At 53.0% G+C, this 57,165-nt stretch carries 61 protein-coding genes and 5 tRNA genes (1 of these 66 cut by a window edge); 6 read left to right on the plus strand and 60 right to left on the minus strand.

All coding sequences use genetic code 11. The features are described from left to right. Nucleotides 1-459: the final stretch of a magnesium transporter gene (gene mgtE / locus Q0824_RS16490; protein ID WP_298453325.1), read on the plus strand. 885 nt of this gene lie to the left of the window's left edge; the window shows 459 of its 1,344 coding nt (coding positions 886-1,344); its start codon lies off the left edge, out of view; its stop codon occupies nucleotides 457-459. Here the strand turns inward: mgtE and Q0824_RS16495 are convergent. The 5 genes from Q0824_RS16495 to typA all read right to left on the minus strand — a co-directional run bounded on the left by Q0824_RS16495 (nucleotide 448) and on the right by typA (nucleotide 6,263). Then, nucleotides 448-1,326, minus strand: coding sequence for a CYTH domain-containing protein (locus Q0824_RS16495; protein WP_298453327.1), 879 nt, complete (start codon nucleotides 1,324-1,326; stop codon nucleotides 448-450). The two genes, mgtE and Q0824_RS16495, sit on opposite strands and share 12 nt — an antisense overlap. A 103-nt stretch (nucleotides 1,327-1,429) precedes the next feature. After that, nucleotides 1,430-2,425 carry a porin gene (locus Q0824_RS16500; RefSeq protein WP_298453330.1) on the minus strand — a complete coding sequence of 332 codons (996 nt, stop codon included), beginning with the start codon at nucleotides 2,423-2,425 and terminating at the stop codon, nucleotides 1,430-1,432. Between the two features lie 383 nt (nucleotides 2,426-2,808). Then, the gene (gene dtd / locus Q0824_RS16505) at nucleotides 2,809-3,255 is read right to left on the minus strand and encodes a D-aminoacyl-tRNA deacylase (protein ID WP_298453332.1); all 447 of its coding nucleotides are present in this window, start codon (nucleotides 3,253-3,255) and stop codon (nucleotides 2,809-2,811) included. A gap of 95 nt (nucleotides 3,256-3,350) precedes the next feature. Continuing rightward, nucleotides 3,351-4,313 carry a prolyl aminopeptidase gene (gene pip, locus Q0824_RS16510; protein ID WP_298453334.1) on the minus strand — a complete coding sequence of 321 codons (963 nt, stop codon included), beginning with the start codon at nucleotides 4,311-4,313 and terminating at the stop codon, nucleotides 3,351-3,353. A gap of 138 nt (nucleotides 4,314-4,451) precedes the next feature. Further along, nucleotides 4,452-6,263, minus strand: a complete 1,812-nt coding sequence (gene typA, locus Q0824_RS16515; RefSeq protein ID WP_298453336.1) for a translational GTPase TypA — start codon at nucleotides 6,261-6,263, stop codon at nucleotides 4,452-4,454. 604 nt (nucleotides 6,264-6,867) lie between these two features. On the opposite strand from typA, the gene glnA reads away from it, so the two are divergent. The 4 genes from glnA to glnG all read left to right on the plus strand — a co-directional run bounded on the left by glnA (nucleotide 6,868) and on the right by glnG (nucleotide 11,831). After that, nucleotides 6,868-8,271 carry a glutamate--ammonia ligase gene (gene glnA, locus Q0824_RS16520; RefSeq protein WP_298453338.1) on the plus strand — a complete coding sequence of 468 codons (1,404 nt, stop codon included), beginning with the start codon at nucleotides 6,868-6,870 and terminating at the stop codon, nucleotides 8,269-8,271. A gap of 219 nt (nucleotides 8,272-8,490) precedes the next feature. Continuing rightward, the gene (locus Q0824_RS16525) at nucleotides 8,491-9,015 is read left to right on the plus strand and encodes a DUF4124 domain-containing protein (protein ID WP_298453340.1); all 525 of its coding nucleotides are present in this window, start codon (nucleotides 8,491-8,493) and stop codon (nucleotides 9,013-9,015) included. A 282-nt stretch (nucleotides 9,016-9,297) separates the two neighbouring features. After that, entirely contained in the window at nucleotides 9,298-10,395 is a 1,098-nt protein-coding gene (glnL, locus tag Q0824_RS16530) for a nitrogen regulation protein NR(II) (protein ID WP_298453342.1), read from the plus strand. Continuing rightward, nucleotides 10,392-11,831 (plus strand): nitrogen regulation protein NR(I), encoded by a 1,440-nt coding sequence (gene glnG / locus Q0824_RS16535; protein WP_298453344.1) that lies wholly within the window; start codon nucleotides 10,392-10,394, stop codon nucleotides 11,829-11,831. The genes glnL and glnG overlap by 4 nt, the downstream gene beginning before the upstream one ends. 50 nt (nucleotides 11,832-11,881) lie before the next feature. On the opposite strand, the gene ssb is transcribed toward glnG, so the two are convergent. Together ssb and Q0824_RS16545 are read right to left on the minus strand one after the other, a co-directional pair. Continuing rightward, a complete protein-coding gene (gene ssb / locus Q0824_RS16540) occupies nucleotides 11,882-12,433 on the minus strand; it encodes a single-stranded DNA-binding protein (RefSeq protein WP_298453346.1) in 552 nt (183 codons plus the stop codon). Between the two features lie 57 nt (nucleotides 12,434-12,490). Further along, the gene (locus Q0824_RS16545; protein WP_298453349.1) at nucleotides 12,491-13,861 is read right to left on the minus strand and encodes an MFS transporter; all 1,371 of its coding nucleotides are present in this window, start codon (nucleotides 13,859-13,861) and stop codon (nucleotides 12,491-12,493) included. 177 nt (nucleotides 13,862-14,038) lie between these two features. Here Q0824_RS16545 and uvrA point away from each other — a divergent pair, with 177 nt between their 5' ends. Further along, nucleotides 14,039-16,882, plus strand: coding sequence for an excinuclease ABC subunit UvrA (gene uvrA, locus Q0824_RS16550; RefSeq protein WP_298453351.1), 2,844 nt, complete (start codon nucleotides 14,039-14,041; stop codon nucleotides 16,880-16,882). Between the two features lie 206 nt (nucleotides 16,883-17,088). Here uvrA and rplQ read toward each other — a convergent pair whose 3' ends face one another. The 53 genes from rplQ to Q0824_RS16815 form a co-directional block, all read right to left on the minus strand. Next, nucleotides 17,089-17,487: a 50S ribosomal protein L17 gene (gene rplQ / locus Q0824_RS16555; protein WP_200204912.1), complete on the minus strand. Its 399-nt coding sequence runs from the start codon at nucleotides 17,485-17,487 to the stop codon at nucleotides 17,089-17,091. A 33-nt stretch (nucleotides 17,488-17,520) separates the two neighbouring features. Continuing rightward, nucleotides 17,521-18,525, minus strand: coding sequence for a DNA-directed RNA polymerase subunit alpha (gene rpoA / locus Q0824_RS16560; protein WP_298453358.1), 1,005 nt, complete (start codon nucleotides 18,523-18,525; stop codon nucleotides 17,521-17,523). A gap of 35 nt (nucleotides 18,526-18,560) precedes the next feature. After that, nucleotides 18,561-19,181: a 30S ribosomal protein S4 gene (gene rpsD, locus Q0824_RS16565; protein ID WP_298453361.1), complete on the minus strand. Its 621-nt coding sequence runs from the start codon at nucleotides 19,179-19,181 to the stop codon at nucleotides 18,561-18,563. Between the two features lie 18 nt (nucleotides 19,182-19,199). Next, nucleotides 19,200-19,589, minus strand: a complete 390-nt coding sequence (rpsK, locus tag Q0824_RS16570) for a 30S ribosomal protein S11 (RefSeq protein ID WP_044387623.1) — start codon at nucleotides 19,587-19,589, stop codon at nucleotides 19,200-19,202. Between the two features lie 13 nt (nucleotides 19,590-19,602). Continuing rightward, the gene (gene rpsM, locus Q0824_RS16575; protein WP_200204915.1) at nucleotides 19,603-19,959 is read right to left on the minus strand and encodes a 30S ribosomal protein S13; all 357 of its coding nucleotides are present in this window, start codon (nucleotides 19,957-19,959) and stop codon (nucleotides 19,603-19,605) included. Between the two features lie 142 nt (nucleotides 19,960-20,101). After that, the gene (gene rpmJ / locus Q0824_RS16580) at nucleotides 20,102-20,215 is read right to left on the minus strand and encodes a 50S ribosomal protein L36 (protein WP_008174902.1); all 114 of its coding nucleotides are present in this window, start codon (nucleotides 20,213-20,215) and stop codon (nucleotides 20,102-20,104) included. A 31-nt stretch (nucleotides 20,216-20,246) separates the two neighbouring features. Next, a complete protein-coding gene (gene secY / locus Q0824_RS16585; RefSeq protein ID WP_100641179.1) occupies nucleotides 20,247-21,569 on the minus strand; it encodes a preprotein translocase subunit SecY in 1,323 nt (440 codons plus the stop codon). A gap of 17 nt (nucleotides 21,570-21,586) precedes the next feature. Further along, nucleotides 21,587-22,021 (minus strand): 50S ribosomal protein L15, encoded by a 435-nt coding sequence (rplO, locus tag Q0824_RS16590; RefSeq protein WP_298453374.1) that lies wholly within the window; start codon nucleotides 22,019-22,021, stop codon nucleotides 21,587-21,589. Nucleotide 22,022: 1 nt separating this feature from the next. Next, nucleotides 22,023-22,211 (minus strand): 50S ribosomal protein L30, encoded by a 189-nt coding sequence (gene rpmD / locus Q0824_RS16595; RefSeq protein ID WP_298453377.1) that lies wholly within the window; start codon nucleotides 22,209-22,211, stop codon nucleotides 22,023-22,025. A 4-nt stretch (nucleotides 22,212-22,215) separates the two neighbouring features. Further along, complete coding sequence (gene rpsE, locus Q0824_RS16600) at nucleotides 22,216-22,716, minus strand: 30S ribosomal protein S5 (protein WP_144780214.1); 501 nt, start codon at nucleotides 22,714-22,716, stop codon at nucleotides 22,216-22,218. A gap of 12 nt (nucleotides 22,717-22,728) precedes the next feature. Then, nucleotides 22,729-23,076: a 50S ribosomal protein L18 gene (rplR, locus tag Q0824_RS16605; protein ID WP_100641175.1), complete on the minus strand. Its 348-nt coding sequence runs from the start codon at nucleotides 23,074-23,076 to the stop codon at nucleotides 22,729-22,731. 9 nt (nucleotides 23,077-23,085) lie between these two features. Next, entirely contained in the window at nucleotides 23,086-23,619 is a 534-nt protein-coding gene (gene rplF, locus Q0824_RS16610; protein ID WP_200204919.1) for a 50S ribosomal protein L6, read from the minus strand. A gap of 9 nt (nucleotides 23,620-23,628) precedes the next feature. Next, nucleotides 23,629-24,021, minus strand: coding sequence for a 30S ribosomal protein S8 (rpsH, locus tag Q0824_RS16615; protein ID WP_200204920.1), 393 nt, complete (start codon nucleotides 24,019-24,021; stop codon nucleotides 23,629-23,631). Between the two features lie 89 nt (nucleotides 24,022-24,110). After that, complete coding sequence (rpsN, locus tag Q0824_RS16620; protein ID WP_041341451.1) at nucleotides 24,111-24,416, minus strand: 30S ribosomal protein S14; 306 nt, start codon at nucleotides 24,414-24,416, stop codon at nucleotides 24,111-24,113. A 13-nt stretch (nucleotides 24,417-24,429) separates the two neighbouring features. After that, nucleotides 24,430-24,969: a 50S ribosomal protein L5 gene (rplE, locus tag Q0824_RS16625; RefSeq protein ID WP_100641171.1), complete on the minus strand. Its 540-nt coding sequence runs from the start codon at nucleotides 24,967-24,969 to the stop codon at nucleotides 24,430-24,432. A gap of 15 nt (nucleotides 24,970-24,984) precedes the next feature. Further along, the gene (gene rplX, locus Q0824_RS16630) at nucleotides 24,985-25,305 is read right to left on the minus strand and encodes a 50S ribosomal protein L24 (protein WP_298453387.1); all 321 of its coding nucleotides are present in this window, start codon (nucleotides 25,303-25,305) and stop codon (nucleotides 24,985-24,987) included. Between the two features lie 17 nt (nucleotides 25,306-25,322). Beyond that, on the minus strand, nucleotides 25,323-25,691 hold the full coding sequence (rplN, locus tag Q0824_RS16635; protein WP_200204921.1) for a 50S ribosomal protein L14: 369 nt from the start codon (nucleotides 25,689-25,691) through the stop codon (nucleotides 25,323-25,325). Between the two features lie 18 nt (nucleotides 25,692-25,709). Continuing rightward, a complete protein-coding gene (gene rpsQ / locus Q0824_RS16640; RefSeq protein ID WP_071267344.1) occupies nucleotides 25,710-25,976 on the minus strand; it encodes a 30S ribosomal protein S17 in 267 nt (88 codons plus the stop codon). 1 nt (nucleotide 25,977) lies between these two features. Continuing rightward, the gene (gene rpmC / locus Q0824_RS16645; RefSeq protein ID WP_298453395.1) at nucleotides 25,978-26,169 is read right to left on the minus strand and encodes a 50S ribosomal protein L29; all 192 of its coding nucleotides are present in this window, start codon (nucleotides 26,167-26,169) and stop codon (nucleotides 25,978-25,980) included. After that, nucleotides 26,169-26,582: a 50S ribosomal protein L16 gene (rplP, locus tag Q0824_RS16650; protein ID WP_100641166.1), complete on the minus strand. Its 414-nt coding sequence runs from the start codon at nucleotides 26,580-26,582 to the stop codon at nucleotides 26,169-26,171. Before rplP ends, rpmC begins: the two co-directional genes overlap by 1 nt. A 12-nt stretch (nucleotides 26,583-26,594) precedes the next feature. Continuing rightward, nucleotides 26,595-27,278, minus strand: a complete 684-nt coding sequence (gene rpsC, locus Q0824_RS16655) for a 30S ribosomal protein S3 (protein ID WP_200204922.1) — start codon at nucleotides 27,276-27,278, stop codon at nucleotides 26,595-26,597. An 11-nt stretch (nucleotides 27,279-27,289) separates the two neighbouring features. Next, entirely contained in the window at nucleotides 27,290-27,622 is a 333-nt protein-coding gene (gene rplV, locus Q0824_RS16660) for a 50S ribosomal protein L22 (protein WP_100641162.1), read from the minus strand. A 17-nt stretch (nucleotides 27,623-27,639) separates the two neighbouring features. After that, nucleotides 27,640-27,915, minus strand: coding sequence for a 30S ribosomal protein S19 (gene rpsS, locus Q0824_RS16665; protein ID WP_298453407.1), 276 nt, complete (start codon nucleotides 27,913-27,915; stop codon nucleotides 27,640-27,642). Between the two features lie 23 nt (nucleotides 27,916-27,938). Next, complete coding sequence (rplB, locus tag Q0824_RS16670) at nucleotides 27,939-28,766, minus strand: 50S ribosomal protein L2 (RefSeq protein WP_200366507.1); 828 nt, start codon at nucleotides 28,764-28,766, stop codon at nucleotides 27,939-27,941. 17 nt (nucleotides 28,767-28,783) lie between these two features. Then, nucleotides 28,784-29,077: a 50S ribosomal protein L23 gene (rplW, locus tag Q0824_RS16675; protein WP_200204925.1), complete on the minus strand. Its 294-nt coding sequence runs from the start codon at nucleotides 29,075-29,077 to the stop codon at nucleotides 28,784-28,786. Beyond that, a complete protein-coding gene (gene rplD, locus Q0824_RS16680) occupies nucleotides 29,074-29,679 on the minus strand; it encodes a 50S ribosomal protein L4 (RefSeq protein ID WP_298453418.1) in 606 nt (201 codons plus the stop codon). The genes rplW and rplD overlap by 4 nt, the downstream gene beginning before the upstream one ends. Nucleotides 29,680-29,690: 11 nt before the next feature. Beyond that, complete coding sequence (rplC, locus tag Q0824_RS16685) at nucleotides 29,691-30,329, minus strand: 50S ribosomal protein L3 (RefSeq protein WP_298453420.1); 639 nt, start codon at nucleotides 30,327-30,329, stop codon at nucleotides 29,691-29,693. A gap of 75 nt (nucleotides 30,330-30,404) precedes the next feature. Further along, on the minus strand, nucleotides 30,405-30,716 hold the full coding sequence (gene rpsJ, locus Q0824_RS16690; RefSeq protein WP_041341420.1) for a 30S ribosomal protein S10: 312 nt from the start codon (nucleotides 30,714-30,716) through the stop codon (nucleotides 30,405-30,407). Nucleotides 30,717-30,908: 192 nt separating this feature from the next. Beyond that, complete coding sequence (tuf, locus tag Q0824_RS16695; protein WP_298453426.1) at nucleotides 30,909-32,105, minus strand: elongation factor Tu; 1,197 nt, start codon at nucleotides 32,103-32,105, stop codon at nucleotides 30,909-30,911. Nucleotides 32,106-32,140: 35 nt separating this feature from the next. Then, entirely contained in the window at nucleotides 32,141-34,243 is a 2,103-nt protein-coding gene (gene fusA, locus Q0824_RS16700) for an elongation factor G (protein WP_298453429.1), read from the minus strand. A gap of 18 nt (nucleotides 34,244-34,261) precedes the next feature. Further along, complete coding sequence (rpsG, locus tag Q0824_RS16705) at nucleotides 34,262-34,732, minus strand: 30S ribosomal protein S7 (protein ID WP_298453432.1); 471 nt, start codon at nucleotides 34,730-34,732, stop codon at nucleotides 34,262-34,264. A 115-nt stretch (nucleotides 34,733-34,847) separates the two neighbouring features. Further along, nucleotides 34,848-35,222: a 30S ribosomal protein S12 gene (gene rpsL / locus Q0824_RS16710; RefSeq protein ID WP_012139854.1), complete on the minus strand. Its 375-nt coding sequence runs from the start codon at nucleotides 35,220-35,222 to the stop codon at nucleotides 34,848-34,850. Between the two features lie 161 nt (nucleotides 35,223-35,383). Next, entirely contained in the window at nucleotides 35,384-39,598 is a 4,215-nt protein-coding gene (gene rpoC / locus Q0824_RS16715) for a DNA-directed RNA polymerase subunit beta' (protein WP_298453435.1), read from the minus strand. A gap of 76 nt (nucleotides 39,599-39,674) precedes the next feature. Then, nucleotides 39,675-43,751: a DNA-directed RNA polymerase subunit beta gene (gene rpoB / locus Q0824_RS16720; RefSeq protein WP_298453437.1), complete on the minus strand. Its 4,077-nt coding sequence runs from the start codon at nucleotides 43,749-43,751 to the stop codon at nucleotides 39,675-39,677. Nucleotides 43,752-43,992: 241 nt separating this feature from the next. After that, nucleotides 43,993-44,370 carry a 50S ribosomal protein L7/L12 gene (gene rplL, locus Q0824_RS16725; protein WP_298453441.1) on the minus strand — a complete coding sequence of 126 codons (378 nt, stop codon included), beginning with the start codon at nucleotides 44,368-44,370 and terminating at the stop codon, nucleotides 43,993-43,995. 39 nt (nucleotides 44,371-44,409) lie between these two features. Continuing rightward, nucleotides 44,410-44,940 (minus strand): 50S ribosomal protein L10, encoded by a 531-nt coding sequence (gene rplJ / locus Q0824_RS16730; protein ID WP_200205301.1) that lies wholly within the window; start codon nucleotides 44,938-44,940, stop codon nucleotides 44,410-44,412. Between the two features lie 235 nt (nucleotides 44,941-45,175). After that, entirely contained in the window at nucleotides 45,176-45,874 is a 699-nt protein-coding gene (rplA, locus tag Q0824_RS16735; RefSeq protein WP_298453446.1) for a 50S ribosomal protein L1, read from the minus strand. 1 nt (nucleotide 45,875) lies between these two features. Further along, nucleotides 45,876-46,307, minus strand: coding sequence for a 50S ribosomal protein L11 (gene rplK / locus Q0824_RS16740; RefSeq protein WP_298453449.1), 432 nt, complete (start codon nucleotides 46,305-46,307; stop codon nucleotides 45,876-45,878). Between the two features lie 102 nt (nucleotides 46,308-46,409). Next, nucleotides 46,410-46,943 (minus strand): transcription termination/antitermination protein NusG, encoded by a 534-nt coding sequence (gene nusG, locus Q0824_RS16745; protein WP_298453452.1) that lies wholly within the window; start codon nucleotides 46,941-46,943, stop codon nucleotides 46,410-46,412. Between the two features lie 12 nt (nucleotides 46,944-46,955). Then, on the minus strand, nucleotides 46,956-47,324 hold the full coding sequence (gene secE, locus Q0824_RS16750) for a preprotein translocase subunit SecE (RefSeq protein ID WP_298453455.1): 369 nt from the start codon (nucleotides 47,322-47,324) through the stop codon (nucleotides 46,956-46,958). Between the two features lie 34 nt (nucleotides 47,325-47,358). After that, nucleotides 47,359-47,434: transfer RNA gene (locus Q0824_RS16755), tRNA-Trp, on the minus strand. A gap of 70 nt (nucleotides 47,435-47,504) precedes the next feature. After that, entirely contained in the window at nucleotides 47,505-48,701 is a 1,197-nt protein-coding gene (tuf, locus tag Q0824_RS16760) for an elongation factor Tu (RefSeq protein WP_298453426.1), read from the minus strand. Nucleotides 48,702-48,752: 51 nt separating this feature from the next. Continuing rightward, a tRNA-Thr gene (locus Q0824_RS16765) sits at nucleotides 48,753-48,828 on the minus strand. Nucleotides 48,829-48,842: 14 nt separating this feature from the next. After that, nucleotides 48,843-48,917: transfer RNA gene (locus Q0824_RS16770), tRNA-Gly, on the minus strand. An 11-nt stretch (nucleotides 48,918-48,928) separates the two neighbouring features. After that, a tRNA-Tyr gene (locus Q0824_RS16775) sits at nucleotides 48,929-49,012 on the minus strand. Nucleotides 49,013-49,051: 39 nt separating this feature from the next. After that, nucleotides 49,052-49,127, minus strand: a tRNA-Thr gene (locus Q0824_RS16780). Nucleotides 49,128-49,158: 31 nt separating this feature from the next. Then, nucleotides 49,159-49,614 carry a hypothetical protein gene (locus Q0824_RS16785; RefSeq protein WP_298453458.1) on the minus strand — a complete coding sequence of 152 codons (456 nt, stop codon included), beginning with the start codon at nucleotides 49,612-49,614 and terminating at the stop codon, nucleotides 49,159-49,161. Nucleotides 49,615-49,817: 203 nt separating this feature from the next. Beyond that, the gene (locus tag Q0824_RS16790) at nucleotides 49,818-50,552 is read right to left on the minus strand and encodes a type III pantothenate kinase (protein WP_298453461.1); all 735 of its coding nucleotides are present in this window, start codon (nucleotides 50,550-50,552) and stop codon (nucleotides 49,818-49,820) included. Then, a complete protein-coding gene (locus tag Q0824_RS16795) occupies nucleotides 50,549-51,520 on the minus strand; it encodes a biotin--[acetyl-CoA-carboxylase] ligase (RefSeq protein ID WP_298453464.1) in 972 nt (323 codons plus the stop codon). Before Q0824_RS16795 ends, Q0824_RS16790 begins: the two co-directional genes overlap by 4 nt. 107 nt (nucleotides 51,521-51,627) lie before the next feature. After that, nucleotides 51,628-54,027, minus strand: a complete 2,400-nt coding sequence (locus Q0824_RS16800; RefSeq protein ID WP_298453468.1) for a DUF6160 family protein — start codon at nucleotides 54,025-54,027, stop codon at nucleotides 51,628-51,630. Between the two features lie 16 nt (nucleotides 54,028-54,043). After that, nucleotides 54,044-54,520 (minus strand): hypothetical protein, encoded by a 477-nt coding sequence (locus Q0824_RS16805; protein ID WP_298453470.1) that lies wholly within the window; start codon nucleotides 54,518-54,520, stop codon nucleotides 54,044-54,046. 83 nt (nucleotides 54,521-54,603) lie between these two features. Next, nucleotides 54,604-55,674, minus strand: coding sequence for a hypothetical protein (locus tag Q0824_RS16810; RefSeq protein WP_298453473.1), 1,071 nt, complete (start codon nucleotides 55,672-55,674; stop codon nucleotides 54,604-54,606). Between the two features lie 9 nt (nucleotides 55,675-55,683). After that, nucleotides 55,684-56,874, minus strand: coding sequence for a DUF6160 family protein (locus Q0824_RS16815; RefSeq protein ID WP_298453476.1), 1,191 nt, complete (start codon nucleotides 56,872-56,874; stop codon nucleotides 55,684-55,686). Between the last annotated feature and the right edge of the window lie 291 nt (nucleotides 56,875-57,165).

Below are 57,165 nucleotides of genomic sequence, written 5' to 3' on the forward strand. Positions count from 1 at the left end.
TTCACTGGTGCCGGCATCGCGCATTTTGAAGAGATCATAGGCGCTCATCTGGCCTTGCTGTTCTTCATGCCACTCCTGGTTGCCAGTGCCGGTAACGCAGGGGCACAATCCGCCACACTGGTTGTCAGGGGCATCGCAACGGGAGATGTGGTAAACCGCGACTGGGTTCGCCTGTTTAATAAAGAGCTACTCGTGGCAACCGCCCTCGGCTTGAGCATGGCGCTGACAGTATGGATTGTAGGCATGTTTCGCACAGAGATGGTTATAGCCACAATTGTAGCCATCACCATGATTGCGGTTGTGCTTGCCGGCGGGCTGATTGGCATCTTGCTGCCACTGCTGCTCAATCGAATGGGCATTGACCCAGCTGCAGCCAGCATTCCGCTTATCACAACTATTGCCGACGTAAGCGGGGTGCTGATCTATTTCAGTATCGCCACAATAATTTTAGGTGCCTAGCGTGCGCCGTGCTCGATTCGCCAGCAAGCCAAGCTGACATTGACCAAGTTCTGGCCTACCTAGCAGATCTTCTAGAGGCTGGCCCTTAGCCAGCGCGCCGGCAACTGTGGCAAAGGACTGCCCCAACCCGCATGCTTCGGCCTTAACCACAAGCGCCTGAAGATCAATCCCCTCGAGCGATACACCTCCCCGCACTAGCCAAGCATGACTTAGCTGATATAAAAGGCGGTCAAGATCATCGTGTTTGCCGCCGGCGTCTGCAGCCATGACAGCCATTCCTGCAAGGTAGTAACCCTGCTCTGCCTTGCTGATCAGATTCAGAAACACCGGGCATTGCCGGGCGAGCTTTTCTGCCCAGACAAGCAGCCTGGATGGGTCGCCTGAGACAAGCTCAAATTCCACTTCGTGCAGCAGTTTTTCCTGTCTCCCAGCGGCGATGACGCCCTCATCTACAGCACATTCAATCACCGCCTTACCATCATCCAGCATAATCACCTGGCGGGTAAAATTGGTTTCAAACACCGGCGCTAGCCGTCCCAAATTCACACAATCAGCCAGAGAGGTCTCCGCCAGCAGCCCCAGAGAAAGAGAAGGCCCCGAAACTGGCCACTCCCATTCATCGCGGCGGTGCGCGCCGTTCACGAACTCACCGCGGGTTTTTAGAGTCTGTATGTACTGACTACCCGCTTGGCGCACACGAAGGGCGGCTTGCCGACGATTAAGCTCGGCATCAGGGGTGTCGTAATAGCAGTTTACAAGGGATTTTTTACTGCCTGCTTGAGCTTCCGGCTTCGCCAGTAGCCATCTGAGAGCTTTTACGCGATCACCAGGCTGAAGGCTCAATTTGATTTCTAGCTCTTCCGCCATACTTGCCTTACCTCCATTTTCTGCAAGCCAAAAACGTAAAAAACCGGCGACCCTAAGGTCACCGGTTTTCAATACTACACTAACTGATTAGCTGGTTAGCTGATCAGAAGTAGTAAACTGCGCCAACTACAGCGACAGATTTTTCGCTTTCGTTAGTCACGCCGTAGACGCCGTCATCACCGCCGCCCAGGTAACCTTCGAAGTACACGTACATGTGGTCAGACAGGTTGTGCAGAGCCTGCAAAGTAACCGTGTTACGCTCAGTGTCATTCGCGTCGTCAGCCACTGCCATTTCATAAGAAAGTGCAAACTGGTTAGCGCCCATGCTGTAAACACCCATCAAGCCAAACACGTCTGCAACTTCTTTACGTGTCTGGTACTGACCTGTGATCGACAGATCGTCAAGCTTATAGGTAGCACGCAGGCCGTAGGTGTTTTCGTTGTTAGGATCAGTGTTTGTGGTGCCAGAGTATGGGGTAGAGCCATCGTTGGAGTCCATCGCGAACGCCAACTCCAAGTTATCTACTGCAAAAGCAGCAGCCAGCTGGTACGGATAAGATTTACCGCCCGCAGTGCCATCGCCGTTCACCTGAACTGCCGCACCCAGAGTGAAGCCACCGAAAGATGGAGACTCATACTGAATCAGGTCGCCTTCACCAGTGCTGTAAACTCCAGTATCGCCGTTACCAATGCTCAGGTTACCTGCTTCGTAGAAGTTTGCGATCTTGTCGATCGAACGCTCGTACATAGAGTCATCAGAACCTACCCAAATCTGACCGAAGCTGTCACCTTTCACACCGATGTAGGCTTCGTCCAGACGGGCCTGGCCGCGGCCGTAGGACTTATCGTCGGCATTGAACCCGTCGAGCTCAAGCTTGAAGAAACCGGTAACGCCAGGAGCGATTTCGTGATCATGGGTCACACCCAAGGTGCTTCCGTTGTCATAGTGGTCAAGTGAAGAACCACCGCCTTCAGTGTTCGTATGAGACAAAGCATACTGGATATTACCGTAAACCGTCGGCAGGTTGCTTTCCTGAGCCATAGCGGTGCCGGAAAAAGCGACGGCAGCAATAGCTGATGCAATGAGAGTCTTCTTCATGTTGTATGTCCTTTTGCGAGTTATTTCAGGTTTTAACAACGGGTTAATCCCGATTTCTATAAGCTGCCCCAGAAAACCGGATGGCTCTTATTTTAGGTTTGCAACATGTCAAATCTATGACAAAGAAGCAACTTTTCTTATCATAAAGATCTACGACCAGTCAGCTCTTTATGCTTCAGTCACTTACGGCACACTCTTAATGCGCCGCATGATGACTCACTTTTAATACATGAACGCTCACTTTGCAAACATTTCATGTCATTTTTTTAACTCATTTAATGCCCAAAATGCAAATTCTTATTCCATTACAACTTTGTCCTGGGCTCTTCCGCTATTCGCGGGAGGGTAAATCAACGCTTGCCTGAATAAGTTTTCAACAACACTCAGCGGGTTGAAAGCATAAAAGTTACCGGCCCGTCATTAACCAGGCTTACCTTCATATCCGCGCCGAACAAACCTTCTCTAACCCTTGCTGCGCCAAGCTCCGCCCGTGCCAGATCAAGGAAACTGGCATACTGAATTTCTGCCAAATCAGGGGCAGCAGCACATGAAAATCCAGGACGTGTACCTGAGGAAGTATCAGCAGCGAGTGTAAACTGGGGTACGACAAGCAAGGCGCCACCTGCATCTAACAAACTAAGGTTCATGCGCCCCGCTTCATCAGGAAAAATGCGGTAGGTAAGTATTTTCCGAAGCAACTGTTTTGTTTCATTCTGCCCATCTCCCCGCTCCACACCCAGCAACACTAAAATACCGGTATCTACGCGCGAAATTTCACGACCGTCGACCTCGACGCTGGCGTTTAACACCCGCTGGACAAGTCCTTTCATCCTGTTTTTTTGTTAACTCCGGTCAATGAGAATTACAAACAGGCAAGAGTGTAGCCATGCTCGCAGATTCTCGCAACCCCGACTAACGGCTAGCATCAGCCAGCATTTTTATCCGCTCTCGCAATCACCTCATCAACACTTCGCAGCAGCGCATCCACAATGGCAGGCTCAGATGCTGAATGCCCGGCTTCGCGGATGATTCGCAGCTCCGCTTCGGGCCACGCATTGCTGAGGGCAAGCGCATTATCCAACGGACACACCATGTCATAGCGACCATGAACAATAATGGCGGGTATATCCCGAAGCTTGTGTGCATTCCTTACAATCTGATTATCTTTGAGAAACGCAGCATTCATGAAATAGTGGCATTCGATTCGCGCCAGTGCGATGGCAACATGCGGATGGCCAAAATGCGCAACAACTCGCGGATTCGGGTGTAACGTAGCGCAGCGGCCTTCCCACAAAGACCAGGCCTTCGCAGCCTGCATCTGTTCCAATTCGTTACTGCTGGTCAGCCTACGGTAGTAAGCGCTGACCATATCGCTGCGCTCACCCTCAGGTATCGGGGCCTCAAATTCCTGCCAGTAGTCTGGAAATACACGGCTCGCACCATCCTGATAGAACCAGGAAATATCCCGCGGGCGGCACAGAAAAACACCCCGCAGCACAAGCCCTATAACCCGATCAGCATGGGCCTGGGCGTACACAAGGCTGAGAGTCGACCCCCAACTCCCTCCAAACAACAACCAGCGCTCAATTCCCAGGAATTCGCGAATGGTTTCCATATCCTGAACCAGCTTGTCGGTGCTGTTCCCCTCAAGTTCCGCCAGGGGTGTGGAGCGACCAGCTCCGCGCTGATCCACAAGAATGACCCGAAAACGCTCTGCATCAAAGAATCTGCGGTGGTAATCCTCGCACCCTCCTCCAGGGCCGCCATGAACAAAGAGAACGGGAATTCCCTCCGGATTACCACTTTCCTCTACATACAGCTCATGGGGCTCTTCCACCGCCAGCCGATGCTTCGCGTATGGTTTGATGTCCGGGTACAGGGTAAGCATGGGGAGCTCCGCTGATCAGTTTAGGGTCGAAGATAGTGTAGCCGAGATAAGCGGGCACCGGTTGACTTTGCATATACCGGAGGCCAAAAAAAGGCCGGGGCTGTGTTACCAGCGCCGGCCTGATTCAGAACGTAAACCTTACTTCTTATTCGCGCGCTTGCGCTCGTTTTCGGTAAGGTGCTTCTTACGCAGACGAATAGATTTTGGCGTTACTTCAACCAATTCATCGTCATCAATAAATTCCAGCGCCTGCTCAAGGGTAAACTTGATCGGCGGCACCAAGCCAATGACTTCGTCCTTGCCGGAGGCACGCATGTTGTCCAGCTTCTTACCCTTGGTGGGGTTAATCACCAAGTCGTTTTCGCGGCTATGTATCCCGCAAAGCTGTCCTTCATAGATATCCTGACCCGGGTCGAGGAAAAGCTTGCCACGGCTCTGGAGAGTCTCCAACGAGTAAGTCAGCGCTGTACCTGTAGCCATAGACACCAACACACCGTTCTGGCGACTTGTAACGTCACCGCTCTTGATCGGCCCGTAATGGCTGAAGGTTGAGGTAAGAATACCCGTACCGGAGGTCATGGTCAGGAAGCTGTTACGGAAGCCGATAAGCCCACGGGCAGGAATGGTGTACTCAAGGCGCATGCGGCCCTTGCCATCCGGCACCATATTGGTGAGATCGCCCTTACGCAAACCCATTTGCTCCATCAAAGAACCCTGGTGCTGCTCTTCAATATCAACAATAACGTTCTCGTACGGCTCTTGCTTCTCGCCATCCACTTCCTTGATGACCACTTCAGGGCGACCTACCGCCAGCTCAAAGTTTTCGCGGCGCATGTTTTCAATCAGTACCGACAGGTGCAGTTCACCGCGCCCGGATACCTTGAATTTATCTGCCGAGTCGCCTTCTTCTACACGCAGGGCAACGTTGTGCAGCAATTCCTTCTCAAGGCGATCTTTGATGTTCCGACTGGTAACAAACTTGCCTTCCTTACCGCAGAAGGGCGAGTCGTTAACCTGGAATGTCATGGATACAGTAGGCTCATCTACGGTCAACGGAGGCAGCGCCTCAACGTTGTTCATGTCACACAAGGTGTCTGAGATGTAAAGCTGATCCAGGCCACTTACGCACACAATGTCGCCAGCCTGGGCTTCTTGTACTTCCACTCGCTGCAAACCGGAATGCCCCATAATCTTGAGGATGCGGCCCTGGCGCTTTTTGCCGTCAGCACCAATCGCAACGACTGGCGAGTTGGTTGTAACCTTTCCACGTGCAATACGACCAATACCGATCACACCAAGAAAGCTGCTGTAATCGAGCTGGGATATCTGCATCTGGAAGGGACCTTCCGGATCAACAGACGGCGCGGGCACGTGATCAACAATTGCCTGGAATACGGCATCCATGTTGTCTGCCAGATCCTCATGGTCCAGGCCGGCTACACCGTTCAGGGCGCTGGCATAAACAATCGGGAAATCCAGCTGCTCATCGGTTGCACCGAGGCTGTCAAACAGATCGAAAACCTGGTCTACAACCCAATCCGGGCGCGCGCCCGGGCGGTCAACCTTGTTCACAACCACAATCGGGCGAAGCCCGGCTGCAAAAGCCTTTTGGGTTACAAAGCGGGTCTGGGGCATGGGGCCGTCGATGGAATCTACCACCAGCAGCACGCAATCAACCATGCTCATCACTCGTTCCACTTCGCCGCCAAAATCCGCGTGCCCAGGGGTGTCTACAATATTGATGTCGTAGCCATTCCACTTAAGGGCGGTGTTTTTGGCAAGAATAGTAATGCCCCGCTCTTTTTCCTGGTCGTTGGAATCCATGACGCGCTCGTTCTCGAGCTCTTTGCGATCCAGGGTGCCGGACAGACGCAGCAGCTTATCTACAAGCGTGGTCTTACCATGGTCAACGTGGGCGATAATGGCGATATTACGAAGTTTTTCAATCACAAATTTATTCCTGAGAAATGCACTCAATGATCCAAGAAAGCCATTCAGGGACAACCCCGCACACGCCATCTCAAATCTGTAAAATGGATTCATCCACTGGAACCTGGCGGCCCAGCGCCCTGCATGTCGCGCCCAGGCTAATAGCCTGAGCCCATGCAGAGAAAATGAAGCGGCGCGCAGTATATCGAAAACACTGCACCGTTTATATGCAGAAGAACGCCTATTTCTTAATCAATTTCACGAAGCGATCTCATCGCACCAACTTGGTGCAGAATGTCGAGCCAGCCTCGCCTCTCGCACCATTATGGCGCACATCGTGCCCGTTAAGCCAATCACTCCCGTCGCCCCCATCTCCGAGCAACCCCCAAAGACGCCATAAATGTTCAGATCCTGGGTAACCGCTCAAAACTGGCAAGCGCCTTGCTTTAATCCACCTATCAAGTTTTTTAAACCTTCTGCTCAGCGCAAATGTGAAGGTAAGAACCAACAGCTTTTGTTAAGCTGCGCAGACCTGTATACCAGACCGGAGTTAAGCCCCACAGAGCGATCCGGAACAAAGATCACGAATACGCCCGCGGTGCGGGAATACATACGGAGCATGCAGATGTCCAAGACAGTTGATTTGATCAAAGAGCACGAAGTGAAGTGGGTTGATATGCGCTTCACCGACAGCCGCGGTAAAGAGCAGCACGTCACCATACCTGCAACTGAAGTCAACGAAGACTTCTTCGCCGAAGGCAAGATGTTTGACGGCTCCTCCATTGCCGGCTGGAAAGGCATCAACGAATCCGACATGATTCTGATGCCGGATGACAGCAGCTCCGTACTCGACCCCTTCACCGAAGAAAGCACCGTCAACATCACCTGCGACATTGTTGAACCTTCTACCATGCAAGGCTATGAGCGGGACCCCCGCTCTGTTGCCCGCCGGGCAGAGGAATACCTGAAATCCACAGGCATCGCAGACGGCGCGCTGTTCGGCCCGGAGCCAGAGTTTTTCGTTTTCGATTCGGCCAAGTGGAAAACAGACATGCAGGGCTCCATGTACTCGCTTCACTCTGAAGAAGCGGCCTGGGTTTCCGGTGACGACTTTAATGGCAACAACATCGGCCACCGCCCTGGTGTGAAAGGCGGTTATTTCCCCGTGCCACCAGTCGACAGTCTGCACGATCTGCGGGGCGCAATGTGCGCGGCCATGGAATCCATGGGCTTGGTTATTGAAGTGCATCACCACGAAGTGGGCACCGCCGGCCAGTGTGAAATTGGCGTTGGCCCCAACACGCTGACCAAAAAAGCGGACGAAGTTCAGATTCTTAAATACTGTGTACACAACGTGGCCCACGCCTACGGCAAAACTGCTACCTTTATGCCCAAACCGGTCGTCGGTGACAACGGTTCAGGCATGCACGTGCACATGAGTTTGAACAAAGACGGCAAAAACCTGTTTGCAGGCGACAGCTATGCAGGCCTGAGTGAAATGGCGCTGTTCTACGTTGGCGGGATCATCAAACACGCCAAAGCCTTGAACGCATTCACCAACCCGGCCACAAACAGCTATAAGCGTCTGGTTCCCCATTACGAGGCGCCAGTTATGCTTGCTTACTCTGCGCGCAACCGTTCCGCATCCATCCGTATCCCGTATGTCACCAGCCCGAAAGCACGCCGTGTGGAAGTTCGCTTCCCCGACCCGGCAGCCAACCCATACCTGGCGTTTTCTGCTCTGATGATGGCTGGCCTTGATGGCATCCAGAACAAGATCCACCCTGGCGACGCAATGGACAAGGATCTGTACGATCTGCCAAAAGAAGAAGCGCTAAGCATCCCCAAGGTGGCAGAGACTCTGCAGGAAGCCTTGGACGCCTTGAAAGCAGACCATGAGTTCCTGACCCGTGGCGGCGTATTTACAGAAGATATGATTCAGGGCTACATTGACCTGAAGCGCGGCGAAGTTGAGCGTATCAACATGACTACTCACCCGGTTGAGTTCGAACTCTACTATTCGTGCTAAAAGTCTTGCCGCAGCCCACTAAAAGCTGCACTGGCACTGAATAGTCCTAGCAAAAGCCCCGCTCTCACAAGCGGGGCTTTTTTTTGTAGCGAGATTTTGTGATCCTCGACACAACACCGCAGCTCTTAACGATATGTAATCATCATCTCCCCACCGCCGCATTGAAAAGGCCCGCCCGGCCATTGATAATCAGACTACATATTACTGTAGGCTGCACTTATGAAATCAACGCTTGGAATCACCGCGGGGCTGATGCTCCTGATCTCAGGGCAGGTCACCGCAGAGGTGTACCGCAACGTGGATGCGCAAGGCAATGTCACTTTCTCCGATGAGCCCTCGAAAGGTGCTGAAAAGGTCAAGGTGAAGCCAGTGACAACCATCACTCTCCCGAAACCGCAGAATGTTCAGGAAACCGACAAGCTGCGAGAAGAAGTGAAGCGGGAAGGCTCAATATACGAGAGCGTTTCTTTCACATACCCTGAAAACGAGCAGGCATTCCACTCAGGCAACGGCGATGTGCAGTTCAAAATGAGCAGTTCACCCGGGCTTGCATCTGGCCACAAATATGAAGTAACTCTGGATGGCCAGCCCGTTGGCCAGAGCGCGTCTGGCTCTGTCACCGTTCGCAACGTGTTTCGCGGCACACATGAGGCCGGGATTCATATTGTGGACAGAAACGGCGTTCAGATTAAAACCGGCAGCCCTATACGCTTTACCATTCACCGCCCCTCCCTTCAGAACTGACGCGAACGCACCATCTTGGTGCGACCGCGCAGCAATAGTGCAACAATAACGCGGATAGCAGAGACGTAATACGTCGACCTGTCCGCTCCTCTGTTGCTTTGGCCGCCCCCCACCCACTGGCCGCCACAGCGTCCAGGGCGGCAGGTTTAAACACCCAGTCATCAACTTATCGAAATTGGTTCGATTTTTGCTGCACTCTGTTATTGCGGCCAGAAAGGGCCCAGGGAGTTACTGGCCAAGCGCCACCCCAACCTATCTTGCCTTAGCCAACAGGACGCACCCATGGAACACCTCCCAGCATCTGCAAACCAATTCAAAAACATGCTGGACAACCTCTCCACAGCAGTCATTGTGCTGGAGCGCAATCTGACAATACGCTACCTGAACCCTGCCGCCGAAAATCTGTTTGAAACCAGCTTGACTCGTAGCGCGGGCCTTGCACTCAGTGACATCCTGCTGGGTTCGGATGAGGCCTTCAGAACCCTGCGCAAAGCGGCGACGACCAACCAATCTTACACTCGCCGGGAAACCGAATTCCTTATGGCCAGCGGCTCACTGCGAATGGTGGACTACTCTGTGTCGCCCCTGGAGCAAACACCCGCAGTGTTACTTGTAGAAATCCAGCCCAGGGATCGCCTGCTGCGTATAAGTCGAGAAGAAGATCTAATCGCCCAACAGGAAACCACTCGCATCCTGGTACGGGGCATGGCCCATGAGATAAAGAACCCTCTTGGAGGGATTCGCGGCGCTGCACAACTTCTTGACCGGGAACTGGGCAGCGAAGACCTCCGGGAATATACCCGGGTAATCATTGATGAGGCCGACCGCTTACGCAGCTTGGTTGATCGCATGCTGGGCCCCAACAAAGCCCTGAAACTGGCACCAATCAACATCCACGAAATCCTTGAGCGCGTGCGCACTCTGCTGGAAGCTGAAAGCAAAGGAAAAGTGGTATTCCAGCGAGATTACGACCCCAGCCTGCCCGAGCTTTCCGGGGACAAAGAGCTGTTGATTCAGGCGCTTCTCAACATTGCCCGCAATGCGATGGAAGCGGTATTTGAAAGTCCTGCCAATCACTTTGGCGATGACAAAACTCCCACCATTACGTTTCGCACGCGCGCCCTTAGACAGGTATCCATCGGCCCCAACCGCCACCGCCTTGCGTGCCGGGTAGACATCATCGACAACGGGCCGGGGATTGCGCCCGAGCTGCGCCAGAATATTTTCTATCCGATGATCAGCGGTCGCGCCAACGGCACCGGGCTCGGGCTATCCATCACACAAAGCATTATCGGCCAACACCATGGGCTGGTTGAGTGCGAGAGTGAGCCAGGCCAGACTGACTTCATTATCTTCCTGCCACTGGAGGGCACCACATGAACCAGAAATCCGCCAAGGTCTGGATCGTCGACGACGATCGCAGCATCCGCTGGGTGCTGGAACGCGCCCTCGTCCAGGCTGGATTGCAGCCCACCGTATTCGAGAGCGGCGAAACTATCATGAAGCGGCTGGAGCAGCAGCAGCCCGACGCCATTATCAGCGACATCCGCATGCCCGGCATAGACGGCATCACGCTGCTGTCGCGAATTACGGAAGCTTATCCAGATATACCCGTTATCATCATGACGGCTCACTCTGACCTGGAAAGCGCGGTCACCAGCTATCAGTCCGGTGCATTTGAGTACCTTCCAAAGCCCTTTGACGTGGACGATGCCGTTGCGCTGGCAATGCGAGCCGTGGCTCACAGCCATGAAAGGCGAGCGGGCTCAGAACCAAAAGCAGAAGCCCTTCAACACAGCACAGAAATCATCGGTGAAGCCCCTGCCATGCAGGAAGTTTTTCGTGCTATAGGCCGGCTCTCACACTCCAACATCACTGTTCTTATCAACGGTGAAAGCGGAACAGGCAAAGAACTGGTCGCTCAAGCCCTGCACAACCACAGCCCAAGGGCCCAACTCCCCTTCATTGCCCTGAATATGGCGGCGATTCCCAGAGACCTTATAGAATCTGAACTCTTCGGCCATGAGAAAGGCGCCTTCACCGGCGCTTCGGCTATACGACAAGGGCGATTCGAGCAGGCTAACGGCGGCACACTGTTTCTTGATGAAATTGGCGACATGCCGGGCGACACTCAAACCCGCCTGCTACGAGTTCTGGCTGACGGCGAATTTTATCGAGTTGGGGGCACCACGCCCGTCAAGGTAGATGTGCGCATCATCGCCGCCACCCACCAGAATCTGGAGAAGCTCGTTGAGTCCGGGGAATTCCGGGAAGACCTCTTCCATCGCCTGAACGTTATTCGCGTGCACCTACCGAAACTGGCCGAGCGCCGCGAAGATATCCACCGGCTTATGCAGCATTTTTTGCAGCGGGCCGCTAATGAACTGAAGGTTGAACCAAAAATTCTGCGGCCAGAAACACAAAGTTACCTCTCCACCTTGCCTTGGCCCGGTAACGTACGACAGCTTGAGAATGTTTGCCGGTGGCTAACGGTAATGGCAAGTGGGCGCGAGGTGCATATCAATGACCTGCCTCCCGAACTGCGCCACCAGGGCGAGCAGCCCATGACTGGCGCTACTTGGCAGGAAGGACTTAAGAACTGGGCTCATCAGGAACTGAGACGAGGAGAAACAGCCATTCTCGAATCCGCCATGCCGGAATTTGAAAAAATCATGATCGAGACAGCGCTGGAATACACAGGCGGCAAGCGTCGGGACGCTTCGGTTCTCCTTGGCTGGGGACGAAATACCCTGACTCGTAAAATCAATGAGCTGGGCATGGATCGCACCGAGGAAGACCAGGCTTACAAAAACTAAAAACGGCTACCTGAGTAGCCGTTTTTCTTTACCAATTCAATTTACCCAAGTCAGAACGGGATATCGTCATCAAAATCATCCACCGGCTCAGGCATGCTGCTTCCCTGTGCTGGCTGGCCTTGATTTTGGCCCTGATTATAACCCTGGCTATAACCGCCCGACTGCGGCGGATTGTTCTGCGGCTGCGCAGCAGGTGCTGGTTGCTGCTGAGGACGCCCGGCAGGTGCCCCCTGGCTCATACCACCTTCGCCACCACTACGGCTGTCCAGCATCTGCATCTGACCATTAATGTCGACGACCACCTCAGTGGTGTAAACATCCTGGCCTTCCTTGTTCTGCCATTTGCGCGTCTGCAGCTTGCCTTCAATATAGACTTTGGAGCCTTTTCGCAGGTACTGCCCGGCAATCTCCGCAATCTTTCCAAACATAACAATGCGGTGCCATTCGGTTTTTGGGACCATCTGACCTGTCTGGCGATCCTTGTAGCTCTCATCCGTCGCAAGAGTCAGGTTCACCACGGCGTTGCCGTTCGGGGTGTAACGAGTATCCGGATCCTGCCCGAGATTCCCGATAAGAATAACTTTGTTTACGCCTCTTGCCATGTTCTGCTCCTGATTCTGTTTTCAGCGACACTCGCACTCCTTGCGAGCCTCCGGATTTCAAGAATTATTACCCTGCCGGACGAATGGAAAATCCGCAAGTAATGTCTCATCAAAGTGCTGTCGGTCCACCTTAAGATAGGCCGTGGCAGCATTCTCAATAATGACCACATCCTGCACACCGGGTAGGCGGCGCAGACTGCCATCAACAACGTCGTACTGGTCGCCGACCATATCCCGCAACTGTACCACGAAACCTGAGGTGTGACCCGGCGCTGGCATGGTCAAAGCGACCAGTAACCATAGCCCCAAAACGGCCACCATAAACCAGACAACCCCTTCAACTCCAACCTGCTGCAGCAGGTAGCCACCAAAGGCTCCGCCCATGAAGGCGCCCATAAACTGAGAGGTAGAATACACGCCCATAGCCGTTCCCTTGCTGGCCGCCGGCGCTTCTTTGCTGATCAGCGACGGCAGGCTGGCCTCCAGCAAATTAAAGGCCATAAAAAAGAAAAACATCACAACCCAAGCGAAAACAAGACCTGCGGACACCTTGGAAAGCCCCGCAGTCGCTATGGCAAGAAGCCCAATCGCACCACAAAGCACTGGCTTCATCAGGCGTTTTTTCTCGCCAACAATGATAAAGGGCACCATGGCAAAAAATGAGGTGATCATCACACTCAAGTAAAACCACCAATGTGAGCCGCTGGCAAGCCCAAGCTGATTCTGCAATACCGAAGGAAACACCAAAAACAACGAAGTAAGCACCAGATGTAGAGCGAAAATACCGAAATCGAGTCGTAGCAGGCGCTTATCAGACAAAACCCGTCCCAGCATGGCTTTCGCGGGATGAGTATCAGCACTGATCTTGTGTTGATGGGGTGTCGGCACCACGCGATTCACAATGAGCAGAGCTACCATGGCCAACACAGCGGTGGCATAGAAGATTCCCGACAGCCCCCAAACGGAACCCAGCAAGGGGCCGACTACTAGAGAAACAGAAAATGACAGGCCAATTGAGATGCCAACCGTGGCCATGGCTTTGGTTCGTTGCTCTTCTCGGGTAAGGTCACTGAGCAGTGCCATGAGAACACTGGCAATAGCCCCGGCGCCCTGAAGGATCCGCCCAGCAATAACAACGTATATTGAATCTGCGGAACCTGCCAGTATGCTGCCAGCCGCGAACAGAAGCAGTCCGATATAGATCATGCGCTTGCGGCCCACACGATCTGAAAGCAGGCCAAATGGAATCTGCAGCAGGGCCTGGCTCAGCCCATAAGCGCCGATGGCAAAGCCCAACAGTGCAGGAGTGGCGCCCTCCAGGCCGTCACCCAGCAACATAAACACGGGCATGATCATGAACAACCCGAGCATGCGCACGGCATACACTGACGCCAGCGCAAATACGGAGCGTTTTTCCAGCGAATTCATGGCAGTAGGCTCCTCTTTCGGGGTTTCTGGCGTGATCATGCAAAAGAACATATTTTTCGCAGGCGGCGCATTGTAGCAGAAGGTTCCCCAGCGAGGCACAGCTACCACTTTACCGACACTTTCGCCGCAGCCGGCGGAACACGGTATAATTCCCGTTTTTTCTCCACGCGAGGTGTTATGGATCATATCCAGATCAAAGGGGCACGTACCCACAACCTGAAGAACATCGACCTGGATATCCCGAGGGACAAACTGATCGTCATCACCGGGCTATCAGGCTCAGGCAAGTCGTCCCTGGCATTCGACACGCTGTATGCCGAAGGGCAGCGACGCTATGTGGAATCCTTGTCCACCTACGCTCGCCAATTTTTGTCGATGATGGAGAAGCCCGATGTAGACCACATCGAAGGACTTTCTCCAGCCATCTCTATCGAGCAAAAGTCTACATCCCACAACCCTCGCTCGACAGTCGGCACAATTACTGAAATCTACGACTACCTGCGGCTGATGTTTGCCCGCGCGGGCGAACCCCGATGCCCGGAACACGGGCAAGCCCTCGAAGCCCAGACAGTAAGCCAGATGGTGGACCAAGTACTGGCGATGCCCGAGGACAGCAAGCTCATGATCCTTGCGCCGGTGATCCGCGATCGTAAAGGTGAACACCTGCAGGTTGTTGAGACCATGCGCAGCCAGGGGTTTATCCGATTGCGCGTGGATGGAATCGTTTACGACATTGATGATGTACCGGCACTCGACAAAAAACGTAAACACCAGATTGACGTGGTGGTCGACCGCTTCAAGGTTAAGCCCGGCCAGGAACAACGACTGGCTGAGAGTTTTGAAACGGCGTTGGGGCTTGCCGATGGCATCGCCTTGGTTGCACCAATGGATGCCGACACAGACAGCGAAGGAGAAGAACAGACCTTCTCAGCGAAATACGCCTGCACACAGTGCGGTTACGCGCTAAGCGAACTCGAACCCAAGTTGTTTTCCTTCAACAACCCGGCGGGGGCTTGCCCTACCTGCGACGGACTGGGCGTCAAACAGTTTTTTGACGCCGAAAAAATTGTACAGCACCCGGAATCCACACTTGCAGCCGGTGCCATCAAAGGCTGGGATCGACGAGCGGTCTATTACTTCCAGATGCTGGGCAACATAGCTGAGCATTACAACATAGACCTCGAAACACCCTGGGAGGAACTCCCGGAAGACTTCAGGACAATGCTCCTTTTTGGCTCAGGCACCGACGAAATTCCGTTTCGCTACGTGAACTCCCGTGGCCAGATCATGGAGCGTGCCCATTCCTTCGAGGGCATTATTCCAAATCTCGAACGCCGTTACCGGGAAACGGATTCCCAGAGTGTGCGCGAAGAACTCGCAAGGCACCTCAGCACCCAGCCTTGCAAGGAGTGTGGCGGCTCCCGGCTTCGGCGCAGCGCTCGCCACGTTTTTATTGAAGATAACAACATTTCCGATCTCACACGCCTTCCGATCGGCGAAGCATTTTCCTATTTTGACGAACTCGACCTGCCCGGTCGCAAAGGGGAAATCGCCGAAAAAATCACCAAGGAAGTCCGGCAGCGGCTACAATTTTTGGTGAACGTAGGGCTTGAGTATCTGACACTGGAACGCAGCGCAGACACTCTTTCTGGCGGCGAGGCTCAACGAATCAGGCTCGCCAGCCAAATCGGCGCCGGCCTCGTGGGGGTCATGTACATACTGGATGAGCCCTCCATCGGGCTTCATCAGCGAGACAATGATCGCCTGTTGAGCACCCTCACCCATCTTCGCGACCTGGGCAACACCGTTATCGTTGTCGAGCACGATGAAGACGCCATACGGGCCGCCGACCATGTTATCGATATCGGGCCTGGCGCTGGCGTGCATGGCGGCCAGATAATCGCCCAAGGCACCCCTGCCGACATTCTTGCGAACCCTGACTCCCTGACCGGCCAATACCTGAGTGGAGTCAAAGAAATAGCCATACCGGCAACTCGTAATAAAGGAAACGGCCAAACCCTGACTCTCACTGGCGCCACTGGCAACAACCTGCAAGACGTCACACTAACATTGCCACTAGGTATCATGACCTGCGTAACGGGTGTATCAGGCTCTGGTAAATCCACACTGATAAACAGCACCCTTTACCCGGTCGCCGCCGCCAAGCTGAACAAAGCAACCAGCCTGACCGCTGCACCGTACAAAGGGCTAACCGGCCTCGACCAACTGGACAAAGTGATCGACATCGATCAAAGCCCCATCGGCCGAACGCCTCGCTCCAACCCGGCCACCTACACCGGCCTGTTCACCCCCATCCGCGAACTGTTCGCCGGAACCCAGGAAGCTCGCTCACGGGGCTACAAACCAGGGCGCTTTTCGTTCAACGTCAAAGGCGGCCGCTGCGAGGCCTGCCAGGGCGACGGTATGATCAAGGTAGAAATGCACTTCCTGCCAGACGTGTACGTGCCTTGCGACGTGTGCAAAGCCAAACGCTATAACCGGGAAACTCTCGAAGTTCGCTACAAAGGTAAAAACATCAACGAAGTGCTGAGCATGACCGTTGAAGAAGGCCGGGAGTTTTTCGATGCTGTCCCCTTCCTCGCCAGAAAGCTGCAAACACTCATCGACGTAGGCCTCTCCTACATCCGCCTTGGGCAAAGCGCAGTCACACTCTCTGGCGGTGAGGCGCAACGCGTAAAGCTCGCCAAAGAGCTCTCAAAGCGTGACACAGGCAAAACCCTGTACATACTCGACGAACCAACCACAGGCTTGCACTTCTACGACATTCAGCAACTGCTGAATGTGTTGCAGAGACTGCGAGACCACGGCAACACGATTGTGGTTATCGAGCACAACCTGGATGTGATCAAAACAGCAGACTGGGTGATCGACCTGGGCCCGGAAGGCGGCTCAGGGGGCGGTCAAATTATTGCAGAAGGTACGCCTGAGGAGGTTGCAGAAAACCCTGCGTCCCATACCGGTCGCTACCTGAAACCAATGCTGGGACAAAAAGGAAGCTAGCACCAAGTATGTTCGGCTTGGGGTGGTGGGTTCATTTTCTGCCGGAAAAAGATGTCTGAGCGCAGCGAGTTATTTTTCCAAAGAAAATGAACCCACCACCCCGGGCCAGCCCCCTAAGCAGGCACCGCCGAATCAACCACCAAATTTTAGACACAAAAAAACCGGGAACCTTACGGACCCGGTTTTTTGTGGACTAACGAACGATATTACTCGTCGCCTTCGTCCACTTCTTCTGCTTCGATGTCCAACGGACGACCTACCAGCTCAACGAATGCCATAGGGGCATTGTCGCCAGCACGGAAGCCACACTTCAAAATACGAAGGTAACCACCCGGACGCTCGTTGTAACGGGGACCAAGCTCGTTAAACAGCTTGGCTACCGCCGCGTCGTCGCGCAGGCGAGAAAACGCCAGACGACGATTCGCTACCGAATCTACTTTGGCGAGCGTGATCAAAGGCTCGGCTACACGACGAAGCTCTTTGGCTTTCGGCAGCGTTGTTTTAATCAGCTCATGACCAACCAGTGACGCAGTCATGTTACGAAACATGGCCTTGCGATGCGCACTGGTCCTGCTGAACTTACGACCACTCTTACGATGACGCATTGCTCTGATTCCTTACCTTAAACTAATCGGCAATCAACCGCCCAGAACCCGGTCGTCGCCACGAAGGCTAGCCGGTGGCCAGTTATCAAGACGCATTCCCAGAGACAAACCACGGGACGCCAAAACGTCCTTGATCTCGGTGAGCGACTTCTTACCAAGGTTAGGCGTCTTCAACAGCTCAACTTCTGTGCGCTGGATCAGATCACCGATGTAGTAAATATTTTCAGCCTTCAAGCAGTTAGCCGAACGTACCGTCAACTCAAGATCATCAACCGGACGCAGCAGAATCGGATCAATTTCTTCCTCTTCCTCTACACGCTCAGGCTCTTTTTCATGATCAAAATCGACAAATACTGCCAGTTGCTGCTGGAGAATGGTCGCTGCCCGGCGAATTGCTTCTTCCGGATCGATGGTTCCATTGGTCTCCAAATCAATAACCAGCTTGTCCAGATCGGTACGCTGCTCTACCCGTGCACTTTCCACTGAGTAGGCTACACGGCGAACCGGACTGAAGGTTGCATCCAGCTGCAGACGGCCGATGGCGCGGGTTTCATCTTCATCGAGACCACGCTGGTCAGCCGGCTCATAGCCGCGACCGCGAGCAACACGCAGACGCATGTTCACTTCACCTTTTTCACTCAGGTGACAGATCACATGATCCGGGTTGGAAATCTCAACGTCGTGATCCAGCTTGATATCACCAGCTGTAACGACGCCCGGGCCTTTCTTGCTGAGGGTTAGCTCAGTGTCGTCCCGACCGTTCATTTTGACCGCAACGCCCTTGAGATTCAGAAGAATCTCAATGACGTCTTCCTGGACACCTTCAATCGCGCTGTACTCGTGCAAGACACCGTCGATCTGCGCTTCAGTAACAGCGCAGCCCGGCATCGAAGACAAGAGAATGCGGCGCAGTGCACTTCCCAAAGTGTGTCCAAAACCTCTTTCCAGAGGCTCCAGAGTAACTTTGGCGCGCATCGCACTGGTTTCCTTCACGTCAATGGTACGAGGTGTCAATAACTCTTGTACTGAACGCTGCATAGACGCCCCTATCTACTATCGTTGCTTATCAGGCTTTACTTGGAGTAAAGCTCGACGATGAGGTTCTCGTTGATGTCGGCCGGCAATTCAGTACGCTCAGGCACTGACTTGTAAACGCCGGACATCTTAGTGGCGTCGACCTCTACCCAGCTCACCGGTGCACGGCTTGCAGACAGTTCCAGAGCGCCTTTAACACGCAGCTGGTTTCTGGCTTTTTCACGCACGCTCACAACATCGCCTGGCTTGACTTTGTAGGAAGGAATATTCACCACCTTGTCGTTAACCAGAATCGCCTTGTGAGAGACGAGCTGTCGGGATTCAGCACGGGTAGAACCAAAACCCATGCGGTATGCAACGTTGTCAAGACGCGTCTCAAGAAGTTGCAGCAGGTTCTCACCCGTTGCGCCCTTCAAACGAGCCGCCTCTTTATAATAGTTGCGGAATTGCTTTTCCAGTACACCGTAAATACGACGAACCTTCTGCTTTTCACGAAGCTGAACGCCATATTCAGACAGACGGCTGCGACGTGCGCCGTGCATACCTGGTGGAGTCTCGATGTTGCACTTGGAATCCAGCGCGCGAACACCGCTCTTCAGAAAAAGATCTGTCCCTTCACGACGAGACAGTTTGCACTTCGGGCCTATATAACGAGCCATAATTCACTGTCTCCTGTGTTAGACGCGGCGCTTTTTAGGCGGACGACAGCCGTTATGGGGAATCGGCGTCACATCTGTGATGTTAGTGATCTTGTAGCCGCACGAATTCAATGCACGAACTGCAGACTCACGTCCGGGCCCGGGACCCTTAACCTCTACGTCCAGGTTTTTAAGGCCGTATTCAGCAGCCGCGTTACCGGCTCTTTCAGCTGCTACCTGCGCAGCAAAAGGTGTGCTCTTACGTGACCCACGAAAACCAGAACCACCAGAGGTGGCCCAGGACAGGACGTTGCCCTGACGGTCAGAAATGGTCACGATCGTGTTGTTGAAGGACGCGTGTATGTGCGCGACGCCATCAACAACGGTCTTTTTCACCTTTTTACGGGTACGTGTACCTGGCTTTGCCATGTTTGCCTACCTGTTACTTACGAATAGGTTTGCGAGGACCTTTACGGGTGCGTGCGTTGGTCTTGGTGCGCTGACCACGGACTGGAAGTCCATGACGATGGCGCAGACCACGGTGACATCCGAGATCCTTCAAACGCTTAATGTTCATCTGTACTTCACGACGCAGATCGCCTTCAACGATTACCTTACCCACTTCAGTACGAAGTGTCTCAAGTTGCTCGTCGGACAGGTCCTTGACCTTGACGTCCGGCTTAACACCGGTTGCATCGCAAAGCTTCTGGGCTGTTGTCTTGCCAACACCAAAGATGTAGGTCAGCGAGATAACAGCATGTTTGTGATCGGGTATATTGACACCGGCTATACGTGCCATCCAAATTACTCCGCGTTCAAAGCTTTGCTGTGTGAATTTTCCGCCACAAAAATGGGGCGCGAAATAATAGCGCCTGACTCGGCATCGAGTCAAGCGCCATCATTACGAACCTCTTTTGCAACCAGGTTAGTTCCCGAAGGAATTAGCCCTGACGCTGCTTGTGGCGAGGCTCCGAGCAAATGACTCTTACTGAGCCATTGCGACGAATTACTTTGCAGTTACGGCAAATTTTCTTTACCGAAGCGCGTACTTTCATTGTCGACTCCAGTTTTCAAGGGGAACGGGTGTTACCCGTTCCGTCCATAGCCCTTGAGATTGGACTTCTTCATCAGCGATTCATACTGATGCGACATCAGGTGCGACTGAACCTGCGCCATGAAATCCATCACCACGACTACAACAATCAGCAGTGAGGTGCCGCCCAAATAGAACGGAACATTCCCGGCCACCATCAGAAACTGAGGGAACAGAGAAACTGCTGCAATGTACATTGCACCGAACAGGGTCAGACGAGTCAGAACGCCATCAATGTATTTGGCTGTCTGATCGCCCGGACGAATGCCCGGTATAAATGCGCCAGAGCGCTTGAGATTATCCGCAACTTCTTTCGGGTTATACATCAAGGCTGTGTAGAAGAAGCAGAAGAATACCACCGCTGCTGCAAACAGAATAATGTATAACGGTTGGCTTGGCGCCAATGCCTGGGAAATATCACTGAGCCACTCCATGCCTTCACCCTGACCAAACCACTGCCCGAGGGATGCCGGGAACAGCAGAATGGACGAAGCAAAGATGGGCGGGATAACCCCGGCCATATTCACTTTCAAAGGCAAATGACTGGATTGCTGGGCAAATACCCGGCGGCCTTGCTGCCGTTTTGCATAGTTGATGGTCAAACGCCGCTGACCACGCTCCATGAAGACCACGAAGCCCACTACCGCAATAGCAAGAATGCCGATACCCAGAACCACCAACAGGCTCATTTCACCATTACGAGCCTGCTCCAGAGTCTGGCCTATTGCGCCGGGAAGCCCAGCGACAATACCTGCAAAAATCAGCAGGGAGATGCCGTTACCGACACCACGCTCAGTAATCTGCTCACCTAGCCACATCATGAAGACCGCACCACTGACAAAAGACACAACTGCCACAAAGTGGAAGCTGAAACTATCGTTAAAGGTGACGCCTTGAGAGGCAAGACCTACAGAAATACCAAAACCCTGAACCAGAGCCAGGAGAACCGTACCGTACCGCGTATACTGGCTTATCTTGCGACGTCCAGCCTCACCCTCTTTTTTCAGCTGCTCAAGCTGCGGACTTACCGCAGTCATGAGCTGCATGATAATCGAGGCGGAGATATACGGCATGATACCGAGAGCGAAGATACTCATGCGCTCGAGCGCACCACCTGAGAACATGTTGAACATACTCAGGATCGTGCCCTGATTCTGTTCGAACAGTGCCGCCAAACGGTCGGGGTTTATTCCTGGCACCGGGATGTGGGCACCGATCCGGTACACCAGCAATGCCAGGAAGACAAACCAGAGCCTGGATTTCAGCTCAGCAAGTCCTTTTCCCGCGCCCGCAGGCAATGATGCGTTCTTCGCCATTTAGTCCTCGACTCGCCTTAGTCTTCGACTTTGCCACCCGCGGCAGAAATTGCCTCGCGCGCGCCTTTGGTTACACGAAGTCCCTTTACAGTTACTGCGCGGTCAAGTTCGCCGGACAGAATAACCTTAGCTTCGCGAATTTCTTCGCGGATGATGTCAGCCTTCTTGAGCGCTGCAAGATCCACAACATCGCCTTCAACCTTGGCCAACTCGTTCAATCGAATCTCGGCAACATAGCGCTGTTGGCGCGATGTAAAGCCAAACTTCGGCAGACGACGAGCCAAAGGCTGCTGACCACCCTCGAAACCAGGGGCAACGCTGCCACCGGAACGGGATTTAAGACCCTTGTGACCGCGGCCGCCGGTCTTACCGAGGCCGCTACCGATACCACGACCAACACGCTTGGCGGCGGGACGTGAACCGGGTTCTGGACTAAGCTCGTTCAGACGCATCTTAGTTCTCCTCAACCCGAACCAGGTAATCTACCCGGTTGATCATGCCGCGAATAGAAGGAGTGTCCTCTACTTCAACGGTGTGACCGATTTTACGAAGACCCAGGCCCTTCACACAAAGTTTGTGCTTGGGCTGGCAGCCGATTGGGCTGCGGGTCAGAGTTACTTTGATCGTATTTGCGTTCGCCATGACTTCAACCCAGAATTTCTTCGACGGATTTACCGCGCTTGGCTGCAATATCCTCAGGCGCCTGTGTAGCCTGAAGACCCTTGATGGTGGAACGTACCACGTTCACCGGGTTGGTAGACCCGTAACACTTGGACAGTACGTTCTGAACCCCTGCAACTTCCAACACAGCACGCATTGCACCACCGGCAATGATTCCTGTACCTTCAGACGCTGGCTGCATGTACACCTTAGAGCCACCGTGCTGGGCCCGAACTGCGTACTGCAGGGTAGTACCGTCAAGCGGAATATCTACCATGTTCTTACGTGCAGCTTCCATCGCCTTCTGAATCGCAACAGGCACTTCACGTGCCTTACCGCGACCAAAGCCAACGCGTCCTTTTCCGTCACCAACAACGCTCAGCGCGGTGAACGCAAAAACGCGACCGCCCTTGACCACTTTAGCAACGCGATTCACCTGAACCAGCTTTTCCTGGAGCTCAGGCGCCTTCTGATCGTTAACGCTCATCTTCTCCACCTCTTAGAATTGCAAGCCAGCTTCACGGGCTGCATCGGCCAAAGCCTGTACACGTCCGTGATAACGGTAACCGGAGCGGTCGAATGCTACCTGCTCCACACCTGCCGCCTTGGCACGCTCAGCAATCAGCTGACCAACCTTCTTGGCGGCATCCACGTTACCGGTTGCACCCTGGCGCAATTCCTTATCCAACGTGGAGGCAGTGGCTAAAACCTGACTGCCATCTGCTGTCGTAACCTGGGCGTACATGTGACGCGGAGTGCGGTGAACGCACAAACGTGTCGTACCCAGTTCACGGATCTTCATGCGCACTTTGCGTGCGCGACGCAATCTTTCGTTATTCGCGCTCATAGTCCCGCCTTATTTCTTCTTGGCTTCTTTGCGTCTTACCTGCTCATCCGCATACCGAACACCTTTGCCCTTATAAGGCTCGGGCGGACGGAACGCGCGGATTTCCGCAGCGACGTGGCCAACCTGTTGCTTGTCGATACCGCGAATAACTACTTCCGTATTGGACGGAGTTTCAACGGTAATCCCCTCGGGCAGCTCATAGGAAACCGGGTGAGAAAAACCCAGAGTCAAATTGAGCTTCGTACCTTGCGCCTGGGCCCGATAACCAACACCGACCAGCTGGAGCTTACGCTCAAAGCCTGCGGATACACCGGTTACCATATTGTTGACCAGCGCGCGGGTTGTACCAGCAAGAGCGCGGGACTTTTGGGCACCATCGCGAGCAGCAAAACGCAGAAGATTCTCTTCCTGTTTTACTTCAACCGCTTGGTGAATCGAAAATTCAAGAGCTCCTTTGGAGCCCTTAACACTAATTTCCTGGCCGTTCAGCTTAACCTCAACACCGGAAGGCAGCACGACAGGATTATTGGCAACCCTGGACATGTGATTCTCCTAGAATACGGTGCAGATGACTTCGCCACCCACGCCAGCAGCTCGTGCGGCGCGGTCAGTCATAACGCCCTTGGACGTAGAGACTATCGCGACTCCTAAACCACCGGATACCTTCGGCAGTTCCCCAGCGCCTTTGTACTGACGCAGACTTGGGCGGCTTACCCGCTTAATCTGTTCAATAACCGGCTTACCACCGAAATACTTGAGCGTGATGGTCAACTCAGGCTTTACATCGGCAGTAACGGAAAAATCTGCAACATAGCCTTCGTCTTTGAGAACCTGGGCTACTGAGATCTTCATTTTTGAAGACGGCATCGTAACGTCTGCTTTCGATGCCATCTGTGCGTTACGAATACGGGTTACCATATCCGCAAGCGTGTCTTGCATGCTCATTGGTATGAGGCTCCTGATCTTTTTAGTTGTGCAGCGGCGCGCCGCACCGCTTACCAACAGGCATCCTGACCTAAGCCAGGATACCTATCTTACCAGCTTGCCTTGGTCAGGCCCGGAACGTCGCCACGCATGCCGTACTCACGGAGTTTAATCCGTGAAAGTTCGAACTTGCGCAGAACGCCATGGGGACGACCAGTCACCTGGCAACGATTACGAAGACGCGATGGAGAAGCATCACGAGGAAGCTGCTGGAGCTTCATCTGCGCATCCCAACGGTCATCATCGCTGGTATTTGGGTTCTTGATAATCGCCTTGAGTTCAGCGCGCTTCGCTGCAAACTTCGCAACGGTTTGTTCGCGCTTCAGCTCACGGTTTTTCATTGAAACCTTAGCCATTACTCTCGTTCCTTTATTTCTTGAACGGAAAGCCGAAAGCTTTGAGCAGCTCGCGACCTTCGTCGTCGGTACGGGCACTGGTGGTAATGGTGATATCCAGCCCGCGGATCTTGTCGACTTTGTCGTACTCGATCTCTGGGAAGATGATCTGCTCACGCACACCCATGCTGTAGTTACCGCGCCCGTCAAAGGACTTGGGATTAAGACCACGGAAGTCACGAATACGGGGAACCGCAATGTGAACCAGGCGATCAAAGAAATCCCACATACGCTCACCGCGCAGGGTAACTTTACAACCGATCGGCCATCCTTCACGGATTTTGAAACCCGCAACGGACTTACGCGCTGTAGTAACAACAACTTTTTGACCTGCCAGGCGCTCTAGATCTGCCACAGCATTCTCAATCAGCTTTTTGTCGCCAACCGCTTCGCCGACACCCATGTTCAGGGTAATTTTCTCGATACGCGGCACCTGCATGACGTTCTTGAAACCGAACTCTTTCTGCAGGGCAGGTACCACTTCCTTGCTGTACTGCTCTTTCATGTTAAGCATCGTAACCACCACCGCTTACTGGTTATCGACAGCTTCTTTCGTAGCTTTGAAGATCCGCGTCTTCGTCCCGTCTTCCTTAATCTGGAAGCCAACACGATCGGCTTTGCCGGTCTGCGGATTAAAAACAGCTACGTTGGAAGCCTGGATAGGCGCTTCTTTTTCGACGATGCCACCGGGGGTGCCCAACATCGGGTTTGGTTTAGTGTGTTTCTTCATCATATTGATGCCGGAAACAATCACCTTGCCATCGTCCTGAACTTTCAGAACTTTACCACGTTTGCCTTTGTCTTTCCCCGTAGTGACGATTACTTCGTCATCTCGTTTAATCTTTTTCATAACCGGCCTCTGGTCCTTTAAAGTACTTCGGGTGCCAGTGAGATAATTTTCATGAACTTTTCGTTTCGCAGCTCACGGGTAACCGGTCCGAAGATACGGGTACCAATGGGTGCGTCCTGATTGTTCAGAAGTACAGCCGCGTTGCCGTCGAAACGGATAAGCGACCCATCGGGACGGCGAACACCCTTACGGGTGCGCACTACTACAGCCTTCAAGACCTGGCCTTTCTTCACTTTTCCGCGGGGGATGGCTTCCTTAACGGTCACCTTAATGATATCCCCAATGGCGGCATAACGCCGGTGTGAACCGCCCAGGACCTTGATGCACATCACCTGACGCGCACCACTGTTATCCGCGACTTCAAGCATTGTCTGAGTCTGAATCATGGTTGTTCTCCGGGCGAATTACACCTTGGATGCATGTTCAGTGACTTCCACCAGGGCCCAGCTTTTGGTCTTGGAGACCGGGCGGGTTTCCTGAATGGTCACAGTGTCACCGATATTGCACTGGTTGCTCTCATCGTGAGCATGGATCTTGGTTGAACGCTTCATGTACTTACCGTACAGAGGGTGTTTCACCTGACGCTCGACCAACACCACGATGGACTTCTCCATCTTGTTGCTTACGACCTTGCCGCTAAGAGTTCTGGCAGTTTGGGTAGCTTCGGTCATGTCACTGTCCTGCCTTTTCGTTCAATACTGTTTTCACACGAGCAATGTCGCGCTTCACCCCGGCGAGAAGGTGAGACTGATTGAGCTGACCAGTAGCCTTGCGCATGCGCAGGTTGAACTGCTCCTTCAGGAGATCGATCAGCTCCTTATTCAGCTCCGCGGCTGATTTTTCACGCAGCTCTGTTGCTTTCATCACATCACCGTCCTCGTTACGAAGGTGGTCTGTACCGGCAACTTTGCCGCTGCGAGTGTGAAGGCTTCGCGTGCGATATCTTCAGAAACACCTTCCATCTCGTAGAGCATACGGCCTGGCTGAATTTCAGCCACCCAGTACTCGACAGAACCCTTACCTTTACCCATACGTACTTCAAGCGGCTTACCGGTGATCGGCTTATCCGGGAACACCCGAATCCAGATCTTTCCGCCACGCTTGATCTTACGCGTCATGGTACGACGTGCCGCTTCAATCTGGCGCGCAGTTATACGCCCGCGAGTCGTCGCTTTCAATCCGTATTCACCGAAGCTCACCTTGTTGGCGCGGTGAGCAAGACCGGTATTACGGCCCTTCATTACCTTGCGAAATTTGGTGCGTTTTGGTTGCAGCATAAGATTGCCCCTTTACTTAGAACCTTTCTTCCCAGAGGCTTTCTTGTCAGCACGGACCTGTTCCATACCACCAAGAATCTCACCTTTGAAGATCCATACCTTGACGCCGATTATGCCGTAAGTGGTATGCGCTTCGTAGGTTGCGTAATCAATATCTGCACGCAATGTGTGCAGCGGAACACGACCTTCACGATACCACTCGGAACGCGCAATTTCGGCACCCCCGAGACGACCACCAACCTGAATCTTGATGCCTTTGGCTCCCTGACGCATTGCGTTTTGTACCGCACGCTTCATAGCGCGACGGAACATCACACGACGCTCCAGCTGTCCGGCAACATTTTGCGCTACCAGGCGAGCATCCAGATCCGGCTTGCGGACTTCTTCGATGTTGATGTGCACAGGCACACCCATCATCTCGCCAACTTCACGACGCAGACGATCAACATCTTCACCCTTCTTACCGATAACAATACCGGGGCGGGCAGTATGGATCGTGATACGGGCGTTCTGAGCAGGGCGCTCGATCACAATCTTGCTAACAGACGCCTTAACCAGACGCTTGTCGAGGAATTCGCGAACCTGAATATCGTTCAACAGGTTCTTTGCGTATTCCTTTTTATCGGCATACCAAACTGAGTTGTGCTCTTTAATCACACCCAGGCGGAAGCCGATTGGATTTACTTTATGACCCATCTGAGCATCTCCTACTTGTCGGCGACCTTGACGGTGATATGACAGGTGCGCTTCATGATTCTGTCAGCGCGCCCCTTGGCTCTAGCCTTGATCCGCTTGAGCGTCGGGCCTTCATCCACCATAACGGTGGAAACCCGCAATTCGTCAACGTCCAGACCTTCGTTGTGCTCAGCGTTAGCGATGGCGGATTCAAGAGCTTTCTTGATAATCACCGCCGCCTTCTTAGGGCTGAAAGTCAGAATGTTCAGGGCGTCCTCAACCGGCTTGCCGCGGACCTGGTCGGCGACAAGACGTGCTTTCTGAGCTGAGAGGCGAGCGCCCTTGTACTTGGCTGCTACTTCCATTTCTATTCCCCTCACAATCAGCGTTTAGCTTTCTTGTCGGCCGAGTGGCCACGATAAGTACGCGTTGCCGCGAACTCTCCCAGTTTATGCCCGACCATATCTTCGGTGACAAAAACCGGCACGTGTTGCCTGCCGTTGTGGACTGCAATGGTCAAGCCAACGAACTCTGGGAAAATCGTGGAACGACGCGACCAGGTCTTAATTGGTCGTTTGTCGTTCGCTTCCAGAGCTGCCTCGACCTTCTTCAACAGATGCAGGTCTATGAATGGACCTTTCTTTAAAGAACGTGGCACAGCATTTACCTCTATGTGGTCGTTTACTTGGCTGAACGACGACGTACTATCATCTTGTCAGTACGCTTGTTCTTACGAGTCTTATGCCCTTTGGTCGGAACACCCCAAGGAGTAACTGGGTGACGTCCGCCAGAGGTACGCCCTTCACCACCACCATGTGGGTGGTCAACTGGGTTCATAGCCACACCACGAACCGTTGGACGCTTTCCGCGCCAACGTGATGCACCCGCTTTACCAAGTCGCTTGAGACTGTGCTCACTGTTGGATACTTCACCCAACGTGGCACGGCAATCTACAAGCACCTTTCGCATTTCACCTGAGCGCAGACGGATGGTCGCGTAAGCGCCTTCCCGAGCTACAAGTTGCACGGATGCGCCCGCAGAGCGAGCCAGCTGTGCACCTTTACCAGGCTTGAGCTCAACGCAATGGATCACAGAACCAACCGGCATATTCCGCAGCGGCAATGTGCTTCCAACCTTGATAGGCGCGTCGATTCCTGAGCGCACGGGCTCTCCGATCTGCATACCTTTGGGAGCGATAATGTAACGACGCTCACCGTCGGCATACTTGATCAGCGCGATGTGCGCAGAGCGGTTAGGATCGTATTCAATGCGTTCAATTGTCGCAGGAATACCATCTTTGGTCCGCTTGAAATCTATTATACGGTAGTGCTGTTTATGGCCACCACCAATATGACGGGTAGTGATACGGCCGTTGTTATTACGACCACCCGACTTGCTTTGAGATTCGACCAACGGTTCGTAAGGACGCCCTTTGTGTAAATCCGGGTTGTACAGTTTTACAACGTGACGGCGTCCGGCTGATGTTGGCTTGGTTTTGACGATCGGCATATTACGACCCCTTTACCTTATTCCACATCCAGAAAATCGATGTCCTGACCTTCAGCCAGCTTTACATAAGCCTTACGAATGTCATTACGCTTGCCGAACCCGCGGGCTGTGCGCTTGAGCTTGCCCTTACGATTCAGAACTTGAACACCTTCTACGGTGACGTTGAACAGTTGCTCAACAGCCTTCCTGATCTCCGGCTTGGTGGCGTCCGGGGCAACCCGGAAAACAACCTGACCATGCTCGGCAACCATTGAGGCTTTCTCCGATACGTGAGGCCCTAAAAGGACCTTATAAATACGTTCCTGATTCATCCCAGCATCTCCTCGATCTTCTTCAGAGCGGGAACAGTTACCACGACTTTCTCGTAAGCAACCAGGCTAACCGGATCCAGACCCGCAACATCACGCACATCGACGTGAGGCACGTTGCGAGAAGCCAGGTGCAGATTATGCTCAAGGCTTTCTGTCAGGATCAGGGCATTGGAAAGGCCCAGATCTGCCAGCTTGGACGTGAAGTCTTTGGTCTTTGGCGCATCGACTGCAAAGTCGTCAACCAGAACCAGACGCTCCTGACGAACCAACTCGGAGAAAATAGAGCACATCGCGGCACGATACATCTTACGGTTAACTTTTTGCTCAAAGCCGCGAGGCTTGGCAGCAAAAGTCACACCACCGGAGCGCCAGATAGGGCTACGGATTGTACCGGCACGAGCGCGACCAGTACCCTTCTGACGCCAGGGCTTCTTACCACCACCACTGACTTCTGAGCGGGTTTTTTGAGCCTTGGTTCCCTGACGGCCAGCTGCCATATAAGCAGTAACCACCTGGTGAACCAGAGCCTCATTAAAATCTTTGGCAAATGCAGCATCGGAAACAGAAATTCCCTTGCCACTACCTGTAATAGTCAATTCCATCGAACCGCTCCTCAGGCTTTAAGTGCAGGCTTGATGACAACATCACTGCCAGTTGCGCCGGGGACGGCACCACTAATCAGCAGGAGGTTGCGCTCGGCGTCGACACGGACAACTTTAAGGTTCTGCACAGTTACTTGCGCATTACCCATTTGGCCCGCCATCTTTTTGCCCTTGAATACCTTGCCCGGAGTCTGGTTCTGACCAATAGAACCCGGAGCACGATGCGATAGGGAGTTACCATGCGTTGCATCCTGCATGGAGAAGTTCCAGCGCTTAACGCCACCCTGGAAACCTTTACCCTTGGACTGACCGGTAGCATCTACAAGCTGACCATCTTCAAAGACAGTTGCAGCAATTTCGCCGCCTGCAGCCAGGTCTTCACCTTCGCCGTCAGCCAGCCGAAATTCCCAAACTCCCCGACCAGCTTCTACGCCGGCTTTAGCAAAATGACCTGCCTCGCCCTTGGTAACACGTGACGCACGACGAGTGCCCACAGTTACCTGAACAGCGCGATAGCCGTCATTCTCAAGAGTTTTGAGTTGAGTAATGCGGTTAGGATCAACCTCAATTACCGTAACAGGCAGAGCCTGCCCGTCTTCCGTAAATATACGGGTCATACCAGCCTTACGGCCGACAACACCAATTGCCATGTTTCACCTCTAAGTGTACGGGGCTCTCACCCTCTATGGCCTTAGGACAGTTACACAGATCAATACCAGGTGGTATTAACCGAGGCTAATCTGAACGTCTACACCTGCTGCCAGGTCCAACTTCATCAAAGCATCTACTGTCTTTTCCGTTGGCTCAACAATGTCGAGCAAACGCTTATGAGTACGAATTTCATACTGGTCGCGCGCGTCTTTGTTAACGTGCGGGGAAACCAGAATAGTGTACTTTTCCTTCCGCGTCGGCAGAGGGATAGGCCCACGCACTTGAGCGCCGGTCCGCTTAGCGGTATCGACAATCTCCTGCGTCGACTGGTCGATAAGGCGATAATCAAACGCCTTCAACCGGATTCGAATCTTTTGGCTTTGCATGTTGCACCAAACTCCACTCGTAGCAGCTACTAGACTAGTTAGCCGACCTTCAAAAAAAGGAGCCGCATTGTATGCATAATACCCAACCCTGTCAACAGAGATGACTACTGACCAGATCGGGACAAGCGGTTGCGACAGAAATCGAAAAAGGGGCTGACCAAGTCAGCCCCTCTTCCTGATGCAACGAGCGTCTTACTCGATGATCTTGGCGACTACGCCAGCACCAACGGTACGACCGCCTTCGCGAATCGCGAAGCGCAGGCCATCTTCCATGGCGATCGGAGCAATCAACGTCACTTCCATCTGTACGTTATCACCCGGCATAACCATTTCCACGCCTTCCGGCAATTCACAGGAACCAGTTACGTCGGTAGTACGGAAGTAGAACTGAGGACGGTAGCCCTTGAAGAATGGAGTGTGACGACCACCCTCATCCTTGCTCAGTACGTATACTTCACACTCAAACTTGGTGTGCGGCTTGATGCTGCCCGGCTTACACAATACCTGACCACGCTCAACGTCGTCACGCTTGGTACCACGAAGCAGTACACCTACGTTCTCGCCAGCACGACCTTCGTCCAGCAGCTTACGGAACATCTCAACACCGGTGCAGACAGTCTTGACGGTATCCTTGATACCAACAATCTCAACCTCCTCACCAACCTTGACGATACCGCGCTCAACACGACCGGTCACAACCGTACCACGACCGGAGATAGAGAACACATCCTCAATCGGCAGCAGGAACGGCTGATCAATCGCACGCTCCGGCTCAGGGATGTAATCGTCCAGAGCCTCAACCAGCTTCTTCACAGCGGTTGTGCCCATTTCGTTGTCGTCTTTGCCCTGCAACGCCATCAGCGCTGAACCAGTGATGATTGGCGTATCGTCACCCGGGAAGTCGTACGCACTCAACAGCTCGCGCACTTCCATCTCTACCAGCTCAAGCAGCTCTTCATCATCTACCATGTCCGCTTTGTTCAGGAACACAACGATGTAAGGAACGCCAACCTGACGAGACAGCAGGATGTGCTCACGCGTCTGAGGCATCGGGCCGTCAGCTGCGGAACAAACCAGAATCGCGCCATCCATCTGAGCCGCACCGGTGATCATGTTCTTCACATAATCCGCGTGGCCCGGGCAGTCTACGTGTGCGTAGTGACGGCTAGGAGAATCGTACTCAACGTGAGAGGTCGCAATGGTAATACCACGCGCACGCTCTTCCGGTGCGTTATCGATCTGATCGAATGCACTCGCAGAACCAGTACCCCAAACTTCGTGACACACACGAGTCAGAGCAGCGGTCAGAGTCGTCTTACCATGGTCAACGTGACCAATAGTGCCCACGTTAAGGTGTGGCTTAATTCTTTCAAACTTGGATTTAGACACAGTTACACCTCTTCCTGTTACTTAATTCCTGGGTATCAACCCTTTTTAATGATTGCTTCGGCGATGTTGTTCGGGGCTTCCGCATACCGCGAAAACTCCATTGCGTAGGATGCGCGACCCTGAGTTGCAGAGCGCAGATCCGTGGCATAACCAAACATTTCCGACAACGGAACCTCGGCACGAACAATCTTGCCAGCGACGCCGTCATCCATACCCTGAATCAGGCCACGGCGGCGGTTCAAATCACCCACCACGTCACCCATATAATCTTCAGGGGTTACAACCTCGACTTTCATCATCGGCTCAAGCAGAGCCGGACTCGCTTCCAGGGCGCCTTTCTTCATCGCCATGGAACCCGCGATCTTGAACGCCATTTCGTTGGAGTCCACGTCGTGGTACGAACCATCGTACAAGGTTGCCTTGATACCCAGCAGCGGATAGCCGGCCAGACAGCCGTTCTGCATCTGCTCCGAGATACCCTGCTGAACCGCCGCTACATATTCCTTGGGAACTGCACCACCGACGACCTCGTTCACGAAGATAAAGTTCTCTGCACCTTCTTCCAGTGGCAGTGGGTCAATCTTGACCTTAACGTGACCATACTGACCACGGCCACCCGACTGGCGAACGAACTTACCCTCTACATCTACCGACTTGCGAATACACTCACGGTATGCGACCTGCGGCTTACCGATGTTCGCCTCTACCTTGAACTCTCGACGCATACGGTCGACAAGGATATCGAGGTGAAGCTCACCCATACCAGAAATAATAGTCTGGCCAGATTCTTCATCAGTGCGCACACGGAACGATGGATCTTCCTGAGCCAACTTACCCAGAGCCACACCCATCTTTTCCTGATCCGCCTTGGACTTTGGCTCCACTGCAACCGAAATAACCGGCTCAGGGAACTCCATCCGCTCAAGGATGATCTTGTGATTTTCATCACACAAGGTGTCACCAGTGGTAACGTTCTTCAGTCCAATCGCAGCTGCGATATCGCCCGCCAGAACTTCCTTGATTTCTTCCCGGTCGTTAGCGTGCATCTGAACCATACGGCCCACACGCTCTCTTTTACCCTTAACCGAGTTGAATACGGAGTTACCGGACTCAAGCCTGCCGGAATAAACCCGGAAGAAGGTCAACGAACCAACAAATGGATCCGTCGCGATCTTGAACGCCAAGGCTGCAAACGGAGCGTTGTCGTCAACCGGACGAGTATCTTCGGTGCCATCTTCATCGATTTCACCACGGATGGCTTTAACTTCATCCGGAGCTGGCAAATACTCGATAACAGCATCAAGAACTGCGGGCACGCCCTTGTTCTTGAACGCGGAGCCGCAACAAGCCAGCACGATCTCGTTAGAAAGAGTACGCGCACGCAAGCCCGCCTTGATCTCTTCTACGGACAACTCGCCGCCTTCCAGGTACCGCTCCATAAACTCTTCATTGGCTTCGGCTGCCGCCTCGACCAGAGCTTCGCGGTACTTAGCCACCTCGTCGACCATATCAGCAGGAACTTCTTCCTCACGATAGGTCATACCAAGATCGGCGTCGTCCCAGTAAATTGCCTTGTCGCGAAGAAGATCGACGATACCGGCAAATTGATCTTCAGAGCCAATTGGCAGCTGAAGCGCTACTGGAGTCGCACCCAAACGGGTTTTGATCTGCTCAACCACACGCAGGAAGTCAGCACCAGCACGGTCCATCTTGTTGACGAACACCATGCGAGGGACTTCGTACTTGTTAGCCTGGCGCCATACGGTCTCAGACTGCGGCTCAACACCGGAGGATCCGCAGAACACAACTACAGCGCCATCGAGAACCCGCAGGGAACGCTCAACTTCGATAGTGAAGTCTACGTGTCCCGGGGTATCAATAACGTTGATACGGTGCTCATCGAACTGCTTGTCCATACCCTGCCAAAATGTAGTAACAGCGGCAGAGGTGATGGTTATACCACGCTCCTGCTCTTGCTCCATCCAGTCAGTGGTGGACGCGCCATCATGGGTCTCGCCCATTTTGTGGCTACGACCCGTATAGTAAAGAATACGCTCGGTCGTTGTGGTTTTGCCCGCATCAACGTGCGCACAGATACCAATGTTTCTGTAACGTTTAATCGGAGTTTTGCGTGCCACTGTATAAACCTCGGCTGTTTAGAAACGGAAGTGAGAGAACGCTTTGTTAGCATCTGCCATGCGGTGTACATCTTCACGCTTCTTAACAGCAGCACCTTTGCTGTCAGCCGCATCAAGAATTTCACCAGCCAGACGCTGCGCCATGGACTTCTCGCCGCGCTTCCGTGAAAACTCTACGAGCCAGCGCATTGCCAGCGCGTTCTGACGGGAAGGCCGTACTTCTACGGGCACCTGGTAAGTAGCACCACCGACACGACGGGACTTAACCTCAACCATCGGCTGGATGTTTTCCAGGGCCTTCTCGAACATGTCGATCGGCTCTTCCTTGGACTTCTCGGCAACAATTGTCAGAGCGCCATAAACAATACGCTCTGCAACCGCTTTCTTACCGCTTTCCATCACGTGGTTGATGAATTTGGCAAGACGCGCACTACCGAATTTGGGATCCGGGATAATTTCCCGCTTAGCTGCAACTCTTCTTCTAGGCATCGATAAGCCCTTATCTAATTAAAAGGTCTTCAGGAACCCCTGAGATAGCCGGCGGCTACTCAGCCTTACTCTTACCGTTCTGACAAGCAACGATAAAAGACACTCTTTCGGAGCATTACGACTTGGGTCGTTTTGCACCGTACTTGGAGCGACCCTGCTTACGGTTCTGTACACCCTGGGTGTCCAGCGTTCCGCGAACAGTGTGATAGCGCACACCCGGAAGGTCTTTTACGCGACCGCCACGGATCAGCACAACACTGTGCTCCTGAAGGTTGTGACCTTCACCACCAATGTATGAGGAAACCTCGAAGCCGTTGGTCAGACGAACACGGCACACTTTACGCAGTGCTGAGTTCGGCTTCTTCGGCGTTGTGGTGTAAACACGAGTGCATACACCACGGCGCTGAGGACAAGCCTGAAGAGCAGGAACGTCGCTCTTGGCTACCTTGCGCTTACGAGGCTTACGCACCAACTGATTAATCGTTGCCATGTAAGCAAACTCCAAAAAACCATATCAATGAAACTTACCCCCAGTGAAGGGGGTAAAATTAAGGGTCGCAAGTTTAAGCCTGCGCCCCCGGACAGTCAAGACGACTGTACTCTTTTTAACCACCCCCGCGTAAGTATCTACACGGAGGTGGCGCACCAAACTCAACCTCCGCGGTTGAGCTCTGCACTCAGAGCTTCTTCAACGTCTGCAGCTGTAACGCCCTGCTGTTCCAGTTCGCGCTTGCGGCGACGCTCTGCGTGATATGCCAAACCAGTTCCCGCAGGAATCAGTCGACCGACCACGACGTTTTCTTTCAGACCGCGCAAGAAGTCACGCTTGCCAGTGACTGCACCTTCGGTGAGCACCCGGGTTGTTTCCTGGAACGAGGCTGCAGAGATGAACGATTCAGTCGCCAATGACGCCTTGGTAATACCCAACAGCAACCGCTCAAATCTTGCCGGCTCTTTATCAGCCGCAACTGCTTTCTCGTTTTCTTCCAGGAGCCTCGTGATCTCTAGCTGATCACCGGACATCAGGGTGGTATCACCCGGATCGGTAATCTCAATCTTACGCAGCATCTGGCGAACGATAACCTCAATGTGTTTATCGTTTATGACAACACCCTGAAGGCGATAAACGTCCTGGATCTCGTTGGTGATGTACCTGGCCAACTCAACCACACCCAGCAGACGCAAAATGTCATGCGGGTTAGACGGCCCATCTGAAATCACCTCGCCTTTCTCAACGGTTTCGCCTTCGAAAACGTTCATTTGACGATGCTTCGGGATCAGCACCTCGTACGGATCTGCATCTTTCGGGGTCAGCACCAGGCGTTTTTTGCCCTTGGTTTCCTTACCGAATGACACTACACCACTGATCTCGGCAAGAATGGACGATTCCTTCGGACGACGCGCCTCAAACAAATCAGCAACACGCGGCAGACCACCGGTAATGTCACGAGTTTTCGAGCTTGCCTGAGGTATACGGGCTACCACGTCACCAAGCTCGATACGGGCACCGTTCGCCATGGTTACCAGGGCATTCGCTGGCATAAAGAAGATGGCCGCTCCACCAGTTGGCAGATCCACATCGTTACCCGCCTCATCAACCATCTGGATGGCCGGACGGATATCCTTACCCGCAGCTGGACGCTCCTTCGGATCGATGACTTCCATCGTCGACAAGCCTGTGAGCTCATCGGTCTGCGTGCGCACGGTAATGCCCTGATCCATGTTGACGAACTTGGCAATACCTTCAGCTTCCGCGATGATGGGGTGAGTGTGTGGATCCCACTTGGCAACCACAACGCCCGCTTCAACTTCATCGCCACTTTTCACAGACAATACGGCGCCGTATGGAAGTTTGTACCACTCCCGCTCACGCCCTTGATCATCAGCAATTGCCAAAGCAGAAGAGCGAGAAATAACAACCAGTGAGCCATCCGTTCTCTGAAGAGACTTCAGGTTATGCAGGCGAACAGTACCACCGTGCTTGACTTGGACGTTGTCTACCGCTGAAGCCCTACTGGCCGCACCACCGATGTGGAAGGTACGCATCGTAAGCTGGGTTCCCGGCTCACCGATGGACTGAGCAGCAATAACACCCACTGCCTCACCCACGTTAACGCGGTGACCACGCGCCAAATCGCGACCATAGCACTTCGAGCAGATGCCGTGGCGAGTTTCACAGGTAATCGCGGAGCGAACCCAAACCTCATCCACACCGGCGCCTTCAAGCTCTTCGATCGTTTTCTCGTCAAGCAGAGTGCCGGCAGCGACAACGGCATTGTCTTTATCCGTAGGAGTAAATGTATCCCGGGCAGTAACACGACCCAAAACACGATCCCCCAGAGGCACAACTACGTCACCGCCTTCAATATGCGGCGTCATCAACAGACCTTCTTCAGTACCGCAATCTTCTTCGGTAACGACCAGATCCTGTGAGACGTCGACCAGACGACGGGTCAGGTAACCGGAGTTGGCAGTTTTCAGTGCCGTATCCGCCAGACCCTTACGGGCACCGTGTGTCGAGATAAAGTACTGAAGTACGTTCAGGCCTTCACGGAAGTTCGCGGTGATTGGCGTTTCAATGATCGAGCCATCTGGCTTGGCCATCAAACCACGCATACCGGCGAGCTGACGAATCTGCGCAGCAGAACCCCGCGCACCAGAGTCCGCCATCATGTAGACGGAGTTGAACGACTCCTGCATCAGATCTTCGCCATCTTCACCTTTAACGGGCTTTCCGTCAGGACCAATGACTTTTTCCTTTGCCAGGCGCTGCATCATCGCCTTGGAGACCTTATCGTTCGCGCGCGACCAGATATCGATAACCTTGTTGTACTTTTCACCCTGGGTAAGCAGGCCTGAGGCGTACTGGGACTCAATATCTTTTACTTCATCAGAAGCGGCATCTACCAGCTCATATTTCTCTGGCGGGATCTCGAAGTCATTGAAGCCAATCGAAATACCTGAAACCGTCGCATAGTGATAGCCCATGTACATGAGCTGATCCGCAAAGATAACCGTTTCTTTCAGGCCAGCATCACGATAGCAGGTGTTGATCAGATTCGAGATCGCCTTCTTGACCATCGGCTTGTTAACCAGATCATAAGACAGCCCGTCTGGAACAATATCAAACAACAAAGCACGACCAACCGTGGTTTCCACGATCTTGTACTCTTCTGTGTTATCGCCCTCAGCCTGTATGGAGACCTCTTTGACACGCACCTTAACCACAGCCTGAAGGTCGACCTTACCGGCACCGTAAGCGCGGTGCGCTTCTTTGATGTCAGCAAACACCATACCTTCACCAAGCGCACTCTTACGCTCGCGGGTCATGTAATAAAGGCCAAGTACAACGTCCTGGGACGGCACGATGATGGGCTCACCGTTCGCAGGCGACAGAATGTTGTTGGTAGACATCATCAGCGCACGGGCTTCCAACTGAGCTTCCAGCGTCAGCGGTACGTGTACCGCCATCTGGTCACCGTCGAAGTCGGCGTTATAGGCCGCACAAACCAAGGGGTGCAACTGAATTGCCTTACCTTCGATCAGCACTGGCTCAAATGCCTGGATACCCAAGCGGTGAAGCGTTGGCGCACGGTTAAGCATGATCGGGTGCTGACGAATAACTTCGTCCAGGATATCCCAAACAACGCCTTCTTCGCGCTCAACCATCTTCTTGGCGGCTTTGATAGTCGTAGCAAGGCCACGGTGCTCAAGCTTTGAGAAAATAAACGGCTTGAACAGCTCCAGCGCCATTTTCTTGGGCAGACCGCACTGATGCAGACGCAAAGATGGCCCCACAACGATTACCGAACGACCGGAATAGTCAACCCGCTTACCCAACAGGTTCTGACGAAAACGACCTTGCTTACCCTTGATCATGTCGGCAAGAGATTTCAGCGGGCGCTTATTCGTGCCAGTGATAGCACGTCCGCGACGGCCGTTATCCAGCAGCGCGTCGACCGCTTCCTGCAGCATGCGCTTTTCGTTGCGCACGATGATGTCAGGAGCGTTCAGCTCGAGCAGACGTTTGAGACGGTTGTTCCTGTTGATCACCCGACGATACAGATCGTTCAGATCTGATGTCGCAAAACGGCCACCATCAAGTGGTACCAACGGACGCAGATCAGGCGGCAGAACCGGCAACACAGTCATAACCATGTCGCCCGGCTTGTTGCCAGAGTACAAGAAGGCCTCAAGAATTTTCAGGCGCTTATTGAACTTTTTGATCTTGGTTTCAGAGTTGGTCTGGGGAATTTCCTCCCGCAGCGAATCAACTTGCTCCTGAAGGTCAATCCCCTCAAGCAGCTCTTTGACGGCTTCAGCACCCATGCGGGCGTCAAACTCGTCACCAAACTCTTCGAGCGCTTCGTAGTACTGCTCGTCGTTCAGCAGCTGCCCGCGCTCAAGCGTGGTCATGCCCGGGTCGATCACGATGAACGACTCGAAATAGAGCACGCGCTCGATGTCACGCAGCGTCATATCCAGCATCAAACCGATACGGGACGGCAGTGATTTCAGGAACCATATGTGAGCGACCGGGCTGGCCAGTTCAATATGGGCCATGCGCTCACGACGAACGCTTGCCAGTGCTACTTCAACACCACATTTCTCGCAGATAACACCGCGATGTTTGAGGCGCTTGTACTTGCCGCAGAGGCACTCATAATCCTTGATCGGGCCGAAGATCTTGGCACAAAAAAGACCGTCACGCTCAGGCTTGAACGTACGGTAGTTAATGGTCTCAGGCTTCTTAACTTCACCAAAGGACCAGGACCGGATCATCTCCGGTGATGCCAATCCAATACGGATCGCATCAAATTCCTTGCTTTGGTTTTGGCTCTTGAGAAGATTCAGCAAATCTTTCATCAGTAAAAGCTCCGGATGGCGTTAATCTCGGGCGGGCACACCAAGTGCCCGCTCACGCTGCCAAAAACAATTCGGCTCACTCAGATTCCAGCTCGATGTCGATACCCAGCGAACGGATCTCCTTGACAAGAACGTTGAAGGATTCCGGCATGCCGGGCTCCATGCGATGATCACCATCGACAATGTTCTTGTACATCTTGGTCCGACCGTTCACGTCGTCAGACTTAACGGTGAGCATTTCCTGCAGCGTATACGCTGCACCGTAAGCCTCTAGGGCCCACACTTCCATCTCACCGAAACGCTGACCACCGAACTGCGCCTTACCACCCAGCGGCTGCTGAGTAACCAGGCTATAGGATCCAGTGGAACGGGCGTGCATCTTGTCATCGATCAAGTGGTTAAGCTTGAGGATATACATATACCCTACTGTTACCGGGCGATCGAAGGCATCACCTGTACGACCATCATACAGCTTGGTCTGTCCAGTTGTGCTAAGGCCTGCCAACTCAAGCATGTGCTTGACCTCGGATTCCTCGGCGCCATCAAACACAGGCGTGGCCATAGGAACACCACCGCGCAGGTTATGAGACATCTCGAGGATTTCCTTGTCACTCAAGGAATCCAAATCCACTTTGAAGACTTCATCAGAGTGGTTGTAGATCTCATCAAGCAGTTTGCGCAGGTCGGCTACTTTGCGCTGCTCATCCAGCATCTTGCTGATGCGCTCGCCGAGGCCCTTTGCTGCAGCCCCCAAGTGAGTCTCGAGAACCTGCCCAACGTTCATTCGCGAAGGAACACCCAGTGGGTTCAGAACGATATCAACAGTGTTACCGAACTCATCGTACGGCATATCTTCGATCGGCTTTACTGCCGAAATAACACCCTTGTTACCGTGACGACCCGCCATCTTGTCACCTGGCTGGATACGACGCTTGATCGCAAGGTAAACCTTGACGATTTTCAGTACGCCCGGAGCCAGATCATCGCCCTGCTGAAGCTTGCCTTTTTTGTCATCAAAGCGCGCTTCGTGCTCCTTAGTACGCTCTTCAAGGCCCTGCTCGGACTTCTCCAGAAGTTCATTCAGGCTCTCGTCCTGCATGCGCAGCTTGAACCAGTCTGAACGAGGCAGCTCGGTCAGGTAACCTTCGTCGAGGCTTGCGCCCTTCTTCAGGCCAGGCCCACTGATGACTTGCTGTCCTTTGAGTGCGTTCAGCAAACGCTCAAAGGTAGCGCCCTCAACGATGCGGTACTCGTCCTTCAGGTCTTTGCGGTACTGATTCAGCTGCTCTTTCTCAATTGACTGAGCGCGCTGATCCTTCTCGATGCCGTCACGGGTAAATACCTGAACATCGATTACGGTACCGCGAGTGCCCGTTGGCACACGTGATGAGGTGTCTTTTACATCAGACGCCTTCTCACCGAAGATAGCCCTCAACAGCTTCTCTTCCGGGGTCAACTGGGTCTCACCTTTCGGTGTTACCTTGCCCACCAGAATATCGCCAGCACCTACTTCAGCACCTATGTAAACAATACCGGACTCATCCAGCTTGGACAGTGCGCTCTCACCAACGTTTGGAATATCCGCGGTGATTTCTTCACTACCCAGCTTTGTATCACGCGCCACACAGGTCAATTCCTGAATGTGGATCGTGGTCAGGCGATCTTCCTGAACCACTTTCTCGGAAATAAGGATGGAGTCCTCAAAGTTGTAACCATTCCAAGGCATAAATGCGATACGCATGTTCTGCCCCAGAGCCAGCTCACCCAAATCGACGGAAGGCCCATCTGCCAGTACGTCACCGCGGGCAATTTCATCACCCTGGCGAACGATTGAACGCTGGTTAATACAGGTATTCTGGTTCGAGCGGGTGTACTTGGTGAGGTTATAAATATCCACACCTGCATCACCAGCTTCGGTCTCTTCGTTGTTCACACGCACCACAATACGGGCCGCATCAACACTCTCGATAACACCGCCACGACGAGCCGTCACACAAACACCAGAGTCCTGAGCAACCGTACGCTCAACACCGGTACCAACCAGAGGCACCTGAGAACGCAGTGTCGGAACAGCCTGGCGCTGCATGTTCGCACCCATCAAGGCACGGTTAGCATCATCGTGCTCAAGGAACGGAATCAGCGAGGCAGCAACAGATACAACCTGGCGTGGAGACACGTCCATGAAGTTAACACTTTCTGGAGGCATAACCGTGGTTTCGTTCTGGTGACGCACAGTTACCAGCTCGTCCTGCAGGCGTTTACCTTCGTCCATAGCCGCACTGGCCTGGGCGATAACATAATTGCTTTCTTCAATTGCCGACAGGTAAACCAACTCATCGGTAACTACGCCGTCAATTACCTTCCTGTATGGGCTCTCAAGGAAACCATAGGAGTTGGCACGGGCATAAGTTGCCAGAGAGTTGATCAGGCCGATGTTTGGACCTTCCGGCGTCTCGATCGGACACACTCGGCCATAATGGGTCGGGTGTACGTCACGAACCTCAAAGCCAGCACGCTCACGAGTCAGGCCGCCAGGCCCAAGAGCCGAGATACGGCGCTTGTGAGTGACTTCAGACAGCGGGTTGTTCTGATCCATGAACTGGGACAGCTGGCTTGAGCCAAAGAATTCTTTAACCGCGGCAGCTACCGGCTTCGCGTTTATCAGATCCTGAGGCATCAGGCCTTCACTTTCTGCCAGGCTCAGTCGCTCACGGACCGCACGCTCAACACGAACGAGACCAACTCGGAACTGGTTTTCAGCCATCTCACCAACGCAACGTACGCGGCGGTTACCCAGGTTATCAATATCGTCTACCGTGCCCTGACCGTTACGGATATCGATCAGAGTCTTGAGGACATCAATGATATCTTCGTGAGTCAGCGTACCTTCGCCAGTGCTCTCTTCCCGACGCAGACGACGATTGAGCTTCATCCGACCAACAGCAGACAAATCATACCGCTCTTCAGAGAAGAACAGGTTGTTGAACAGATTCTCTGCAGAGTCCTTTGTGGGCGGCTCCCCGGGACGCATCATCCGGTAAATTTCTACCAAAGCTTCCAGTGGGCTGCGGGTCGGGTCGATACGCAGGGTATCGGACATAAACGGACCGCAATCCAGGTCGTTGGTATAAAGAGTCTCGATCTCTGTAACGCCAGCATCGAGAATCTTGGTAACCACTTCTTCGCTGAGCTCGGTATTACACTCAACCAGCACTTCGCCACTGGCCTTGTCGATCATATCCTTGGCCAGAACACGGCCATACAGATACTCAGTGGGAACCTCAAGCTCATTAATGCCTGCTTTTTCCAGCTGCTTGATGTGGCGTGCCGTAATCCGGCGCCCCTCTTCTACAATCAGCTTGCCATCGTTATCTTTGATATCGAAGGTCGCGATATCGCCACGAAGGCGACTTGGCACCAACTCCAGCTTGCACGTCTCAGCACCCAGAGAGAACTTACTGGTTTCAAAAAACATCTCCAGCATTTGCTCCGAGGTATAACCGAGTGAGCGCAGGAGAATGGACGCCGGCAACTTGCGTCGACGGTCAATCCGAACGAAAACAGCGTCCTTTGGATCGAATTCGAAATCGAGCCAGGAACCACGGTAAGGAATCACCCGAGCTGAATACAGCAGCTTGCCGGATGAGTGGGTTTTACCTTTATCATGGTCAAAGAACACACCGGGAGAGCGGTGGAGCTGGGAAACGATAACACGCTCGGTACCGTTGATAACGAAGGTACCATTCTCAGTCATCAGGGGCATTTCGCCCATGTAGACTTCCTGTTCTTTGATGTCCTTGATCGCCTTGTTGGACGATTCCTTATCATAAATGATAAGACGAACTTTCACTCTCAGCGGCGCCGCGTATGTTACGCCCCTAAGCTGGCATTCCTTAACATCGAATACAGGCTCACCAATTCGGTAGCTCACATATTCGAGTGCAGCATTGCCAGAGTAGCTGGCAATCGGGAATACGGATTTGAATGCTGCATGAAGACCGGTTTCCCGACGATCTCCAGGTGCGGCTTCCATTTGCAGGAAGTCCCGAAATGAATCCAGCTGAATAGACAGCAAATAGGGGACATCCATCACGGAAGGCAATTTACTAAAATCTTTGCGAATCCGCTTTTTTTCAGTGTAGGAGTAAGTCATCTGCATTCCCCAGCTTTAGACCTGATACCTGGTATCAAGAAGCAACCAATGTTCTGCTTCGGGGCCGAATTGCTCGGCTTATCGCGCCGTCTTGAACGAAGACCCTGACAAACATTTGCAGAACTCAACAACCCTGCATCCGAATGCCAGACTCTATAGCATATACAACAGAAAAAGGCCGGTGGCACAAAGCCACCAGCCTGTCTGCGCTTACAGCGCAGCTTCGATCAACAGCCGACTCTTACTTAAGCTCAACAGAAGCGCCTGCTTCCTCAAGCTTCTTCTTGGCTTCTTCTGAGTCAGCCTTGCTCGCTGCTTCCTTGATAGTGGAAGGCGCGCCGTCAACCAGCTCTTTAGCTTCTTTCAGACCCAGGCCGGTCAGTTCACGAACAGCCTTGATAACGTTAACTTTCTTCTCGCCAACGCCAGTCAGAATAACATCAAACTCGGTCTGCTCTTCAGCAGCGGCAGCATCGCCACCAGCAGCTGCAGGTGCGGCTGCAACAGCAGCAGCGGCAGATACGCCGAACTTCTCTTCCATTGCTTCAACCAGCGCCACAACATCCATTACGCTCATTTCAGCAATTGCATTCAAAATATCGTCTTTAGACAGAGCCATGACTTTCTCCCAAAAAAATAAATATGGTGTTCAACAGAATCAAGCAGCTTCTTGCTTCTGGTCTCGAACTGCCGCAACGGCGCGGGTCACTTTCGAAGGAACTTCGTTCAGTGTCCGTGCCAGCTTGGTGATTGGTGCCTGTGTTACCGCGGCCAGCATCGTCAACGCTTCGTGACGTGTTGGCAGCTTGGCAAGACGATCGATTTGGTCTGCGCCCATCAGCTCACCGCCGACTGCCAGTCCTTTAATCTCGAACGCGTCCTTCTCTTTCGCAAAATCCTTCAGCAGGCGCGCAGCCGCTCCCGGATCTTCCATTGAGAATGCCAGAATGGTAGGGCCGACCAGCGCCTCATCGATGCACTCAAACTCTGTACCACGAATAGCAATCTTAGCCAGGTTGTTACGAACAACCTTGAGACGCACATTTTCGGCACGAGCTTTGGCACGCAGAGCCGTCATATCACCAGAGGTGACACCACGGTAGTCAGCCAGAACCACAGACAGAGCACCACCGGCAGTCTCGTTGACTTCAGCGACGATCGCTTTCTTGTCTTCGAGTCTAATTGCCACTGGATTTCTCCTCGATTTCGCCAGGGGTATTCCCGGCAAACCCATCATTGCCCTGGAAGCCTGATACTCAAGGCTTCCTACAGGCGCCTTAACGGTGTTTGGGTTCAGAGAGAACGTCTTCACACCGTCTGCGCAGGCGTTGCTTTAACCCTTCCAGTCGGAAGACTTCAGGGGCCTGCGGTCTTTGACAGCCTTGGCTTCCGCCCAGACTACAAAGTAACTACCGACCAGAGGGTCAGATATCAAGACCACCTTGATCGATAGTCAGGCCAGGACCCATCGTTGACGAAAGGGTGATCTTCTTGAGATACACACCTTTCGCCGAGGACGGCTTGGCCTTTTTCAGATCTGCAACCAGCGACTCAAGGTTTTCCTTGATATTCTGAGCAGAGAATTCCACATTACCTAACGGCGAATGGATAATACCATTCTTATCCGTACGGTAGCGCACCTGACCCGCCTTGGCGTTTTTGACCGCAGTCTCAACGTCAGGGGTTACGGTACCTACTTTGGGGTTAGGCATCAGGCCACGGGGGCCCAGAATCTGACCCAGCTGACCGACAACACGCATGGCATCCGGGGTGGCAATTACCACGTCGAAATCCATGTTGCCTTTTTTAACTTCTTCAGCAAGATCGTCCATACCAACAATGTCGGCGCCTGCAGCAGTCGCTTTCTCAGCGTTTGCACCCTGAGTAAATACCGCGACACGGACGGTTTTACCTGTGCCGTGCGGCAATACAGTGCTGCTACGCACAACCTGGTCAGATTTACGCGCATCAACACCAAGATTGATTGCAACGTCTACTGACTCTTTAAACTTTACGCTTTGACCCAGCTCGACCAGCAGCGACACCGCTTCATCGACAGAGTAAGAACGCGTTGACTCAACCTTTGAGCGAATCAGCTTCTGGCGCTTGCTCATTTTAGACATGTTACACACCCTCCACGGTCAGGCCCATGCTGCGGGCAGTACCAGCAATGGTGCGAACCGCTGCGTCCATATCGGCAGCAGTCAGATCCGGCTCTTTAGTCTTGGCAATTTCTTCAAGCTGTTCACGAGTCACCTTGCCAACCTTATCGGTATTCGGGCGACCAGATCCACTCTTTACACCGGCAGCCTTTTTGAGAAGCACAGGTGCAGGCGGAGTCTTGGTAATGAATGTGAAGCTACGGTCACTGTATACAGTAATGACAGTAGGAATCGGTAGACCGGCTTCCATATCCTGAGTCTTTGCGTTGAACGCCTTACAAAACTCCATGATATTGACGCCGCGCTGACCCAGCGCAGGGCCTACGGGGGGGCTCGGGTTGGCCTTACCGGCAGCAACCTGAAGCTTGATATATGCTTCTATCTTTTTAGCCATGATAGTACTCCTATGGGTTCAAACGCCTTCCGGCTCCCCGTTGCAGACACAAAAAGCCCGCGACGCCTTAGCGCGCGAGCCTTCCGGTTTATAAGCTGCCGATCAGTCTTTCTCGACCTGCCCAAACTCCAACTCTACCGGAGTTGAGCGACCAAAGATCAGAACAGCAACCTTGACCCGACTCTTGCCGTAGTCAACTTCTTCCACAACGCCATTGAAGTCAGCAAACGGACCCTCAACAACGCGAACAACCTCGCCTGGCTCAAACAACGTCTTGGGCTTGGGCTTATCAGCACCACTCTCAACCCGGCGCAAAATCGCTTCAGCTTCACGCTCGGTAATCGGAGCCGGCTTATCCTTGGTGCCACCGATAAAACCAAGCACTCGAGGCGTATTCTTCACAAGGTGCCAGGTACCGTCATCCATTTCCATTTGAACGAGAACGTATCCAGGATAAAACTTGCGCTCACTCTTACGCTTTTTCCCATCACGCATCTCAACAACTTCTTCGGTAGGAACAAGGATCTCACCGAACCTGTCTTCCATACCTTCAAGCGCTATACGCTCGATGAGAGTGCGCATTACGTGCTTTTCGTAGCCAGAATATGCATGAACCACGTACCAGCGCTTAGCCATTGCCCACTCCTGTTAACCTATGAATCCGGCGACCAGCCAGCTGATTATGGAGTCCATACCCCACAACAACAGAGACACAACCAGCACAAAAACCACAACAATAATCGTGGTCTGAACCAGCTCTGGCCTAGTGGGCCATACCACCTTCCGGATCTCAACACGAGCTTCTTTCAGAAGCGTCGCGAAGCGTCGGCCGCGCATCGTCTGCAAAGCCACCAAGGCCGCAACGATAGCAAGCACAACAAGAGCCAGAACCCGATACAGCAAAGACTCGGCGCTGAAATACTGATTACCAACAACACCGACGGCAATCAGCACGAACACAACTAACCACTTCACTACATCGAAGCGACTGTTTGATTGAACAGCTTTTGACTCCATGGGAATCAACTTATGTATCCGGATGTTAAAAAAATGGCAGGCCAGGAGGGAATCGAACCCCCAACCTGCGGTTTTGGAGACCGCTGCTCTGCCAATTGAGCTACTGGCCTGCACCGAAACTACTCAGTGCACTTTCTATCAAGCGCACCACAAGGGCGCGCCTGGTATTCGGGTAACTTATTACTCGATGATCTTGGCGACTACGCCAGCACCAACGGTACGACCGCCTTCGCGAATCGCGAAGCGCAGGCCATCTTCCATGGCGATCGGAGCAATCAACGTCACTTCCATCTGTACGTTATCACCCGGCATAACCATTTCCACGCCTTCCGGCAATTCACAGGAACCAGTTACGTCGGTAGTACGGAAGTAGAACTGAGGACGGTAGCCCTTGAAGAATGGAGTGTGACGACCACCCTCATCCTTGCTCAGTACGTATACTTCACACTCAAACTTGGTGTGCGGCTTGATGCTGCCCGGCTTACACAATACCTGACCACGCTCAACGTCGTCACGCTTGGTACCACGAAGCAGTACACCTACGTTCTCGCCAGCACGACCTTCGTCCAGCAGCTTACGGAACATCTCAACACCGGTGCAGACAGTCTTGACGGTATCCTTGATACCAACAATCTCAACCTCCTCACCAACCTTGACGATACCGCGCTCAACACGACCGGTCACAACCGTACCACGACCGGAGATAGAGAACACATCCTCAATCGGCAGCAGGAACGGCTGATCAATCGCACGCTCCGGCTCAGGGATGTAATCGTCCAGAGCCTCAACCAGCTTCTTCACAGCGGTTGTGCCCATTTCGTTGTCGTCTTTGCCCTGCAACGCCATCAGCGCTGAACCAGTGATGATTGGCGTATCGTCACCCGGGAAGTCGTACGCACTCAACAGCTCGCGCACTTCCATCTCTACCAGCTCAAGCAGCTCTTCATCATCTACCATGTCCGCTTTGTTCAGGAACACAACGATGTAAGGAACGCCAACCTGACGAGACAGCAGGATGTGCTCACGCGTCTGAGGCATCGGGCCGTCAGCTGCGGAACAAACCAGAATCGCGCCATCCATCTGAGCCGCACCGGTGATCATGTTCTTCACATAATCCGCGTGGCCCGGGCAGTCTACGTGTGCGTAGTGACGGCTAGGAGAATCGTACTCAACGTGAGAGGTCGCAATGGTAATACCACGCGCACGCTCTTCCGGTGCGTTATCGATCTGATCGAATGCACTCGCAGAACCAGTACCCCAAACTTCGTGACACACACGAGTCAGAGCAGCGGTCAGAGTCGTCTTACCATGGTCAACGTGACCAATAGTGCCCACGTTAAGGTGTGGCTTAATTCTTTCAAACTTAGACTTAGACATTCGACCAATCCCCCTAATCAACCTGGATAGCAACGTTGACCGGATAAATAGTGGAGCTCATGACCGGAGTTGAACCGGTGACCTCATCCTTACCAAGGATGTGCTCTACCGACTGAGCTACATGAGCATTGCAAATCAAATTGGAGCGGGCAGCGGGAATCGAACCCGCGTCATCAGCTTGGAAGGCTGAGGTAATAGCCACTATACGATGCCCGCGAGCAATTAAGTGGTGGAGGGGGCTGGATTCGAACCAGCGAAGCTTTCGCGTCAGATTTACAGTCTGATCCCTTTGGCCACTCGGGAACCCCTCCGAGTCAGATGCAATATCACGCACCTGTCACAACAAAAAGTGGAGCTGGCGGACGGAATCGAACCCCCGACCTGCTGATTACAAGTCAGCTGCTCTACCAACTGAGCTACGCCAGCTCACATTCGCTTGTTCAGCGAGGGCGGTATACTACGGATTATTTTCGGGAGTTGCAACACTCTCGCAGCGGTTAAACTCAACAAAGTCAAATTCCGCCCCATAACCCGCCTCTAGCGCCTGAACCATCTCTTGTGCAAGATTTGGCTCACTCTCAAAAGCGAGCGCGTAGCTTATCTGATTTCGATCGAAGTTGACTAGTACCACGTTAAAATTCTTGCTCTTTTTTTCTTCCAGCACGGATATTGCTGCTCTACGAGACTCAAATAAACCGAGAGAAATCGCATTTCGATTTGCACCCTCGGTTACCAGATAGGAATCTATGCCTCGCTTTTGCATTTCGCGGAACTGCTCCAACGCTTCTGAACGGGGCTGAGGGGGAATAATAACCCAGTGCAACGAGGGTAAAGGCCGTTCAACCTCCTCCAAGAACATACTTTCAGCTCTTGCAAGCGCTGAGTGTGACTTAAGAGCCTCTGCAATTTCCAAACTTTTAAGCCAGCCCAGCCTGACACACTCCCGCGCACTGGGCACAGGCTCCAATGATCCGGAAGCACCATTCTGTACTTTGAGACTCGCTACTCGCGGCAGACTTCCGCCCACAGTGGAACCAGGCTTAACATCCCCTTTGGCGTAATCGCTCAACTGCCAAACACAAAGATTTATGACAACCAGCACAAGCGCAAGCCATTTCATACTGCATGGGCCTCTGCGTCGATCAGACCAAGCCCGTCCATGACCAGAGATGGGCAGAATTCTGCAACCAACCCAAGCTCGAGAAGCCTGTCTGCATCGCCCCCCGTAACCACAATATCGTTGATCCTGAACGCTATAGAATCGCGCTTAACTCGCTCAACCAGCGCCTCGAACAACCATGCGATACCATGATTAACACACTCGCTGGTACTTACTCCCGGGCTAACACTCAAGACCTGACTCGGATCAAAATCTATGCGAGCGGCATCCACCTGCAAACTGCGACGCATCATATTCAGGCCTGGCAAAATAAACCCCCCAAGGTGACGCCCGTGAGAGTCGACATAATCAACGGTTATCGCGCTACCAGCGTCGACCACCAAGAAAGCCTGCTTGTGCCGCTGCCAGGCTCCGTACATGGCGTGCCATCGATCCGCGCCCATTTGGCTGCAATCTTTATACGCACTTCTAAGCCCCTTCCTCGCAGCCTCTGCCCAGTAGAACCTGACCGGCGCGCCAAACCGACTCGACAAATGCGCCAAAAGGCTCGCCCTCTTTGTCTCCGAAGCAACAGTAGAGACCGCCACCCTGGAAACACGCCCCTCAACCACAGACAACCCAGGCAAAGGATCGTCATCCGCAATAACACCCACACCCTGATCAACAACCCGCCCCGATTCATCAAGACGCCACTTTAGCCTGGAATTCCCGGCATCAATCAACAGCCTCACAAAACCACCCGTAAGCTTATTTCCCCAGCACGAATTGGAACTTCCCCCCCCTCCAGCGTGCCAAGCAAATAGTTCCCACTTTCGTCAATGCCTTTGCCGACACCCTTCAACTCCCCATCCTTTGCCTGGATAAGGCGATTGCAGTATATATCGCGATTCTGCCAAGGCTCGCGGAATACTCCAAACCCCTGACTTGAAAACGTTTCAGCAGCATCAGCCACTGCACCAATGATCGCTGCTGCGACCCGATTTCTGGACCACTCGGTATCCGGGCAGGCACTTGCAAGACTACTCCATGGCTGATCAACACCTCCGGCTTTAAGCATATGCACGTTAATCCCGATACCCACAACCACCCGCACAACTCCTTCTTGCAATTCACCCTGCAATTCCACAAGGATGCCTCCGAGCTTGCCTGCTGGAAGAAATATATCATTGGGCCATTTCAAGCCAACATCCGGAACACCCAAGGTCTCGAGCGCCTCCGCAACCGCCACCCCAAACACGAGACTAAGTCCGTCCAGCACCGAGAAACCACCATGGAAGATCAACCCCATGCTCAGGTACAGATTTTCTCCACGTGGACTTTGCCAGCTTCGCCCTCTTCGACCCCGACCAGCTGTCTGGGAGTCTGCAATGCAGATCGGAAGCCTACTGTCACAACCGTCATCAATTTGCCTGAGGACCTCAGCGTTGGTTGAATCCACTTCATCTCGCACCCTCAAATCAATCCGCGCCGCCAACGCTGCATCAAGTTGGTCGGTGATCTGGGCCGAATCCAGCAAATCAACCCGAGAGACCAGCTGATAACCGCGACCGCGAATGCTCGCCACCTCAAAACCACGATCCATTAGACGCCTCACCTGTTTCCAGATTGCTGTACGGCTCACGCCTAATTTCTGGGCAAGAGATTCGCCAGAGTGAACCTGTCCATCGCTGAGAAGGGCAACAAGGGCTTTGAGTTTCATCAGATATTATCCGGCCGAAATATTTGGTATCGGCGGATTAAACACCAGGAGGGCGCAAAAAAGCAAAGTTGGCGGTTGGAGCAGTAGACGCTGGACCACCATTACTGTCAGGGAATGGGTGTCGCCGTGAGGTTCGCTCTTATGTCGAAGTTCTGCATCATGACTCCGTATACGGCTGTTTGAGCACCACCGGTCGGATGCACAAGGTCAATATTATTAACAGATAACTCTTTGAACTGGCTCTGAGCCTTCACCGCAAACCCGAGAGGGCGATTAGTCAGATCGCCTTGGGTTGGGTTGCCTACATAGCGGTATCCGTGGGCCACATTGGGGTCCATAATTTTTTCATCGCCTTTTACACCCAGAACACCCAGTGAATCTGGCCCATTCTGCTTCTTGATCACCTTGGTCTGATATACGTCCACAGCAAGATCGGTGCGAATCCCGAAGGTGTTGTCATCTATACCATCACCGTCAAAATCACCGCCATCGCTGGTATAGATATCATTCAGAAGAACACGAGTGCCCGTGCCGTTTACTGGATTACCATTGCCATCCAGTTGCCGATTGGTCTCCCATGTGAAGGCGTTCTTTTTATTACCTGCAGCTCTGGCAAGCACATTTTTCAGTCGAACCGTGATGCCTTCTTCGCCCCTCGTCTCCCAGATACCACCCGAAGCCTCGCACACAATTTGCGTGCCTCCAGCGCCACCGGCGCACACATCACCTGCTCCACCGGGCACAATGGTCATGCTACTTCCAACCTCATAGTTTTGAAGCACAAACCGACCAAAGCTGCTGCCTGCCGACTTATCACCTACCCGCAGGTTACCTACATCCATAGTGCCCCAAGACTCCCCTGTGACCATATCCAAGCCTTCGTCCGTTGCATCAATGGTCATATCCCGAGCATGAGCATCGTACTCAAGCTCGCTGATCCAAAGGCCTTTCTGGCTTACTTCGCCCGCGCCCTTATCATAAGCATCGGCAATGATCGCAGCCTTGCCATTCGAGATACGCACATCAGAGTTGACCGTAATCCCTTCACCACTGGCCCCTCCAGCACCCAAGGTTATCTGCCCATCAAGCTCAAACTCGTAGGCGGGATAAAAGCCCAGAGCGAGCAACAGTTCAGTGCCACCTTGCAGCTGCGCGTCGTCACTTCCAATTTTCAGGCCATTAATCCGATATCCCGCTTTAACATCCTCAAAACCGATTCGAAGCCCGTCAAAATATTGCGTACCGCCCCGAACCTCTTCCCGAGTGACATTCACGGTAATATCGCCACGTCCCCACGACTGCAGGCCACTGAAAATCACCCGATTACCGTCTTCGGTGTAGGCTATATCTGCCCGACGCAAGCTCCACTCAGCGGCCAGCCGCAAACCTTGCATCCCGGCATCCCCATGTCCACCGCCCTGCAAATACACAGCGTTGGTGTAGTTGCGGCCATTGTATGCGTGCTCCTCAAACAGGAAGCTTACATTCACCTCACCGATACTTTTAGATTCAGCGCCCATCTCAATAGCACCAATATCAAATTGACCGGCCATTGAGCCCAATGTCAACGCCAACGCAGGTCTATTCTGCCAATCTGGCGCAACGTCCAGCCGCAAATCCTGCACGTTCATATTTCCCGTGATATTCCTGAGAGCCAGAACATTACCATCATCGTGATACAAGAAAGAGGCACTGTGGATGGTTGTCTGGCTATCAAACCGCAGCCCCTCGCCCTCACGACCTCCGGCCCGGATATCGGTACTGGAAGCGAGTTCATAATGGCCACTCAACCCACCATAGGAAGGCAACAGAGCGCCAGAGCCGACATCATTGCTAACGCCGTGGTTCAATGGGTTGCCACTATATCGAATAGCTTCAACCTGCCAGGTGCCTACCACCCTGGGAGCATCCAGCTTGAGTGTGCCGCCGACGACATCCAGCGTTATACCCAGGGCCTCAACGTCCATAGTAATGCCGTCAAGAAACACTTCATTACCGTTGGTTCTGTAGCCCAATCGCCCCCCGGTCATGGTGTAGGCTGTATCGAATGTATAGCCTGAACCGCCGACGGCACCGCCCGGTTTTATATTCAGATAACCTTGCAAAGAATGGTCCAGAAAAACGCCACCCATACTGAGGCCAGGCGCTCCAGCAAGCCGAATATCGCTAAACTCAATTCGTCGGTCTTCCACCAGATAGTCGAGATTTAGGGACGCATCAGAGCCAATATCTACCTTGACTACATGACGCGCCTGGCCAGAGGGATCAGAAGCGGAACCTACGCGAAATCCTTCAAGATGAATCCCTTTACCATCGTCGTAATAGGAAACCTTGTCTGCCGTGACTCCAAGCTCCATTTCAAGGGTAATACCGCTCTGCCCACTGACGGATGCCAATTCCGAGTCATCAAGGCTCCTCATGTCAGCGGAAGTTGCCGATACTGCACCCAAGAGAAAGATCCCGGAATGGATGGCGAGAGTGTAGCTGCGACCTTTATCGATCTTCATGTTTGCACCTCACCTATTAGGGGTTACCCGCTGGGAAGACGAGCAAGTTGCCCTCCATGATTACGTCGCCCTGCATTTCAACTGTAAAAATATCAGTTTGCTGAAACCCTGTGTCGGTTGGGCGCGGGGTGGAACTGGCAGCGATCTTGAAGCGCACATCATCGAAACGTACGATATTCGGCAAGCCCAGCTCTAATACATCTCCATTGAAAAGTACTCCATCCCCTCCAAAGCCGGAATCGATAGTTCGCGTACCCAAAGTCAGCCCCTCAAATGCGAAGCTGCCTCGCAACTCATCAAGAACCATCCACCCGCCCGTTTCCTTTAATCGGAACGCCAAACGAGCACCGCACTTTTTGGTCACATCATCACAGCGCCCAAAATAGCTATTCTCAACCGGACCACCCAACTCGTTGATACTGATATCTCCAGAGAGGTAGATACCGCCCTGACCAGAGACATCTGACATTGCGTCATCGCTGATCTGAGTCATTTCTGCTGTAACAGGCCATATTAATGAAAACAGACACACCCCCGCCAGGACCTTAAACATTGCGCTACCTGCTATGCTCATCGTTATAAGTCCTTGGTTCTTATGTTCAAGTGCTGAATCAGAACGCCTTGAATCCGGGCGGAACCGAAGTCTCTATTGCCTACACTAAAGTTACCAATGCTGAGATTGCTACGGTATTCAGGGTCGGTGTAGTAAGCATTATAAAAATCCCAGGCTTCTTGATTACTGCTGGCGCGAAGTCCGTTAGCGCCTATTTCACCAGCCAATGGCTTACGGATAGAGGCAATATCAATGACAAAGTTACCGCCACCATCAACATCAAGGAACAGAGGCTGCAATTGGTTGCCCAAGGCCAACTCCATGACAACATCAGACATGTAGATTCTAGAACCGCAGGCAGTGCCATCCTGGGCACAGACATCAATAGCCAACTCAGGTGAATAGAAGTTCAACTTGAACTGAGCAACCATCTGTTTGCGGCCTTCATCTCCCCAAAGGCGCAGGTAACTCCCGTCTACGACAGCACTTTTCGCATGAATATTTACGTTACCAGTGCGGTCTGCTCCTATGCCCACATTCACTTGCATACCGATATCTGCCCTCTCCCCAACAAAGCCGGGGGCAGCTGGACGGCTTGAACAGGTTCCGGTGCCAGCCACAGCACTTGAGCTCAGACAGTCAAACCCCTCAGCAGCCGCCACCATCGCAGGCGCCGCAACCTCGAGCACTGCTTTCTCGGCAATGCCTATGTTATTGCCGTCTACCACATCTATGCGCCAGGGGTTTATCAAGCGACCGATATTAACCGGGGTCAGGTTCTCTCCAAAATTACTATTGGCACCAGAAACATAGAACCTATTTACGGTGATATCCACATCCCGGCCATCGGTGCTTTTAATACCTGCTATACGAAATACTCGCGCCCGATCGCCATTGGCATCCGGCTGATCTGTACCGTGGGAGAATTTAAAGTTTTCGAGTACAACCCCGATGCCCGTCCCGTCAATTTCTGACATTTCGTTCTCGGAAAGCCCCTCAAGTTCCGCTAGTGCCGAGCTGACAAGGCACAATCCAACAAATGCAGCGAGGGTCTGTTTGACTGACTGTCGAAAAAGTCTGCTTGCAGATCTCATCATAGTCACCTAGAACAGCCCCAGGCCGCGGTCAATATACTCTGTACGTAAACGCGGAATACCATGCAGCGCCTGCTCGAGATTTACGACGGTTGCACCGTTTGGGATATTGAAGAATGCACCTTGTGTTGCGCGTATAAAATCCTCAGGGGAAAGGTTCTGCTTTTTTACATCTTTGAGCCATTCAAGGTCCTTTGTCTGAAAGGACATAAACACGCCATCCACCGGGCCAGTCAGGCGAGGCTCCCCCCCCACTTCGCCGACCTCCCCGACAGGAAAGCTGTTATATGAATCAAGCTTGAAGCAAACACCTATACCAAGAGCCTTGCAGTCTTGAACCGACACTTCAACATCACCTTTCCCACAGAAAAAGCCACAGTTCGGGTTAACAAGATTAATGGTAGAACTCGCCGTCCCTCCTACAATTCTAAGAAGTCCTCGGGTAATACCACTCACATCTTTAATAACGATTTTTTCGCCATTTAAAATACCCGCATACTCTGCTCGTATTGGATCCGGCTCACCAATATTGGGGCCCTCGCCATAGACCAACTGGGCTTTAGCATACAGCGGATCACCGCTTGTCAGGTATGGGGCCAACGCCACTATAAGGGAGTCACCGAAACTGCCATCAGATTCTGCATTTTTGAGCCCCTCACCCCGGTCAAGAATTTCGATGTTTACGTTGCCACTCAGGTTTTTAATTGAACCAGAGAGCACGCCCATCGCGTCGCCAAATCCAAGCCGAAAGCCTACAATTTCGTTGGTGATTTCATCTTGGGCAAACTCGAAAAATGGATCGCTTATAGAGAAAGGTACGATCTCTCCCTGCCCATAAACGCTTCCATCGGGCTTACGCTGCCGAGGCATAGAAGGGTTAGCATTGTAGTAAGCCTGGTTATTGATGTACCCCAAGGCGAAATCCTCGATGTAGACATCGGACGTTCCTGGCTTCTCTCCCGCACGCTCGTAACGCCCCATCTCGATGACGTCAACGTTGGTTTGGACTTCTATGTCCATCCCAAGGTTTACACGCGTATAGGCTGTGGAGTCGTTTGTTCCTGGATGATACTGGCGATCAACCGAGACGAATGCCTGCCCGGTAACTTCAGACATCGCATGGTCAGTAATCGCGCTTAGCTCAGCATGGACAACTACAGACAGTACTGGCAAAAGAAGTACCGCAACCAATCTGATCATTGTTACACCCCACTGCGACCGCATTGTTATTTTGGCGGTTCATCTAATGGTGGATAGTGCGCGATGTGCGCCGGCGCCACTGGCAACAGCGCCACGGGATTAATTTTTTGTAAGTTCTTTCGCTGGAGTGTACTAAGTTGCACCACATGCAACTGTGCGGCTTGTCATAAATCAGGGTTCAAGATTGTGATTAATCAGGCATTAAAATGGTCATATTTCGGACATAAAAAAACCCCAGCTTCGCAAGAAGCTGGGGTTTGGTATTAAGAGTCTGACGATGACCTACTCTCA

Origin of the sequence: uncultured Marinobacter sp. (assembly GCF_947488835.1) — a bacterium.
Classification (GTDB): domain Bacteria; phylum Pseudomonadota; class Gammaproteobacteria; order Pseudomonadales; family Oleiphilaceae; genus Marinobacter.

Coding starts and splice junctions, on each gene's coding strand:
- Q0824_RS16495 (WP_298453327.1), bottom strand. CDS start 1,326: ATGGCGGAAGAGCTAGAAATCAAATTGAGCCTTCAGCCTGGTGATCGC.
- Q0824_RS16500 (WP_298453330.1), bottom strand. CDS start 2,425: ATGAAGAAGACTCTCATTGCATCAGCTATTGCTGCCGTCGCTTTTTCC.
- dtd (WP_298453332.1), bottom strand. CDS start 3,255: ATGAAAGGACTTGTCCAGCGGGTGTTAAACGCCAGCGTCGAGGTCGAC.
- pip (WP_298453334.1), bottom strand. CDS start 4,313: ATGCTTACCCTGTACCCGGACATCAAACCATACGCGAAGCATCGGCTG.
- glnA (WP_298453338.1), top strand. CDS start 6,868: ATGTCCAAGACAGTTGATTTGATCAAAGAGCACGAAGTGAAGTGGGTT.
- Q0824_RS16525 (WP_298453340.1), top strand. CDS start 8,491: ATGAAATCAACGCTTGGAATCACCGCGGGGCTGATGCTCCTGATCTCA.
- glnL (WP_298453342.1), top strand. CDS start 9,298: ATGGAACACCTCCCAGCATCTGCAAACCAATTCAAAAACATGCTGGAC.
- glnG (WP_298453344.1), top strand. CDS start 10,392: ATGAACCAGAAATCCGCCAAGGTCTGGATCGTCGACGACGATCGCAGC.
- ssb (WP_298453346.1), bottom strand. CDS start 12,433: ATGGCAAGAGGCGTAAACAAAGTTATTCTTATCGGGAATCTCGGGCAG.
- Q0824_RS16545 (WP_298453349.1), bottom strand. CDS start 13,861: ATGAATTCGCTGGAAAAACGCTCCGTATTTGCGCTGGCGTCAGTGTAT.
- uvrA (WP_298453351.1), top strand. CDS start 14,039: ATGGATCATATCCAGATCAAAGGGGCACGTACCCACAACCTGAAGAAC.
- rplQ (WP_200204912.1), bottom strand. CDS start 17,487: ATGCGTCATCGTAAGAGTGGTCGTAAGTTCAGCAGGACCAGTGCGCAT.
- rpoA (WP_298453358.1), bottom strand. CDS start 18,525: ATGCAGCGTTCAGTACAAGAGTTATTGACACCTCGTACCATTGACGTG.
- rpsD (WP_298453361.1), bottom strand. CDS start 19,181: ATGGCTCGTTATATAGGCCCGAAGTGCAAACTGTCTCGTCGTGAAGGG.
- rpsK (WP_044387623.1), bottom strand. CDS start 19,589: ATGGCAAAGCCAGGTACACGTACCCGTAAAAAGGTGAAAAAGACCGTT.
- rpsM (WP_200204915.1), bottom strand. CDS start 19,959: ATGGCACGTATAGCCGGTGTCAATATACCCGATCACAAACATGCTGTT.
- rpmJ (WP_008174902.1), bottom strand. CDS start 20,215: ATGAAAGTACGCGCTTCGGTAAAGAAAATTTGCCGTAACTGCAAAGTA.
- secY (WP_100641179.1), bottom strand. CDS start 21,569: ATGGCGAAGAACGCATCATTGCCTGCGGGCGCGGGAAAAGGACTTGCT.
- rplO (WP_298453374.1), bottom strand. CDS start 22,021: ATGCGTCTGAACGAGCTTAGTCCAGAACCCGGTTCACGTCCCGCCGCC.
- rpmD (WP_298453377.1), bottom strand. CDS start 22,211: ATGGCGAACGCAAATACGATCAAAGTAACTCTGACCCGCAGCCCAATC.
- rpsE (WP_144780214.1), bottom strand. CDS start 22,716: ATGAGCGTTAACGATCAGAAGGCGCCTGAGCTCCAGGAAAAGCTGGTT.
- rplR (WP_100641175.1), bottom strand. CDS start 23,076: ATGAGCGCGAATAACGAAAGATTGCGTCGCGCACGCAAAGTGCGCATG.
- rplF (WP_200204919.1), bottom strand. CDS start 23,619: ATGTCCAGGGTTGCCAATAATCCTGTCGTGCTGCCTTCCGGTGTTGAG.
- rpsH (WP_200204920.1), bottom strand. CDS start 24,021: ATGAGCATGCAAGACACGCTTGCGGATATGGTAACCCGTATTCGTAAC.
- rpsN (WP_041341451.1), bottom strand. CDS start 24,416: ATGGCTAAGGTTTCAATGAAAAACCGTGAGCTGAAGCGCGAACAAACC.
- rplE (WP_100641171.1), bottom strand. CDS start 24,969: ATGCTTAACATGAAAGAGCAGTACAGCAAGGAAGTGGTACCTGCCCTG.
- rplX (WP_298453387.1), bottom strand. CDS start 25,305: ATGAAAAAGATTAAACGAGATGACGAAGTAATCGTCACTACGGGGAAA.
- rplN (WP_200204921.1), bottom strand. CDS start 25,691: ATGATTCAGACTCAGACAATGCTTGAAGTCGCGGATAACAGTGGTGCG.
- rpsQ (WP_071267344.1), bottom strand. CDS start 25,976: ATGACCGAAGCTACCCAAACTGCCAGAACTCTTAGCGGCAAGGTCGTA.
- rpmC (WP_298453395.1), bottom strand. CDS start 26,169: ATGAAAGCAACAGAGCTGCGTGAAAAATCAGCCGCGGAGCTGAATAAG.
- rplP (WP_100641166.1), bottom strand. CDS start 26,582: ATGCTGCAACCAAAACGCACCAAATTTCGCAAGGTAATGAAGGGCCGT.
- rpsC (WP_200204922.1), bottom strand. CDS start 27,278: ATGGGTCATAAAGTAAATCCAATCGGCTTCCGCCTGGGTGTGATTAAA.
- rplV (WP_100641162.1), bottom strand. CDS start 27,622: ATGGAAGTAGCAGCCAAGTACAAGGGCGCTCGCCTCTCAGCTCAGAAA.
- rplB (WP_200366507.1), bottom strand. CDS start 28,766: ATGCCGATCGTCAAAACCAAGCCAACATCAGCCGGACGCCGTCACGTT.
- rplW (WP_200204925.1), bottom strand. CDS start 29,077: ATGAATCAGGAACGTATTTATAAGGTCCTTTTAGGGCCTCACGTATCG.
- rplD (WP_298453418.1), bottom strand. CDS start 29,679: ATGGAATTGACTATTACAGGTAGTGGCAAGGGAATTTCTGTTTCCGAT.
- rplC (WP_298453420.1), bottom strand. CDS start 30,329: ATGGCAATTGGTGTTGTCGGCCGTAAGGCTGGTATGACCCGTATATTT.
- rpsJ (WP_041341420.1), bottom strand. CDS start 30,716: ATGCAAAGCCAAAAGATTCGAATCCGGTTGAAGGCGTTTGATTATCGC.
- rpsG (WP_298453432.1), bottom strand. CDS start 34,732: ATGCCTAGAAGAAGAGTTGCAGCTAAGCGGGAAATTATCCCGGATCCC.
- rpsL (WP_012139854.1), bottom strand. CDS start 35,222: ATGGCAACGATTAATCAGTTGGTGCGTAAGCCTCGTAAGCGCAAGGTA.
- rpoC (WP_298453435.1), bottom strand. CDS start 39,598: ATGAAAGATTTGCTGAATCTTCTCAAGAGCCAAAACCAAAGCAAGGAA.
- rpoB (WP_298453437.1), bottom strand. CDS start 43,751: ATGACTTACTCCTACACTGAAAAAAAGCGGATTCGCAAAGATTTTAGT.
- rplL (WP_298453441.1), bottom strand. CDS start 44,370: ATGGCTCTGTCTAAAGACGATATTTTGAATGCAATTGCTGAAATGAGC.
- rplA (WP_298453446.1), bottom strand. CDS start 45,874: ATGTCTAAAATGAGCAAGCGCCAGAAGCTGATTCGCTCAAAGGTTGAG.
- rplK (WP_298453449.1), bottom strand. CDS start 46,307: ATGGCTAAAAAGATAGAAGCATATATCAAGCTTCAGGTTGCTGCCGGT.
- nusG (WP_298453452.1), bottom strand. CDS start 46,943: ATGGCTAAGCGCTGGTACGTGGTTCATGCATATTCTGGCTACGAAAAG.
- secE (WP_298453455.1), bottom strand. CDS start 47,324: ATGGAGTCAAAAGCTGTTCAATCAAACAGTCGCTTCGATGTAGTGAAG.
- tuf (WP_298453426.1), bottom strand. CDS start 48,701: ATGTCTAAGTCTAAGTTTGAAAGAATTAAGCCACACCTTAACGTGGGC.
- Q0824_RS16795 (WP_298453464.1), bottom strand. CDS start 51,520: ATGAAACTCAAAGCCCTTGTTGCCCTTCTCAGCGATGGACAGGTTCAC.
- Q0824_RS16800 (WP_298453468.1), bottom strand. CDS start 54,027: ATGAAGATCGATAAAGGTCGCAGCTACACTCTCGCCATCCATTCCGGG.
- Q0824_RS16805 (WP_298453470.1), bottom strand. CDS start 54,520: ATGACTCAGATCAGCGATGACGCAATGTCAGATGTCTCTGGTCAGGGC.
- Q0824_RS16810 (WP_298453473.1), bottom strand. CDS start 55,674: ATGAGATCTGCAAGCAGACTTTTTCGACAGTCAGTCAAACAGACCCTC.
- Q0824_RS16815 (WP_298453476.1), bottom strand. CDS start 56,874: ATGATCAGATTGGTTGCGGTACTTCTTTTGCCAGTACTGTCTGTAGTT.